General features: G+C 71.8%; 56 protein-coding genes and 1 pseudogene (2 of these 57 running past the window's edge). 30 read left to right on the plus strand and 27 right to left on the minus strand.

Translation table 11 applies throughout. The features are described from left to right. Window positions 1-738, plus strand: partial view of an LLM class flavin-dependent oxidoreductase gene (locus EXE59_RS13020; protein WP_135839283.1) — the 3' portion only. 285 nt of this gene lie to the left of the window's left edge; 738 of the gene's 1,023 nt are visible here — the last part of the coding sequence; its start codon lies beyond the left edge, outside the window; its stop codon occupies window positions 736-738. Here the strand turns inward: EXE59_RS13020 and EXE59_RS13025 are convergent. Next, complete coding sequence (locus tag EXE59_RS13025) at window positions 704-1,366, minus strand: DUF305 domain-containing protein (protein ID WP_135839284.1); 663 nt, start codon at window positions 1,364-1,366, stop codon at window positions 704-706. The genes EXE59_RS13020 and EXE59_RS13025 overlap by 35 nt on opposite strands. Before the next feature lie 90 nt (window positions 1,367-1,456). After that, on the minus strand, window positions 1,457-2,443 hold the full coding sequence (locus tag EXE59_RS13030; RefSeq protein WP_135839285.1) for a TIGR03557 family F420-dependent LLM class oxidoreductase: 987 nt from the start codon (window positions 2,441-2,443) through the stop codon (window positions 1,457-1,459). Window positions 2,444-2,516: 73 nt separating this feature from the next. On the opposite strand from EXE59_RS13030, the gene EXE59_RS13035 reads away from it, so the two are divergent. Together EXE59_RS13035 and EXE59_RS13040 are read left to right on the plus strand one after the other, a co-directional pair. Next, the gene (locus EXE59_RS13035; protein ID WP_135839286.1) at window positions 2,517-2,738 is read left to right on the plus strand and encodes a hypothetical protein; all 222 of its coding nucleotides are present in this window, start codon (window positions 2,517-2,519) and stop codon (window positions 2,736-2,738) included. A gap of 18 nt (window positions 2,739-2,756) precedes the next feature. Continuing rightward, a complete protein-coding gene (locus EXE59_RS13040; protein WP_135839287.1) occupies window positions 2,757-3,416 on the plus strand; it encodes an SDR family oxidoreductase in 660 nt (219 codons plus the stop codon). A 7-nt stretch (window positions 3,417-3,423) separates the two neighbouring features. On the opposite strand, the gene EXE59_RS13045 is transcribed toward EXE59_RS13040, so the two are convergent. From EXE59_RS13045 to paaZ, 3 genes are all read right to left on the minus strand, one after another. After that, window positions 3,424-3,642 (minus strand): hypothetical protein, encoded by a 219-nt coding sequence (locus EXE59_RS13045; RefSeq protein ID WP_135839288.1) that lies wholly within the window; start codon window positions 3,640-3,642, stop codon window positions 3,424-3,426. 29 nt (window positions 3,643-3,671) lie between these two features. Continuing rightward, window positions 3,672-3,971, minus strand: coding sequence for a hypothetical protein (locus EXE59_RS13050; RefSeq protein WP_135839289.1), 300 nt, complete (start codon window positions 3,969-3,971; stop codon window positions 3,672-3,674). Window positions 3,972-4,155: 184 nt separating this feature from the next. Then, the gene (paaZ, locus tag EXE59_RS13055; RefSeq protein WP_135839290.1) at window positions 4,156-6,186 is read right to left on the minus strand and encodes a phenylacetic acid degradation bifunctional protein PaaZ; all 2,031 of its coding nucleotides are present in this window, start codon (window positions 6,184-6,186) and stop codon (window positions 4,156-4,158) included. A 104-nt stretch (window positions 6,187-6,290) separates the two neighbouring features. Between paaZ and paaA the strand changes: the two genes are divergently transcribed. From paaA to EXE59_RS13090, 7 genes are all read left to right on the plus strand, one after another. Then, window positions 6,291-7,298: a 1,2-phenylacetyl-CoA epoxidase subunit PaaA gene (gene paaA, locus EXE59_RS13060; RefSeq protein ID WP_135839291.1), complete on the plus strand. Its 1,008-nt coding sequence runs from the start codon at window positions 6,291-6,293 to the stop codon at window positions 7,296-7,298. Further along, a complete protein-coding gene (gene paaB / locus EXE59_RS13065) occupies window positions 7,295-7,657 on the plus strand; it encodes a 1,2-phenylacetyl-CoA epoxidase subunit PaaB (RefSeq protein WP_135839292.1) in 363 nt (120 codons plus the stop codon). Before paaA ends, paaB begins: the two co-directional genes overlap by 4 nt. 10 nt (window positions 7,658-7,667) lie before the next feature. After that, entirely contained in the window at window positions 7,668-8,603 is a 936-nt protein-coding gene (gene paaC / locus EXE59_RS13070; protein ID WP_135839293.1) for a 1,2-phenylacetyl-CoA epoxidase subunit PaaC, read from the plus strand. Between the two features lie 3 nt (window positions 8,604-8,606). Next, window positions 8,607-9,122 carry a 1,2-phenylacetyl-CoA epoxidase subunit PaaD gene (gene paaD, locus EXE59_RS13075; RefSeq protein ID WP_210428987.1) on the plus strand — a complete coding sequence of 172 codons (516 nt, stop codon included), beginning with the start codon at window positions 8,607-8,609 and terminating at the stop codon, window positions 9,120-9,122. Beyond that, window positions 9,123-10,178 (plus strand): 1,2-phenylacetyl-CoA epoxidase subunit PaaE, encoded by a 1,056-nt coding sequence (gene paaE / locus EXE59_RS13080; RefSeq protein ID WP_135839294.1) that lies wholly within the window; start codon window positions 9,123-9,125, stop codon window positions 10,176-10,178. Beyond that, on the plus strand, window positions 10,171-10,587 hold the full coding sequence (paaI, locus tag EXE59_RS13085; protein ID WP_135839295.1) for a hydroxyphenylacetyl-CoA thioesterase PaaI: 417 nt from the start codon (window positions 10,171-10,173) through the stop codon (window positions 10,585-10,587). The genes paaE and paaI overlap by 8 nt, the downstream gene beginning before the upstream one ends. A 71-nt stretch (window positions 10,588-10,658) precedes the next feature. Beyond that, complete coding sequence (locus EXE59_RS13090; RefSeq protein ID WP_135839296.1) at window positions 10,659-11,576, plus strand: AMIN-like domain-containing (lipo)protein; 918 nt, start codon at window positions 10,659-10,661, stop codon at window positions 11,574-11,576. A gap of 36 nt (window positions 11,577-11,612) precedes the next feature. On the opposite strand, the gene EXE59_RS13095 is transcribed toward EXE59_RS13090, so the two are convergent. Next, window positions 11,613-12,206 (minus strand): TetR/AcrR family transcriptional regulator, encoded by a 594-nt coding sequence (locus EXE59_RS13095; RefSeq protein WP_135839297.1) that lies wholly within the window; start codon window positions 12,204-12,206, stop codon window positions 11,613-11,615. A 45-nt stretch (window positions 12,207-12,251) separates the two neighbouring features. Between EXE59_RS13095 and paaK the strand changes: the two genes are divergently transcribed. The 5 genes from paaK (at window position 12,252) to EXE59_RS13120 (ending at window position 18,472) form a co-directional block, all read left to right on the plus strand. Continuing rightward, the gene (gene paaK, locus EXE59_RS13100) at window positions 12,252-13,559 is read left to right on the plus strand and encodes a phenylacetate--CoA ligase PaaK (protein ID WP_135839298.1); all 1,308 of its coding nucleotides are present in this window, start codon (window positions 12,252-12,254) and stop codon (window positions 13,557-13,559) included. 210 nt (window positions 13,560-13,769) lie between these two features. Then, window positions 13,770-15,884 carry a DEAD/DEAH box helicase gene (locus EXE59_RS13105; RefSeq protein WP_135839299.1) on the plus strand — a complete coding sequence of 705 codons (2,115 nt, stop codon included), beginning with the start codon at window positions 13,770-13,772 and terminating at the stop codon, window positions 15,882-15,884. A 52-nt stretch (window positions 15,885-15,936) separates the two neighbouring features. Continuing rightward, entirely contained in the window at window positions 15,937-16,407 is a 471-nt protein-coding gene (locus EXE59_RS13110; protein WP_135839300.1) for a DUF5709 domain-containing protein, read from the plus strand. A gap of 2 nt (window positions 16,408-16,409) precedes the next feature. Then, a complete protein-coding gene (locus EXE59_RS13115; protein WP_135839301.1) occupies window positions 16,410-16,985 on the plus strand; it encodes a hypothetical protein in 576 nt (191 codons plus the stop codon). A 242-nt stretch (window positions 16,986-17,227) separates the two neighbouring features. Next, the gene (locus EXE59_RS13120; RefSeq protein ID WP_135839302.1) at window positions 17,228-18,472 is read left to right on the plus strand and encodes an HNH endonuclease signature motif containing protein; all 1,245 of its coding nucleotides are present in this window, start codon (window positions 17,228-17,230) and stop codon (window positions 18,470-18,472) included. Between the two features lie 129 nt (window positions 18,473-18,601). On the opposite strand, the gene EXE59_RS13125 is transcribed toward EXE59_RS13120, so the two are convergent. Both EXE59_RS13125 and EXE59_RS13130 read right to left on the minus strand, forming a co-directional pair. Further along, entirely contained in the window at window positions 18,602-19,087 is a 486-nt protein-coding gene (locus EXE59_RS13125; RefSeq protein ID WP_135839303.1) for a hypothetical protein, read from the minus strand. Between the two features lie 33 nt (window positions 19,088-19,120). Next, the gene (locus EXE59_RS13130) at window positions 19,121-21,211 is read right to left on the minus strand and encodes a prolyl oligopeptidase family serine peptidase (protein ID WP_135839304.1); all 2,091 of its coding nucleotides are present in this window, start codon (window positions 21,209-21,211) and stop codon (window positions 19,121-19,123) included. Between the two features lie 468 nt (window positions 21,212-21,679). Between EXE59_RS13130 and istA the strand changes: the two are divergent. Beyond that, window positions 21,680-22,955: pseudogene (gene istA / locus EXE59_RS13135) on the plus strand (IS21 family transposase). Next, complete coding sequence (gene istB, locus EXE59_RS13140; RefSeq protein WP_135839305.1) at window positions 22,955-23,764, plus strand: IS21-like element helper ATPase IstB; 810 nt, start codon at window positions 22,955-22,957, stop codon at window positions 23,762-23,764. Before istA ends, istB begins: the two are co-directional and overlap by 1 nt. 80 nt (window positions 23,765-23,844) lie before the next feature. Here istB and EXE59_RS13145 read toward each other — a convergent pair whose 3' ends face one another. Both EXE59_RS13145 and EXE59_RS13150 read right to left on the minus strand, forming a co-directional pair. After that, on the minus strand, window positions 23,845-25,440 hold the full coding sequence (locus EXE59_RS13145; protein ID WP_135839306.1) for a calcium-binding protein: 1,596 nt from the start codon (window positions 25,438-25,440) through the stop codon (window positions 23,845-23,847). Between the two features lie 88 nt (window positions 25,441-25,528). Further along, window positions 25,529-26,479, minus strand: a complete 951-nt coding sequence (locus EXE59_RS13150) for a class II glutamine amidotransferase (protein ID WP_135839307.1) — start codon at window positions 26,477-26,479, stop codon at window positions 25,529-25,531. A 108-nt stretch (window positions 26,480-26,587) separates the two neighbouring features. Between EXE59_RS13150 and EXE59_RS13155 the strand changes: the two genes are divergently transcribed. From EXE59_RS13155 to EXE59_RS13180, 6 genes are all read left to right on the plus strand, one after another. After that, window positions 26,588-28,333, plus strand: a complete 1,746-nt coding sequence (locus EXE59_RS13155; RefSeq protein ID WP_135839308.1) for a DEAD/DEAH box helicase — start codon at window positions 26,588-26,590, stop codon at window positions 28,331-28,333. An 86-nt stretch (window positions 28,334-28,419) separates the two neighbouring features. After that, window positions 28,420-28,887, plus strand: a complete 468-nt coding sequence (locus tag EXE59_RS13160) for a hypothetical protein (RefSeq protein WP_135839309.1) — start codon at window positions 28,420-28,422, stop codon at window positions 28,885-28,887. Then, window positions 28,887-30,200, plus strand: coding sequence for an NUDIX domain-containing protein (locus EXE59_RS24155; protein WP_210428988.1), 1,314 nt, complete (start codon window positions 28,887-28,889; stop codon window positions 30,198-30,200). The genes EXE59_RS13160 and EXE59_RS24155 overlap by 1 nt, the downstream gene beginning before the upstream one ends. Window positions 30,201-30,291: 91 nt before the next feature. Further along, the gene (locus EXE59_RS13170) at window positions 30,292-31,326 is read left to right on the plus strand and encodes a DUF6081 family protein (protein WP_135839310.1); all 1,035 of its coding nucleotides are present in this window, start codon (window positions 30,292-30,294) and stop codon (window positions 31,324-31,326) included. 60 nt (window positions 31,327-31,386) lie between these two features. Next, entirely contained in the window at window positions 31,387-32,331 is a 945-nt protein-coding gene (locus EXE59_RS13175; protein WP_135839311.1) for a hypothetical protein, read from the plus strand. 139 nt (window positions 32,332-32,470) lie between these two features. Next, window positions 32,471-33,016 (plus strand): hypothetical protein, encoded by a 546-nt coding sequence (locus EXE59_RS13180; protein ID WP_135839312.1) that lies wholly within the window; start codon window positions 32,471-32,473, stop codon window positions 33,014-33,016. Between the two features lie 65 nt (window positions 33,017-33,081). On the opposite strand, the gene EXE59_RS13185 is transcribed toward EXE59_RS13180, so the two are convergent. The 5 genes from EXE59_RS13185 to EXE59_RS13205 all read right to left on the minus strand — a co-directional run bounded on the left by EXE59_RS13185 (window position 33,082) and on the right by EXE59_RS13205 (window position 37,699). After that, window positions 33,082-33,825, minus strand: a complete 744-nt coding sequence (locus tag EXE59_RS13185; RefSeq protein ID WP_135839313.1) for an SDR family oxidoreductase — start codon at window positions 33,823-33,825, stop codon at window positions 33,082-33,084. 8 nt (window positions 33,826-33,833) lie between these two features. Further along, a complete protein-coding gene (locus EXE59_RS13190) occupies window positions 33,834-34,502 on the minus strand; it encodes a histidine phosphatase family protein (protein ID WP_135839314.1) in 669 nt (222 codons plus the stop codon). A 61-nt stretch (window positions 34,503-34,563) separates the two neighbouring features. Beyond that, a complete protein-coding gene (locus EXE59_RS13195) occupies window positions 34,564-35,634 on the minus strand; it encodes a phosphotransferase family protein (RefSeq protein ID WP_135839315.1) in 1,071 nt (356 codons plus the stop codon). Then, window positions 35,631-36,428 (minus strand): SDR family NAD(P)-dependent oxidoreductase, encoded by a 798-nt coding sequence (locus tag EXE59_RS13200; protein WP_135839316.1) that lies wholly within the window; start codon window positions 36,426-36,428, stop codon window positions 35,631-35,633. The genes EXE59_RS13195 and EXE59_RS13200 overlap by 4 nt, the downstream gene beginning before the upstream one ends. Then, window positions 36,425-37,699 carry an acyl-CoA dehydrogenase family protein gene (locus tag EXE59_RS13205; RefSeq protein WP_135839317.1) on the minus strand — a complete coding sequence of 425 codons (1,275 nt, stop codon included), beginning with the start codon at window positions 37,697-37,699 and terminating at the stop codon, window positions 36,425-36,427. Before EXE59_RS13205 ends, EXE59_RS13200 begins: the two co-directional genes overlap by 4 nt. Window positions 37,700-37,739: 40 nt before the next feature. Here EXE59_RS13205 and EXE59_RS13210 point away from each other — a divergent pair, with 40 nt between their 5' ends. Next, the gene (locus EXE59_RS13210) at window positions 37,740-38,363 is read left to right on the plus strand and encodes a TetR/AcrR family transcriptional regulator (RefSeq protein WP_210428989.1); all 624 of its coding nucleotides are present in this window, start codon (window positions 37,740-37,742) and stop codon (window positions 38,361-38,363) included. 15 nt (window positions 38,364-38,378) lie between these two features. Here the strand turns inward: EXE59_RS13210 and EXE59_RS13215 are convergent, their stop codons facing one another. After that, window positions 38,379-39,968, minus strand: a complete 1,590-nt coding sequence (locus EXE59_RS13215; protein WP_135839319.1) for an MXAN_6640 family putative metalloprotease — start codon at window positions 39,966-39,968, stop codon at window positions 38,379-38,381. Between the two features lie 80 nt (window positions 39,969-40,048). After that, entirely contained in the window at window positions 40,049-40,444 is a 396-nt protein-coding gene (locus EXE59_RS13220; RefSeq protein ID WP_135839320.1) for an FAD synthase family protein, read from the minus strand. A gap of 37 nt (window positions 40,445-40,481) precedes the next feature. Between EXE59_RS13220 and EXE59_RS13225 the strand changes: the two genes are divergently transcribed. Next, entirely contained in the window at window positions 40,482-41,768 is a 1,287-nt protein-coding gene (locus EXE59_RS13225; RefSeq protein ID WP_135839321.1) for a DUF445 domain-containing protein, read from the plus strand. Here EXE59_RS13225 and EXE59_RS13230 read toward each other — a convergent pair whose 3' ends face one another. Continuing rightward, a complete protein-coding gene (locus EXE59_RS13230; protein WP_135839322.1) occupies window positions 41,769-42,971 on the minus strand; it encodes a phospholipase D-like domain-containing protein in 1,203 nt (400 codons plus the stop codon). Between the two features lie 19 nt (window positions 42,972-42,990). Between EXE59_RS13230 and EXE59_RS13235 the strand changes: the two genes are divergently transcribed. Beyond that, window positions 42,991-43,245: an RNA-binding S4 domain-containing protein gene (locus EXE59_RS13235; RefSeq protein ID WP_397190678.1), complete on the plus strand. Its 255-nt coding sequence runs from the start codon at window positions 42,991-42,993 to the stop codon at window positions 43,243-43,245. Window positions 43,246-43,305: 60 nt separating this feature from the next. Here the strand turns inward: EXE59_RS13235 and EXE59_RS13240 are convergent, their stop codons facing one another. Together EXE59_RS13240 and EXE59_RS13245 are read right to left on the minus strand one after the other, a co-directional pair. Further along, window positions 43,306-44,127, minus strand: coding sequence for an ABC transporter permease (locus EXE59_RS13240; RefSeq protein ID WP_135839323.1), 822 nt, complete (start codon window positions 44,125-44,127; stop codon window positions 43,306-43,308). Beyond that, window positions 44,124-45,020 carry an ABC transporter ATP-binding protein gene (locus tag EXE59_RS13245; protein WP_135839324.1) on the minus strand — a complete coding sequence of 299 codons (897 nt, stop codon included), beginning with the start codon at window positions 45,018-45,020 and terminating at the stop codon, window positions 44,124-44,126. Before EXE59_RS13245 ends, EXE59_RS13240 begins: the two co-directional genes overlap by 4 nt. Window positions 45,021-45,161: 141 nt before the next feature. Here EXE59_RS13245 and EXE59_RS13250 point away from each other — a divergent pair, with 141 nt between their 5' ends. Next, window positions 45,162-46,337 carry a sensor histidine kinase gene (locus tag EXE59_RS13250; RefSeq protein WP_135839325.1) on the plus strand — a complete coding sequence of 392 codons (1,176 nt, stop codon included), beginning with the start codon at window positions 45,162-45,164 and terminating at the stop codon, window positions 46,335-46,337. After that, window positions 46,334-47,026, plus strand: coding sequence for a response regulator transcription factor (locus EXE59_RS13255; protein WP_281280313.1), 693 nt, complete (start codon window positions 46,334-46,336; stop codon window positions 47,024-47,026). Before EXE59_RS13250 ends, EXE59_RS13255 begins: the two co-directional genes overlap by 4 nt. A 19-nt stretch (window positions 47,027-47,045) precedes the next feature. On the opposite strand, the gene EXE59_RS13260 is transcribed toward EXE59_RS13255, so the two are convergent. From EXE59_RS13260 to EXE59_RS13270, 3 genes are all read right to left on the minus strand, one after another. Continuing rightward, the gene (locus EXE59_RS13260) at window positions 47,046-47,387 is read right to left on the minus strand and encodes an FKBP-type peptidyl-prolyl cis-trans isomerase (protein ID WP_135841292.1); all 342 of its coding nucleotides are present in this window, start codon (window positions 47,385-47,387) and stop codon (window positions 47,046-47,048) included. Window positions 47,388-47,440: 53 nt separating this feature from the next. Beyond that, window positions 47,441-47,872, minus strand: coding sequence for a CBS domain-containing protein (locus EXE59_RS13265; protein WP_135839326.1), 432 nt, complete (start codon window positions 47,870-47,872; stop codon window positions 47,441-47,443). Window positions 47,873-47,952: 80 nt separating this feature from the next. After that, window positions 47,953-48,843 (minus strand): inositol monophosphatase family protein, encoded by an 891-nt coding sequence (locus EXE59_RS13270; protein ID WP_135839327.1) that lies wholly within the window; start codon window positions 48,841-48,843, stop codon window positions 47,953-47,955. Window positions 48,844-48,884: 41 nt separating this feature from the next. Between EXE59_RS13270 and EXE59_RS13275 the strand changes: the two genes are divergently transcribed. Further along, window positions 48,885-49,346: a DUF2231 domain-containing protein gene (locus EXE59_RS13275; protein WP_135839328.1), complete on the plus strand. Its 462-nt coding sequence runs from the start codon at window positions 48,885-48,887 to the stop codon at window positions 49,344-49,346. 12 nt (window positions 49,347-49,358) lie between these two features. On the opposite strand, the gene rsgA is transcribed toward EXE59_RS13275, so the two are convergent. The 4 genes from rsgA to EXE59_RS24845 form a co-directional block, all read right to left on the minus strand. Further along, a complete protein-coding gene (gene rsgA / locus EXE59_RS13280; protein ID WP_135839329.1) occupies window positions 49,359-50,378 on the minus strand; it encodes a ribosome small subunit-dependent GTPase A in 1,020 nt (339 codons plus the stop codon). Further along, window positions 50,375-51,655 carry a 3-phosphoshikimate 1-carboxyvinyltransferase gene (gene aroA, locus EXE59_RS24160; RefSeq protein WP_135839330.1) on the minus strand — a complete coding sequence of 427 codons (1,281 nt, stop codon included), beginning with the start codon at window positions 51,653-51,655 and terminating at the stop codon, window positions 50,375-50,377. Before aroA ends, rsgA begins: the two co-directional genes overlap by 4 nt. An 18-nt stretch (window positions 51,656-51,673) precedes the next feature. Then, window positions 51,674-52,204, minus strand: coding sequence for a DoxX family membrane protein (locus EXE59_RS13290; RefSeq protein WP_135839331.1), 531 nt, complete (start codon window positions 52,202-52,204; stop codon window positions 51,674-51,676). 74 nt (window positions 52,205-52,278) lie between these two features. Further along, window positions 52,279-53,964: a sigma-70 family RNA polymerase sigma factor gene (locus tag EXE59_RS24845; protein WP_135839332.1), complete on the minus strand. Its 1,686-nt coding sequence runs from the start codon at window positions 53,962-53,964 to the stop codon at window positions 52,279-52,281. 230 nt (window positions 53,965-54,194) lie between these two features. Between EXE59_RS24845 and EXE59_RS13300 the strand changes: the two genes are divergently transcribed. Continuing rightward, on the plus strand, window positions 54,195-54,578 hold the 5' portion of the coding sequence (locus tag EXE59_RS13300) for a hypothetical protein (protein WP_135839333.1). It continues 315 nt past the right edge of the window; only the first 384 of its 699 coding nucleotides appear in the window; its start codon is at window positions 54,195-54,197; its stop codon lies beyond the right edge, outside the window.

The raw sequence follows: 54,578 nt of genomic DNA on the forward strand, positions 1-54,578 counted from the left end.
TCCGCCGACCTCATCTCCGGCGGCCGGCTCCAGCTCGGCATCAGCCGGGGATCACCGGAGCAGGTCATCGAGGGGTGGCGCTACTTCGGGTACGCCCCGGCGGAGGGCGAGGACCAGGCCGACATGGCCCGGCGGCACACCGAGGTGCTGCTCCAGGTGCTCGAGGGCGAGGGGTTCGCCCAGCCCAACCCGCGCCCGATGTTCCCCAACCCGCCCGGACTGCTCCGCATCGAGCCGCACTCGCCCGGCCTGCGCGAGCGCATCTGGTGGGGCGCCGCCTCCGACGCCACGGCACGCTGGGCGGCCGAGAAGGGCATGCACCTGATGAGCTCGACGCTGAAGGCCGACGAGACGGGCGAGCCGTTCCACGTCCAGCAGCGCAAGCAGATCGAGGTCTACCGGGAGGCGTGGATGGAGGCCGGCCACGAGGGCGAGCCGCGCGTGTCGGTCAGCCGGTCGATCATGCCGATCACCACCGACATGGACCGGGCCTACTTCGGCCACGAGGGCTCGAGCTCGGACCAGTTCGGGCAGATCGAGGCCAACCTGCGCGCGGTCTTCGGCAAGACGTACGCCGCCGAGCCGGATGTGCTGGTCAAGGAGCTGGCCGACGACGAGGCCGTCGCGGCCGCCGACACCCTGCTGCTGACAGTGCCCAACCAGCTGGGAGTGGACTACAACGCCCACATCCTGGAGTCGGTGCTCACCGACGTGGCACCGGACCTCGGCTGGCGCTGAAGGGCATCCCCCACCCGGCGTCGAACCAGTCGCCCAACCACTGTCGCATCATCGTGATCTCGCGGGCCTGCTCGTCGCGGATGTCGACCGCCAGCCGCTCCACGGCCGGGTGGTCGGCGAGGTCGCGGACGATCAGCTGCTGCGACATCATCACCGCCCCCATGTGGTGGCCGATCATGTCGGACAGGAAGGCCTCGTCGAGCTCGTCGCCGGAGAGTCCGGCGAGGTCGCGCATCATCGGTTCGTAGTCGACCTCGTGCGAGCGGTCGGCGTACCACTCGTCGAGCCACGCCTGCATCTGCTCGACCTGGGCGGACTGGCTCTCGACGATCCTGGCGCCGAAGGCGCGCATCTCGGGGCGCTCCGAGCGGGCCAGCTCGCCGGCCGCGTCGATCGCCTCCTCGTGGTGGGCGATCATCTCGGCGAGGAACGCGTGCTCGCTGTCCACCCACGCGTGCGACATGTGGCCGGCCGGTCCCATCGCCCCCGCGCGGCTCATGTGCTGGCGCGTCATGTGCTGGCCGGGCCACCACGAGCCGTCGTCCTGACCGGTCATGGCGACGGCGGTCGTGGCGCTGCCGAGCGCGAGGGCGACCACCGCCAGGCCTGCTGCAGCTCGTCGTCTCATCGCCCCCAGCTCCTCGCCTCCCAGCCTGCGCGAGGCGGGGGCGGGGTGACAGGGCCGAGGGGCCCCCGCTCGCGGGGCGAAAGGCCCCGGTCACGGAGCGGCCGCGCGCAGCTTGTCCAGCAGCGGACCGGCCGCCTCGGCGAGGAACCGGTCCTGGCCCTCGTCGCCGACCTGCACGAGCGCGACGTCGGTGAACCCGGCCTCCCAGTAGGCGGAGACCGCGTCGAGGACCTTGTCCAGGTCGGGGCCGCACGGGATCGAGTCCGCCACGTCCTCCGGCCGGACGTACGTCGTGGCGCCTGCGAAGCCGGCCGGGGTCGGCAGGTCGGCGTTGACCGACCAGCCGCCGCCGAACCAGCGGAACTGCTCGTGAGCGCGGGCGACGGCGACGTCCGCGTCGGGGTCCCAGCAGATCGGGATCTGGCCGATCGCACGGGCGTCCTTCCCGATGCGGGGTGCGCCCTCGACGGAGTTCCACGACTCGACGATCTCCGCCTTCGGCTCGACGGCGACCAGGTGGTCGGCGAGCGGCGCGAAACGCGCGATCGCGCGGTCGCCGGCGACCGCGACGCCGAGGTCGACCCCCTGCGCGGGGACGTCCCAGATGCGGGCCGATTCGACCTGGTAGAAGTCGCCGCGGTGGTCGACGAGCTCGCCGGTGTGGAGGGCGCGGATCACCTCGATGGCCTCGGCCAGCATGTCCTGCCGCTCGGCGATCGCCGGCCAGCCCTCGCCGACGACGTGCTCGTTGAGGTTCTCGCCGCTGCCCAGACCCAGGGTGAAGCGGCCCTCCGCGAGGATCTGGAGGGTCGCGGCCTTCTGCGCCACCACGGCGGGGTGGTAGCGCAGCGTCGGGCACGTCACGTAGGTCATCAGGCCCACGCGCTCGGTCGCCTGCGCGATGGCGCCGAGGGTCGCCCACGCGTACGGCGCGTGCCCCTGCTCGGTCAGCCAGGGGGAGTAGTGGTCGCTCATCACCTCGAAGTCGAAGCCGGCCTGCTCGGCGGCGACGGCGTACTTCACGAGCTCCCGCGGGCCGCTCTGCTCGGTCATCAGGGTGTATCCGAAGCGGGTCATTCCTCGACCGTAGCCAGCACCCGCGCAGGTGAGCCCATCCCTTCGGACCAGTGGTTGGGTGGTGGACATGGACATGGATGACACCAAGGGCAGCGACCCCAACACCGAGCAGACCGACCAGGACGGCAACGAGGGCCAGGTCTCCGAGACCGCCTCCGAGTTCGGCGAGGAGATCAGCTCGGGCGACTCCGTCGCCGGTCAGCCCGACCCGCACCCCGGCGAGGTCGACGAGGGCGCCCAAGGCCCCAACGCGGTCCCCGACGACCCGACGGGCGAGCACCCGCACAAGCCCTGACGCGGTAGAACAGTCCGCATGAGCAAGCCAGTCATCGTCGTCGTCGGAGCCGGACCGGGTGTCAGTGGATCGGTGGCGCGTCGCTTCGCCGACGAGGGCTACGACGTCGGGTTGCTCGGCCAGGACCAGGAGGTCCTCGACGACCTCGTGCCCGACCTCGAGGCTCGGGGCGCCACCGTCGGCCACGCGGTCGCCGACGTCACCGACGCGCAGGCCGCGCGCGACGCCGTACGCCGCTTCGGCGAGCACACCGGCCGCATCGACGTGCTGCACTTCAACCCCAGCGCCTTCCGCGAGAAGGACCCGCTCGCCCTCACCGTCGAGGAGCTGCTGGAGGACGTCGCCCTCGGGGTGGGTGCCCTGCTGACCGTCGTGCAGGCGGCCCGTCCCTTCATGTCCTCCGGCGGGCGGGTGAGCGTCACGGGCAGCATGGCGGCTGACGAGCCGTGGGAGGGCGCGGCGTCGCTTGGCGTGCAGAAGGCGGGCGTGCGCAACCTCGTGCACAGCCTCGACAAGACGCTGGCGCCCGACGGCATCCGGGCGGTCTCGGTCACCGTCCGGGGCGCGCTGTCGCGCGAGGGGGCGTTCACGCCGGACCGGGTGGCCGAGGCCATCTGGGCCGCGGTCGCCCGCGACGAGGACGGGTGGACCAGCGAGGTGCCCTACCGCGGCCAGTGACGGGGCGTCAGCGCTTGCGGCCCCAGACGAGGTAGGCGATCGGCCCGAACGGCTGCACCGACAGCGCCGGTCCCCACAGCAGCTTGGGCCCGCGGACCAGCTCGGCGGGGCGCTGCTTCAGGTCCTTGGCGCACCACGCCGTGACGGCGATCTCCACGATCCCGGCCACGGCGACGATCTTCTTCTGCGTGGGCGTCATGTCGCCCCAGGACTTCTTCTGTGCCATGGCCGCACCGTACCCACCGGGGTCCGTGCTCACGCGCCGCGGAGCCCGTTGAGCAGGAACCAGAAGACGACCACGCCGACGAACGCCGCCAGGAGGCCCCACCACGCCCCGGTGAGGGCGCGACGGCCGGTGCTCGCGCCCTCGCGCGCCATGCCCGGGAGCCCGATCGTCACGGCGGCGCCGAGGACGACCATGACGAACAGCTGCACCGGCACGATCCAGTTCTCGGTGCCCGGGTCGTCGAGGACGTACGCCGACGCCGGCAGGCTGAGCATGCCGAGGACGACCAGGACGACGGTCCCGACGACACGCTGCGCTGACCGGCTCATGCTCCGACGCTAGCGCCGCACGAGCGGTGGGTCAGCGACATTCCGTGGACCCCGACAGTGGTCTGGACACCGCCCGTCGGCGCGGCGCCGTACGACACGCCGGCGGGCGGTGGCCCAGCCACATCCCGTGAACGTGGAATGTGGCTGGCTCACCGCTCCCGGGGCAGGGGGTGGACGCTAGCGTTCAGGCCCGCCCGCCGTCCTCCTTGGCCACCAGCGTCAGCACGTCGTACGTCGCGACCGCCTCGTCGTCGGCGTTGGTGACCAGCGCGTCCCAGCGCACCTCGCCGTAGTCGGCGGACGAGCGCGGGGTGATCTGCTTGACGGTGAGCATCACGCGGATCGAGTCGCCGGCCTTGACGGGGGTGAGGAAGCGCAGGTTGTCGACGCCGAAGTTGGCGAGCACCGGGCCCGGTGCGGGGTCGACGAAGAGGCCGGCGGCCATCGACACGATGAGGTAGCCGTGGGCCACGATCCCGCCGAAGAGCGGGTTCTGCGCGGCGGCCTCCGGGTCGGTGTGGGCGTAGAACGTGTCGCCGGTGAAGTCGGCGAAGTGGTCGATGTCCTCGAGCGAGATCACCCGCGGCTCGGACTCGATCGTGTCGCCGACCCGCAGCGTCGCCAGCGAGTGGCGGAACGGGTGCTCCGGCGTGAGCGTGCGCCGCGACCCCCGCGTCCAGCGACCGGTGATCGCGGTGAGCATGTCGGGGGAGGCCTGGATCGCCGAGCGCTGCATGTGGTGCAGCACCCCGCGTACGCCGCCGAGCTCCTCGCCGCCGCCCGCGCGGCCCGGACCGCCGTGCACCAGCATCGGCAGGGGCGAGCCGTGACCGGTCGACTCGGGGGCGTCGTCACGGTCGAGCACCAGGATGCGGCCGTGCCACGGCGCCAGGCCGAGCACGACGGTGCGGGCGACCTCGGGGTCGTGGGTGACGACCGAGCCGGCGAGCGACCCCTTGCCGCGCGCGGCCAGCGCGACCGCCTCGTCGAGGGAGTCGTACGTCATCACGGTGGACACCGGACCGAAGGGCTCCACGTCGTGCGGCTCGACCGCCCCGGCGCGGGCGCGGAGCAGCACCGGCGACATGAAGGCGCCGCGCTCGGCGTCGCCGGCGACCTCGCCCTCGTCGAGGACCACGTCGCAGGAGGAGCGCAACGCCTCGACGGCCTTGCGGACCTCGTCGCGCTGGCCGAGCGAGGCGAGCGGGCCCATGCGTACCGACTCGTCGCCGGGGTTGCCGACGGTGATCGAGGCGAGCTTCGCGGCGATCGCGTCGGTGACCTCGTCGGCGACGGCCGACGGCACGATGACGCGGCGGATGGCGGTGCACTTCTGGCCCGCCTTGGCGGTCATCTCAGTGACCACGCCCTTGACGAAGAGGTCCCACTCCGGGTCGCCGGCGGCCACGTCGGGGCCGAGGACCGAGCAGTTGAGCGAGTCGGCCTCGACCTGGAGCGCCACGCCGCCGTGCAGCACCGACGGGTGCTGGCGCAGGATCCCGGCAGTGTGCGCCGAGCCGGTGAACGCCACCGAGTCCTGCACGCCGAGGTGGTCGAGCAGGTCGCCCGCCGAGCCGGAGAGCAGCTGGAGCGCGCCCTCGGGGAGGATGCCGGACTCGATGATGCGGCGCACCACGAGCTCGGTGAGGTAGGCCGTCTGGCTGGCCGGCTTCACGATCGAGGGCAGGCCGGCGATGAAGGCCGGCGCGAGCTTCTCGAGCATCCCCCAGACCGGGAAGTTGAAGGCGTTGATCTGGACGGCGACGCCGGGCCGCGAGGTGTAGACGTGCTGGCCGAGGAAGATCCCCGTGCGGCCGAGCTGCTCGAGGTCGCCGTCGCACGCGACGTGCGCGTTGGGCAGCTCGCGGCGGCCCTTGGACGAATAGCTGAAGACCGTGCCGAAGCCGCCGTCGATGTCGATCATCGAGTCGCGCCGCGTCGCGCCGGTGGCCAGGGACAGCTCGTAGAACTCCTCCTTGAGCCCGGTGAGGTGCGTGGCGAGCTCCTTGAGCAGCAGCGCCCGCTCGTGGAAGGTCAGCTCGCGGATCGCGGGCCCGCCGACCGTACGGGCGTGGTGGGCCATCGCGCCGAGGTCGAGGCCGGCGCTGGAGATCCGCGCCACCTCCTCGCCTGTGGCCGCGTCGAGCAGCGGGTGGCCCTCGGTGGAGGCGGCGTACCAGCGGCCGGCGGCATAGCTCTCGAGCAGACGGGTCACGGGGTCCCCTTCGGGTGGTTTGCGTGGCAGGGTGACTGGTGACACACTAATACCAGACCGATCGGTCAGTAAATGTGGTCGATGACCCACGCAGCGGAGGACGGATGACCCTCACCGAGACCGCGCCCGGAGCGTCCGAGGCCGAGCTGGAGCGCCACTTCGAGGCGACGATCGCGCGCAACGACCGGATCGAGCCGCGCGACTGGATGCCGGAGGGCTACCGCAAGACCCTCGTGCGCCAGATCGCGCAGCACGCCCACAGCGAGATCATCGGCATGCAGCCCGAGGGCAACTGGATCACCCGTGCGCCGAGCCTGCGTCGCAAGGCGATCCTGCTCGCCAAGGTGCAGGACGAGGCCGGCCATGGGCTGTACCTCTACTCCGCGGCCGAGACCCTCGGCGTCTCCCGGCTCGAGCTCACCGAGCTGCTGCTCGCCGGGCGGCAGAAGTACTCCTCGATCTTCAACTACCCGACCCTGTCGTACGCCGACGTCGGCACCATCGGCTGGCTGGTCGACGGTGCCGCGATCTGCAACCAGGTGCCGCTGTGCCGGACCTCGTTCGGGCCCTACGGCCGCGCCATGATCCGGGTGTGCAAGGAGGAGTCCTTCCACCAGCGACAGGGCTTCGAGCTGCTGGCCACGATGATGCGGGGCACCGACGAGCAGCGCGCCATGGTGCAGGAGTCGGTCGACCGGTTCTGGTGGCCGGCGCTGATGATGTTCGGCCCGCCCGACGCCGACTCGCCCAACACCGCCCAGTCGATGGCGTGGGGGATCAAGCGCAACACCAACGACGAGCTGCGCCAGAAGTTCGTCGACATGTCCGTTCCCCAGGCCGAGGCGCTCGGCGTGACGCTGCCCGACCCCGAGCTCAGGTGGAACGAGGAGCGTGGCCACCACGACTTCGGCCAGCCCGACTGGGAGGAGTTCATGGAGGGCGTCAAGGGCAACGGCCCCTGCAACGCCCAGCGGATGGCCCACCGCCGCCGCGCCCACGAGGAGGGTGCCTGGGTCAGGGCCGCCGCCACGGCGTACGCCGCGAAGCAGGGTCTCGACACACCCCGCTCGTCCCTCGCGGGGCACTCGACCACCGGAGGGACGGAGCGATGAGCAACCTCTCAGCCGAGGGCGGGCACGGGGCGGTGCCGCTGGAGGGCGTGCCCACGGGAGTCGACGTCCCGGCCGCCGAACCCGAGTGGCCGCTCTACGAGGTCTTCGTCCGCGGCAAGCGTGGGCTCAACCACGTGCACGTCGGCTCGCTGCACGCTGCCGACGACCGGATGGCGCTGCTGCACGCCCGCGACGTCTACACCCGTCGCAACGAGGGCGTGAGCATCTGGGTGGTCCGCGCCGACGCGATCACCGCGTCGAGCCCCGACGAGAAGGACCCGATGTTCGCGCCGAGCGGCGACAAGGTCTACCGCCACCCGACCTTCTACGACATCCCCGACAACGTCCCCCACATGTAGGGGAGGGCTCATGGACCACGTGCACACGACTGCGGAGGACGAGCACGACAGCGCCTACAGCGGCCTGCTCGTCAACGACGCCCACTGGGCGTTCGGCACCGACTTCGAGGACCCGCTGGCGGGCGTCGACACGACGATCCCCGACGGCGTCGACGCGCCCACGCTCGCGGCGTACGCCCTGATGCTCGGCGACGACGCCCTGGTGATGTCGCACCGGATCTCGGAGTGGACCAGCAACGCGCCGGACCTCGAGGACGACATCGCGCTGTCCAACATCGCGCTCGACCTGCTGGGCCAGGCGCGGCTCCTGCTCGCCCGGGCGGCCAAGGCCGACGAGTCGGTGGTGCCGGCCCTCCCCGAGGACTCGCCCGCCCCGCCGGAGGACGCGCTCGCCTTCTTCCGCGAGGCGCACGAGTTCCGCAACGTGCGGTTCGCCGAGGTCGTCAACGGCGACTTCGCCGAGGCGACCGTGCGGGTGCTGCTCTTCTCCGTGTGGCGGCTCGCGACCTTCGAGCGGCTGCGCTCGAGCCGCGACCACGTCCTCGCCGCCGTCGCGGCCAAGGGTGTCAAGGAGCTCGCCTACCACCGCGACTACTCGGCGCGCTGGTTCGTCACGCTCGCCCGGGGGACCGACGAGTCGCGCCGCCGGCTGCTCGCCGCCCTCGACGGGCTGTGGCCGCTGTGGCCCGAGCTGTTCGACACCCACGAGGTCGAGGCGGCGGCCGCCGAGGCGGGCGTCGGGGTCGACCCCGCCGCGGTCCGCGAGGCCGCCGAGGGCGTGCTCGACCAGGTGCTCGCCGCCGCCGACGTGCCCCGCCCCGAGGTCTCTCGTCGCGCCGGTGTGCTGGGCCGTACGGGTCGCGACGGCATGCACGGCGAGCCGCTCGGCCGGCTGCTCGCCGAGATGCAGTCCGTGGCGCGCGCCCACCCGAGAGGTCAGTGGTAGGAGATGAGGTTGTTGAGCCGTACGTCGACGCAGCGCGCCAGGCGCGCCGCCGAGTCCGTCACCGACCCCGAGCTCCCGATGCTCACCCTCGCCGACCTCGGCGTGCTGCGCGACGTCGACGTGGTCACCGACGACCACGTGGTCGTCGACATCACCCCGACCTACTCCGGCTGTCCGGCGATGGCCGCGATGCGCGACGACCTGGTCCGCGAGCTCCACGGCGCAGGCTTCGACCGCGTCGAGGTCCGGGTGTGCCTCGAACCGGCGTGGACCACCGACTGGATCACGCCCGAGGGGCGCGCCGCCCTCGCCGCCGCCGGCATCTCGCCGCCCGGTCCGGCACCGTCCAGCGACGGCCCGATCCCGCTCACGCTGCTCCCCACGGCTCGCCAGGTGCGATGCCCGCAGTGCGACTCGCCCGCGACCGAGCTGGTCTCGGAGTTCGGCTCGACCGCCTGCAAGGCGCAGTACCGCTGCACCTCCTGCCTCGAGCCGTTCGACCACGTCAAGGAGATCTGAGTGGCCACGACGTTCCACCCGCTGACGGTGCGGGCGGTCGAGCCGCTCACCGACGACTCGGCCGCGGTGACCTTCGAGGTGCCCGACGACCTGCGCGAGCTCTTCGAGTTCGCGCCGGGGGAGTCGCTGACGCTGCGCCGCGTCGTCGACGGCGTCGAGCACCGCCGCACCTACTCCATCTGCGCCCCCGCGGGCGCGGCGCCGCGCATCGGCGTGCGCGAGATCCCCGGCGGGATGTTCTCCTCCTGGCTCATCAGCGGGGTCGCGCCGGGGGAGACGGTGGAGGTCGCCGAGCCCACCGGCAACCTCCGCGCCGACCCGGCTGCGGGCGGTCGCCACCTCTGCATCGCGGCGGGCTCCGGCATCACGCCGATGATGTCGATCGTCGCGTCCGTGCTCGCCAACCCCGCCAGCACCGTCACGATGCTCTACGGCAACCGCGAGACCACGTCGGTGATGTTCGCCGAGGAGCTCAGCGACCTCAAGGACCTGCACGGCCCGCGCTTCGACCTCGTCCACGTGCTCTCGCGCGAGCCCCGCGACGTCGAGCTCTTCTCCGGTCGCCTCGACGCCGACCGGTTGCGGCGGCTGCTGCCGATCAAGGTGCCGCTGGCAGACGTCGACCACGTGTGGCTCTGCGGACCCCTCGGCCTGGTCGAGGACGCGCGCGCGGTGCTCGCCGAGCTCGGCGTGCCCGCGGAGAAGGTCCACTTCGAGCTGTTCTTCGTCGACGAGCCGCCGCCGCTGCTGAGGCACGCCGACCGGGTCGTCGAGGGCGTGACCAGTGACGTGACCGTCGTCCTCGACGGGCGTACGGCCACCACGCCGATGTCGCGCGACGCCACGATCCTCGACTCCGCCCAGACCGTGCGGAGCGACCTGCCCTTCGCCTGCAAGGGCGGCGTCTGCGGCACCTGCCGCGCGAAGGTCGTCGACGGCGAGGTCGAGATGGTCCGCAACTACGCCCTCGAGCCCGCCGAGGTCGAGCAGCAGTTCGTGCTGACCTGCCAGACCTTCCCGGTGAGCGACGCGGTCACGGTCGACTTCGATGCCTGAGCAGGCGCGGGCGATGTGGGCCGCTGACGCCGCCAGCGCGATGCTCGGCATGGAGCTCGTCGAGGTCGGCCCGGGCCGCGCGCGGGTGTCGATGGTCGTCCGCCCCGACATGGTCAACGGCCACGACCTGTGCCACGGCGGCCTGATCGCCAGCCTCGCCGACTCGGCCTTCGCGCTGGCCTGCAACTCGCACGGCCCGGTCACCGTCGCGGCGGGCTTCACCATCGACCTCCTGGTCCCGGGCCGCCTCGGCCAGACGCTGTACGCCGACGCCCGCGAGGTCTCCCTGCGCGGGCGGTCCGGGCTCTACGACGTCACGGTCCGCGCCGACGACCCGGACACCGGCGAGGTCGTCGCCGAGTTCCGCGGCCGCAGCCGCTCGCTTGGCCGGGTGGATCCCGGGCCATAGGTCCCTACCCCGGGCGCGTCCGAGCCCCTAGCGTCGTGACAAGGTGCTCCGTCCGGTCGGGAGGTGGGGTCGTGAGGATCCCGATGAAGCTGTCGTCGTTGCTGTCGCTCGTGCTGGTCCTGCTGCTCCCGGCGCTGGTCGCGTCACCGAGCGGCGGGGCCGCCCATCCGCCGCTCGCCTCCGCGCCGCCTCCGACACCCGTGCTGGTCGCGGTGCGCGCCGCACACCGGGACGGTGTCGACCGGGTCGTGTTCGAGTTCCGCGGCGGCCTGCCCGCCCAGCGCCAGGTCGACTACGTCGACCGCCTCTTCGCCGACGGCTCGGGCCGCCGCGTACGCGTCGCCGGCCAGGCCCTCCTCCGCGTGCGCTTCGAACCCGCCCAGGCCCACACCGACGACGGCTCGCCGACCGCAGCGCCGCGGCGCGTCGCGTTCCGCCTGCCCAACGTCATGACCGCCGTGCGCGCCGGCGACTTCGAGGCGGTCACGACGTACGGTCTCGGCCTGGCGAAGCGGACCCGCGTGCGCGTGACGACCCTGCAGGCTCCACCCCGCGTGGTGGTCGAGGTGGGTGCGCGCTTCCCGACCGTCGAGCGGAAGGTGTGGTTCTTCCACCGCGACCGCTTCGTCGACAACCGCGAGCCGTTCTTCGTCCCGGTCCGGAGGCTCGTACGCCCGGGCTCACCCGCGACCGGGGTGATGGACCGCCTCTTCGCCGGGCCGCTGCCGGGCGAGCGGGCACGCGGCCTGCGCCTGCTGCGCTCCGGTGCGAGGGGCTACGACGACCTCACCGTCTCGGGCGGTGTCGCGGACCTGCGGCTCACGGGCCGCTGCAGCAGCCGCGGCTCGACGGTGACGGTCGCCGGCGAGGTGCTGCCGACCCTGAAGCAGTTCCCGACCGTCGACCGGGTGGTGCTGCGCGACGCGTCGGGCAGCACGCTCGATCCCGACGGGCCGGGCGACTCCACCCCCGGGTGCCTCGAGCCCTGAACCGGTCGACCGGGGTGTCGACCCAGACACGTCGACTCAGCGGTGGCGCACGAGTCCGTCGAAGGCCAGCGTCGTGACCGCGTCGGCGAGCGCCTCCGCATCGCTGTCGGCGCGCAGCCACTCGGTCATCGAGTTCACGGTGCCGAAGAGGAGGCGACTGGCGAGCAGGGGGTCGACGTCGTCGCGGATGGCGCCGGCGTCGGCGGCCTCGCGCACCATCTCGGCCAGCCGGTGGTCGATGTCGCGGCGGCGGGCCAGGGCCTTCTGCTCGGCCGGGGTGTTGCCGCGCACCCGCAGCAGCAGGGTCACGGCCGGGAGGTGCTCGGCGAGCACGACCACGCTGCTGCGCACCGCCGCGCGCAGCCGCTGCTCGGGGGAGCAGGACGAGTCGGCACGCACCGTCTCGAGCGCGGCCGTGAGCTCCCCGAGCGCCTCGTCGAGTGCCAGCTCGAGGAGGCGCTCCTTGCTGGGCACGTGGTGGTAGATCGCCGACTTGGTCAGGCCCAGCTCGCGGGCGAGGTCGCCCATGCTGGTGGCGTCGTAGCCTTGCCGGTTGAAGAGGTCGATCGCGACCCGCAGCACGCTCTCCTGGTCGTGGCCCGGCCGGCCCCGACGTACGCGCTCTGACATGGATGAACGTTCTCACGACCCGCCCACGATCCGGAGGACCCCACCGTGCACGACCTCGCTCCCCGGCCCGGCGACCTGGACCCGATCGAGACCGCACCGGTCGAGCAGCTGCGTGCGCTCCAGCTCGAGCGGCTCAGGTGGTCGGTGCGGCACGCCTACGGCCACGTCGCGCACTACCGCCGCGCCTTCGACGAGGCCGGCGTCGGTCCCGACGACATCGCCACTCTCGAGGACCTCGCGCGGCTGCCGTTCACCACGAAGGCGACGCTGCGCGACCACTACCCGTTCGGGATGTTCGCGGTGCCCCGCGAGGAGGTCGTACGCCTCCACGCGTCGAGCGGCACCACCGGCAAGCCGACCGTAGTCGGCTACACCCGCGACGACCTCGACATGTGGGCCGACGTCGTGGCGCGCTCGATCCGCGCGGCCGGCGGGCGGCCCGGGATGGTGCTCCACAACGCGTACGGCTACGGGCTCTTCACCGGCGGGCTCGGCGCGCACGCCGGTGCGGAGCGGCTCGGCTGCACCGTCGTGCCCGTCTCCGGGGGGATGACGCAGCGGCAGGTGCAGCTGATCCGCGACTTCGAGCCCGACATCATCATGGTGACGCCGTCCTACATGCTCTCGATCATCGACGAGCTCGAGGCGCAGGGCGTCGACCCGCGGTCCACCTCGCTCAAGGTCGGCATCTTCGGAGCCGAGCCGTGGACCAACGACATGCGCCGCGAGATGGAGGACCGCACCGACATGCACGCGGTCGACATCTACGGGCTGTCCGAGGTGATCGGTCCCGGCGTGGCGAGCGAGTGCGTCGAGACCAAGGACGGCCTCCACGTGTGGGAGGACCACTTCTACCCCGAGGTCATCGATCCCGTCACCGGCGAGGTCCTGCCCGACGGCGAGGAGGGCGAGCTGGTCCTCACCACGCTCACCAAGCAGGCGATGCCGGTCATCCGCTACCGCACCCGCGACCTCACCCGGCTCCTGCCGGGCACCGCGCGCAGCATGCGTCGGATGGAGAAGATCACCGGCCGCACCGACGACATGATCATCCTGCGCGGGGTGAACCTGTTCCCGACCCAGATCGAGGAGATCGTCCTCGGCATCCCGGCCCTGTCGCCGCACTTCCAGTGCCACCTCGACCGCATCGGCCACCTCGACTCGCTCACCGTCCGCGTCGAGCGGCGCGACGCCACGACCGACGCCGAGGCGGCCGCGGCGCAGGCGGAGCTGGTCCGCAGGATCAAGGCGTCCATCGGGGTCACGGTCGGGGTGGAGGTCGTCGACGTCGCCTCGATCGAGCGATCCGTGGGCAAGATGCGCCGGATCGTGGACCACCGCCCGGCACGCTGACCGGACGGGTATTTACCGCGATCGGCCGGTCGCGGGCTACAGTGGACGCAGCGTTCCAGACGCCGTGCCGCTGTGATCACCCCAGGTCCGCCGGCCACCGCGCACCTGACGCCCGCTCCACACCTCACGCCGTGGCGTGCAGGCAGAGCCCTACGCAGGCTCGCCTGTTCCACGACGCGTACCCAGTCAGGCCCAGTCCGGGAGGACCCCTTGGCCCAGCGCCAGCGTCAACGCGGCGGACGCCGCACCCCTGCCCACGCCCGCCACAAGGACAACGAGGGCATCGTCCCCGTCCTGGCGCGCGCGGTGCGCGAGCTCGAGTCCGCCGTGCAGCGCGGCCCGCTCGCCCCCGGCCAGCGGGTCCGCTTCCAGGTCGTGGCGCTCCTGGTGCGTGAGCACCGTGGCGACGTACGTGCCTCCGCCGAGCTCACCGACGCGCAGAAGGCCGACGAGCTCAAGCGTCTCGACGGGATCGCGACGATCCTCGCCAAGACCGCCACCCGCGACCCCTCGCTCTTCACCCTGCTGTCGGAGGAGTCCGTCGTCACCGACAGCGCCCGCGAGCTGCGCCTGGAGATGCTCCGCAAGGCCGGTGTGGAGGTCGCCCCCGAGGAGCCCAAGCCCGACGACGAGGCCGGTCCCGGCCTCGGCGAGCGCCGCGTCATCCCGCAGTCGGTCGTGCAGCACCAGCTCGCCAACCCGTTCCTCGTGCCCGACTTCGAGATCGGCCGCGAGCGCCGCTCGGTGCACGGCCGGTTGAGCACCTGGGAGCTGCTCGGCCCGCTGTTCCGCTCCTTCGAGCTCGGCGGCTCCTCGTCGTGCATGGAGCTGCCCGAGGCCACGTCGCTCCACGCGCCCGGCAAGCTCGAGCTGATGCCGCACCAGGCGCGGATGATCGCCGCGGCCGCCGAGGGGCACCGCACCTTCCTCCTCGCCGACGAGCCCGGCCTCGGCAAGACCGCCCAGGCACTGCTCGCCGCACAGGCGGCCAACGCCTACCCGCTGCTGGTCGTGTGCCCCAACGTCGTCAAGACCAACTGGGCCCGCGAGACCGAGCGCTGGACGCCGCGTCGCCGGGCGACCGTGATCCACGGCGACGGCGGCGACGTCGACGCCTTCGCCGACGTCATCATCGTCAACTACGAGATCCTCGACCGCCACGTGGGCTGGCTCGGCACGTTCGGCTTCCGCGGCATGGTCGTCGACGAGGCGCACTTCATCAAGAACAAGACCTCCCAGCGCTCGCGCCACGTGCTCGAGCTGTCGGAGAAGCTGCGCACGCGCGCCGCGCGGCCGCTGCTGATGGCGTTGACCGGCACGCCGCTGATCAACGACATCGAGGACTTCCGCGCGATCTGGCAGTTCCTCGGCTGGATCGACGACACCAAGCCCCTCGCACGGCTGATGGAGTCCCTGGAGGAGACCGACCTGACGCCGGCCGACCACTCCTTCTACCCCGCCGCCCGCAAGGCCGTCATCGACATGGGCATCGTGCGGCGCCGCAAGGTCGACGTCGCCGAGGACATCCCCGCCCGCCGCATCGCCGACATCCCGGTGGAGCTCGACGACGAGGACGCCCGCTCGATCCGCGCGGCCGAGGAGGACCTCGCCCGGCGGCTCGTCGAGCGCTACAAGGCCGCGCTCGAGACGCGTCGTACGGGCTCCGTCGTCGACGGCATCGACCACGAGCTCGTGCGCCGGGTCGCGACGTGGGAGCGCGAGGAGATGGACTCCGGCACCGGCGGGGAGAACGTCTTCTCGATGTTCCGCCGCATCGGCCGCGCCAAGGCCGGCCTCGCCGCCGACTACGCCGCGCAGCTGGCCCGCAACGTCGGCAAGGTGGTCTTCTTCGCCCGCCACGTCGACGTCATGGACATCGCCGAGGACACCTTCACCCGCCGCGGGCTCAAGCACACCTCGATCCGCGGCGACCAGACGCCCAAGGCGCGCGAGCGGGCCATCGAGGCCTTCGTCAACGACCCCGACGTGCAGGTCATCGTCTGCTCGCTGGCCGCGGCCGGCGTCGGGGTCAACCTCCAGGTCGCCTCCAACGTCGTGCTGTCCGAGCTCTCGTGGACCGACGCCGAGCAGACGCAGGCGATCGACCGCGTGCACCGCATCGGCCAGAGCGACCCGGTCACCGCGTGGCGCATCATCGCCGCGCAGACGATCGACACCCGGATCGCCGAGCTGATCGACTCCAAGGCCGGCCTCGCCGCCCGGGCGCTCGACGGCTCCGACGAGGAGGTCTCGTCCTCGGCCAACATCCAGACCGAGGCCCTGGTCGCGCTGCTCACCGACGCGCTGGAGCGCGAGCTCGGCTGAGACACCCGTTCGGCCCTTGTCCCGCTCCTCTGCGTCCGGTACGCCTTGAAGCATGAGTGAGGACCGCGAGACCTACGGCGACATGTCGATCGACGACGAGGACCAGCTCCAGCCGGGTGACACGCTGGACGACGGTGACCTCGAGGACGTCCTGGACCGGGGCTACTCCCCGCCGGACCGGGCGCCGAAGGGCTACGACGACTACCCGACCGAGGCCGAGCGCCGCCAGGGGGAGTCCCTCGACGAGAAGCTCGCCGAGCAGGAGCCCGACATCGACCCCTACGCCGAGGACGACGCCGACGACGACCGCGAGGACGAGAACGCCCTCGACGAGCAGCTCGGCCTCGACGAGGCCGACGCGCGCGCCGGCCGGCTCGTCGCCCCCGACGCCGGGCTCGGCGAGGACGTCGACAAGCAGGAGGTCGCGCTCGACGTCGGCATCGACGGCGCCGGCGCCTCCGCCGAGGAGGCAGCCATGCACATCACCCGGGAGCCCGAGCCGCCGGAGGCCGACGAGCTGTAGCCGTGGGGTTCTTCGGACACCTGGTCGCCTCGCCCGCGGCACCGGGCCCAGCCTTCCCCGAGGCCGAGCAGGAGCCGGGTGGCTGGACGCAGGGCCTGCACGTGTGGCGGGTGCCAGAGCGGCTGGGCCCGGAGTGGGAGCCGTTCGAGGCGTTCGTCGACCGCCTGGTGGCGGAGGTTCCCGGCGGGTTCCTCTGCGCCTCGATTCTCGACAGCGACGGTGCCTACGTCCACGTCGGGACCCCCGGCCACGACGTCGAGCGGTTCTGGCTGCACCTCGACGGGTTCGTGAGCCACTTCGTGCTGCCGTGGGCGCCCTTCGACGAGGCTGGCAACCCCCTCCCCGAGGAGGTCGCGGCCGAGCAGGACGCCGAGTGGGAGCGCATGGCGGCTGCCTACACCGAGCAGGTACGCGCGCTCGGACTGACCGGTGACGCCGCCGCGGAGGCGTGCCGGGACTGGGCGTACGCGTGCGGGCTCGAGCCGGCACCGGTGCACGTCGTCCGTGCTGCGCTGGAGACGCGCGAGCTGCTCGTCGAGGACGCGTTCCGCCGGTTGCTCCGCACGCTGGGCACCTAGGGGGTTGCGAGTGTATCCGAACAGGTGTACGATGGTGCGTAGCACGCCGGTCCGGAACGGATCCCGTCTGAGGCGACGAGGATCCCGGGGTCGGGACAGTCATCCATAGAACCCGTCCTGGTGCTGGCGGGATGCCGTTGGTGCGGCTCTCGGATGGCGACCGTGGCGAATGGGCCGGCACGTCTCACCGCACCACCCCGGAACAGGGTGGGTGTCCGTGACGTGCTCGAGGAGATGGCCCAGTGCACCACCACCAGGCTCAGCCCCACCCGATCGTGGCGTGTGCCGCGGTGCTGGACGCTGCCCTCAAGGACGTGGCGTCGGTCGAGCCAGGGTTCATGTCGGTGGGCGACAAGCAGGCGGCCCTGACGGCGCTCTCGTCCGTACGCTCCCAGTTCGACGCGCTCACCGCGCGGGTGCTGGCGACCGCGGGTGACGTGGCCGACGCGCAGGGGCTGCGCGACGCGGCGGCGTGGCTGGCACGGGAGACGAGGACCACGCACCGCGAGGCGCGCCGCGACCTGGCCCTCGGGCGAGCCCTCGAGCAGCATCCGTGGGTCGCGACAGCGCTGACGTCGGGTGGGTTGCGTACGGAGCAGGCGCGGGTGATCGCCGAGGCGGTCGACGCGCTCCCGTCGCACGTCGACGCGCAGACGCGCCAGGCGGCCGAGACGGTGCTGGTCGGCCTGGCCGACAGGCACGACGCCCGCGACCTCAAGCAGATCGGCAAGCGGATCCTCGACGTGGTCGCCCCGGAGGTGGGGGAGTCCCACGAGGCGGCGGTGCTCGAGGCGGAGGAGAGCCGCGCCGCCGCCGGTGTCGAGCTGACCATGAGCGACGACGGCGAGGGGCGCTGCCGCGGCAGCTTCGTGGTGCCGTCCCACATCGGCAAGATGTTCCGGCGCCACCTCCTCGCGCTCGCCAACCCGGCCCGCCACACCGAGGCCGAGCTCCGCGACGAGTCCGGCGAGCTCAAGCCCCTGCGTCGCCGGCTGGGGGAGGCGTTCGTCGAGCATGTCGAGCGCTACCCGACCGAGGCCATGCCGCAGACCGCCGGCGTCAATGCCACCGTGGTGGTGACCATGACCCTCGCCGAGCTGCTGGCCGAGCACGCCACGGCGCTGCTCGACGACGGCTCGCGCATGTCCGCCGGGCAAGCGCGACGGCTCGCGTGCGAGGCCGGGATCATCCCCGTCGTGCTCGGCACCGGCTCCCAGCCGCTCGACATGGGGCGCCTGCGTCGGCTGTTCACGAAGGCCCAGCGCATCGCTCTCGGCCTGCGTGATGGCGGCTGCACCGCCCGCGGCTGCGAGACCTCGGCCTCCGGCTGCCACGCCCACCACGACGACCCCTGGTCCCGCGGCGGACTCACCGACGTCGCCAACGGCAGGCTGCTCTGTCCCCGCCACCACCGCCTGGCTCACGACTCGCACTACGCGATGACGATCCACGCCGACAACAAGGTGACGTTCGCTCGGCGGACGTAGGCCGGCGAGTGGATTCGTGCGGGGGCCGGATCGAAAGCTGCCGTGAGCGCCGGTGGAGTCTTGCGAGTGGGCGGGCTTGAGCAGGCGGGGCGCTTCTGCCTGCCCCGAACCGCCGCAAAAGGGCTATGCCTACAGCCGCGAGTCGTCCCGAGACGAGCAGCAGGAGCTGGCGGAAGCATCGCGGCCAACCTGACCGTCGTCGGGCACGCGCCCCCTGCGTTGCACACTCCCCATGACATGCTGGCGGGCGAGAACATCCTCTTGGCTCAGTGCATTGTGGGGCTGCTGCTCGGTGATGGCGCCCGGTGATGAGACCGGACGGCTGGTTGTGCCGGCACCCGGCGCGTACGACGCAGCAAGCGCCTGGATGCCACCCACGAACCCGATCACGAACTCCTGTGGGGAGGCCACGAGTGAGAGCCCGCGCAGCGACGTCGTCGAGGCCGACCGGCTCGCCCGTGCGCAGGTGCACCATCGCAACCGGCGACCCGCGTCGCCGAACTGGTAGGCGAACTTGGCGCCCGGCAAGGTGCTGGATGACGTCCAGACGGCCGCCAGGCTCCGGAAGCCTGCCGCGCAGCCGTTTGAATCCGCCGCGAATGCCTCCTGCACCATGGGCCAGGGGCCTGATGCGATGACGGCCGCGCGTCACGCTCGGTAGTGAGCACCCAGGCGGTCGAACAGGAAGGCGAGGTAGTCGGTGACTTCGCCGACCATCTCGTCCAGCGACCGACCGATGCCGTGACCGCCGGACTCCATCCGCAGCAGGACCGGCTGGTCCGACGACGTCGCGGCCTGGAGCCGGGCAGTCATCTTCTTGGCATGGTGTGCCTCGACCCGAGGGTCGAACTCGCCGGCGGTGAACAGCACGGCTGGGTAGGGCGTGCCGTCGTGGACGTTGTGGTAGGGCGAGTACGCGCGCAGCGCCTTGAACATCTCCGGGTCCAGTACGGTGCCGAACTCGGTGACGTTGAACGCGCCGTTCGGGGTGAGCTCGCTCCGCAGGGAGTCCAGGACCGGCACCGCACAGACGACTGCGGTGGCGAGGTCGGGGCGCTGCGTCAGCACCGCCCCCACGAGCAGACCGCCGTTGGAGCCGCCCACCAGGCCGAGCCGGTCGCGGCTCGTCACCTTCGTCTCGACGAGATGGTCTGCGCAGGCGATGAAGTCGTCGAAGCAGTTCTGCTTGTTCGCGAGCCGGCCGGCGTGATGCCACTCCTGGCCGTACTCGCCGCCGCCTCGGATGTTCGCCACCGCCAGGACGCCCCCTTGTTCCAGCCACGGCAGCCAGGATGGGTCGAACCACGGCTTGAGGGAGATCGCGTAGCCGCCGTATCCATAGAGGACGGTGGGCGCCGAGCCGTCCATCGGGGTGCCCATCCTGGCCAGCACGTTGATGGGCACCCGGGTGCCGTCCTTGGACGTCGCGAACACGCGCTCGACCTCGATGTCGGTGAACTCCACGGGAGTGACGGTGTCGAGGGCAGTCCGACGGGGTTCAGGGTCGTCGTCGTCCTGCACCCACCATTGCCGCGGTGAGACGAACGTCTCCACCGCCCAGGCCGCCTCGTCACGCCCGAGATCGATCAGCCAATCCACCGCACAGGTCTCGGGCAGCGGAACTTCGGGCAGAGGATGCCCGTCGTGGTCGAAGCACCTGATCGCCGAGGGGCCGCCGTCGATGTCGGCCACCCACAGGCGTGCGTCGGTAGCGGCGATCTCCTCGATCGTGACCGGGCCCGAGGGCACCACCAGTCGCGCGTCGGCGACGGTGACGTCCGCATCCAGGTCCAGGCGCAGCACCTGTCCGTGTGGCTCGTCCCTCACCGACAGCACGAACAACGAGCTGCCTCCGAACGCGGCACGGATGCACTTGTCCGCTATATCGGCAACCAGTCGCCAGTCGGACCCATCGCCTTGAGGACGGACGAAGACCTGCCACTCGCCGCCATCCCCCTTCTGCGCATGGTCCATCACCCACTGCCCATCGGCAGAGGCCGACAGGAAGTTCTCGGTGATCCGGTTGTCCGCAAAGACCCCGGACAGCTCGCGGCCGTCCTCCTCAGGCCTGCTTCCGAGTCGGTGGAACCACACGTCCTGGTCGAACCCCAGGTCCTCGTCCGCCACGGTGCCGGGCCGGGGATGGCGGGTGTACCAGTACCCCTGCCCGTCGTGCCGCCATGCGAGCGACCCACCGGCGGTGCCGCTGTTCACGCCAGGGATCACTGTGTCGGCCAGTTCGCCGGTGGTCGTGTCGTAGACGTGGAGCGTGCCGTCCTCGGTGCCGTGCGAGGAGAGCGACACCGCGGCCAACGCACCGTCCGGCGAGGGGACGTACCAGTCGATGGTCGTTGCGCCCGTCTCGTCGAGTGCGTTCGGATCGACCACGACCCGCTCACCAGCCAGGTCGTCGAGGGCGGCCAGCGCGACCAGCAGCGGTTGCTGGAGGGGCGGCTGGGTCTTGAGAGCGAAGTACGTCGACTGCCCCCGTGAGAGCCGCGCGTACGACGTCGAATCGACCTTGAGGACCTCCTCGACCCGCTTGCGAATGTGCTCGTGAGACTCCAAGGAGTTCACGTAGGCGCGAGCACGCTCATCCTGGGCCGCGGTCCACTCCTTGGTGCGGTCGGAACTCTCCTCCAACCACCGGTAGTCCTCGGTCACGTCCTCGCCGTGGAAGGTCGTCGGCACCGGCTCGCGCGGAGTATCAATTGCAGGCAATGACTGCGTCCGGCTCATGCGTCCTCCCTTGGGCACCGTCCGGACGAGCCGGCTGACGGAGTTGCATCGGGTTCACCGGTGCGGTCACCGTCCTGGCAGAACCTCCATGACGAGCACGTGACGTACGCGCGCATCGGCTCATGACTACCAGCGCGGGCCCGGGTGGATGGAGGTGCAGGGAGTAGATACCGACCATCGATGATGCCCGCTCCAGCGCAGCCGGAGGCCACGCGAGTCCGGAGTCCTTGGCATGGGATCTGCTGATGCCAGCGCTACCCGTCACCGCAACACACAGCCGCCCATCGGCGCCCCGGTGGGCGTACGGATCTGGTTCCGTGCGGGTCGGGCCCGGGCCGGTGCCACAGCGCTCACTCATTCACACGCGATGAGCTGTCGACGGCACGTGAAAACTGACCCCCGGACGGCAACTGAGAACTGACCCCCTCCGAGACCCTGTCCTTGAACCTCGAGGCAGGGGGATACGGAGTGTTGTCAGTGGAGGACTGGGCTGAGATCCGCCGGTTGCACCGTGCGGAGGGAGTGCCGATCAAGGTGATCGCCAGGTCGATGGGGATCTCGAAGAACACGGTGCGCAAGGCGCTGCGTGATGAGGGTCCGCCGCGCTACGAGCGGCCCGCGCGAGGGTCGTTGGTCGACGAGGTGGAGCCGCGGATCCGCGAGTTGTTGCGGGTCACGCCGACGATGCCGGCCACGGTTGTCGCTGAGCGGATCGGCTGGGAGCACTCCGATCCGGACCCTGCGTACCCGGGTGAGCGAGCTGCGGCCGGTGTACCTGCCACCGGACCCGGCGTCGCGCACGACCTATGAGGCAGGCGAGCTGGCGCAGTTCGACTTCTGGTTCCCCGACATCGAGCTCCCGGTCGGCTACGGCCAGACCAGGACGGCGAAACGGCTGCCGGTGATGACGATGTGCTCGGGCTACTCCCGGTGGACGGGTGCGGTGCTGATCCCTCGTCGAGAGTCTGAGGACCTCTTCGCGGGTTGGTGGCATCTGATCCAACAGCTCGGCGCGGTGCCGCGCACGCTGGTGTGGGACGGCGAGGGCGCGGTCGGGCGTTGGCGCGCCCGACGACCCGAGCTGACTGCCGAGTGTCAGGCATTTCGCGGCGTGCTCGGTGCCAGCGTGTACATCTGCAAGCCGGCTGACCCTGAGGCAAAGGGGATGCTGGAACGGTTCCACGACTACCTCGAGCGGTCCTTCCTGCCCGGGCGGACATTCACCTCACCCGAGGACTTCAACACCCAGCTGGGCAAGTGGGTGGCCAGGGCCAACACACGTCGGATGCGGGTGCTGGGCTGCTCGCCGGCGGACCGGATCGCAGCGGACAAGGCCGCGATGATGCCGTTGCCGCCGGTCGCGCCCGAGGTCGGCTGGCGCAAGAGCGTGCGGCTGCCGCGCGACCACTACGTCCGCGTCGACTCGAACGACTACTCGGTCCACCCGGCTGTGGTCGGACGGCGGATTGAGGTCCACGCCGACCTCGACCGGGTCTGGGTGACCTGCGAGGGCGCGGTCGTCGCCGACCACGTCCGGGTGTGGGCACAGCACCAGACCATCACCGACTTCGAGCACACCGTCGCGGCCAAGCAGCTGCGTCACGGTCGAGCGGACCTGCTGCGGCCGGTCGCCGACGTTGTGACCGGTGAGGAGGTCGAGATCCGGTCGCTGACCACCTACGACCGAGTCCTCGGCCTGGTCGACGAACCGGACGACGAGCTCGTGGATGAGGAGGTGTCGTGATGGCCACCCGTGCCACGAAGACGGCATCGAAGACGGGTCGTGATGTCACCAGCGAGTTGGAGTTCCTGACCCGAGCATTGAAGGCACCCACGCTGCGCGAATCGGTCGCCCGGCTGGCTGAGCGTGCCCGCGAGGAGTCCTGGACCCATGAGGAGTTCCTGGCAGCGTGCCTGCAGCGCGAGGTGTCAGCGCGCGAGTCCCACGGTGGCGAGGGCCGGATCCGGGCCGCCCGGTTCCCGGCACGCAAGTCGTTGGAGGACTTCGACTACGACCACGCCCGTGGCCTGAAGCGGGAGACCATCGCGCACCTGGGCACCCTGGACTTCGTCGCCGGCAAGGAGAACGTCGTGCTCCTCGGCCCGCCCGGCACCGGGAAGACCCACCTGGCCACCGGGCTGGCGATCCGGGCCTGTCAGGCCGGGCACCGCGTCCAGTTCGCCACCGCGTCCCAGTGGGTCGACCGGCTTGCCGACGCCCACCACGCCGGCAGGCTGCAAGACGAGCTCCGCCGACTGGTCCGCTATCCGGTGCTGGTCATCGACGAGGTCGGCTACATCCCGTTCGAGCCCGAGGCAGCCAACCTGTTCTTCCAGCTCGTCTCATCGCGCTACGAACGCGCCAGCCTGATCGTCACCAGCAACAAGAACTTCGCCCGCTGGGGCGAGGTCTTCGGCGACGACACCGTCGCTGCCGCGATGATCGACCGGCTCGTCCACCACGCCGAGGTCATCGCCCTGAAGGGCGACTCCTACCGGCTGAAGAACCGAGAGCTCGGCCGCGTCCCCGCGGCCGTCAACGAAGAGAACTAGAACCAGGGGGTCGGTTTTCACTTGCCGCGCGGGGGTCAGTTTTCAGCCGCCGTTGACATGAGCGAGGCGTTCGGAGGGGGTCAGCGCACGATCAGCTCGCGAACAGCGTCGTCGACCCCGCGCCTGGTGGCGCGACCGAGCGATCGAATGCTGCCCCGAGCGACGGACGTCCAGATCTCAGCGGAGCTCCCGCTCCACCAGCGACGGCAGCGGCCCCTCGGGTGGTCAGCGCTCGCAGCGCCGCTCGCGCTCGGCCCGGCACAGGTCCTTGCGGCCCGGCCCGCCGTCCGCCCGGTCCCGGGACTGGCCGCCGTACAGCTGGTCCTTGCCCGCCTGTCCGTGCAGGCTGTCACGCCCCTTGCCCCGAGGAGCCGGTCGCTCCCACCGCCGCCGCGCAGGACGTCGTTGCCGTTCTCACCCCTCAGGTCGTCGGGTCCACGGCCGCCGAGCAACACGTCGCGGCCGAAGGTGCCCTCGAGGTCGTCCTTGCCGCTGCCGCCGCTGAGGTGCGCCTTCGGGAAGCGCGGGCAGAAGACCGACTCGAAGAGGGAGTCGTAGGAGCGGACGATCGTGTCCGCGCCGCCGCGACCGCGGAGCCGTGCGTCGCAGGCGGAGAAGCGGAGCTCGTTGCGGCTGTCGGTGCCGCCGACGACGACTCGGCGGGCGAAGAGTGAGCCGTCCTCGAAGCCGGTGGCCGCGGTCGTGTACGGCGACCCGGCATCCGCCACCAGCTTGCCTCTCCTCAGGTCGAGGTCGAGGAGACCCGACTCGGAGGTGACGTAGACGTGGTCTCGGCCATCGCCACCGTCGATCACGCTGCCGGCACGCGGCGCCTGGTCCGCCAGGAAGCTGTCGTCACCTGCGCCGAGGGTGGCGCGGACCCGACCGGACACCTTGGCGTAGACGGTCTCGTCGGCCGCGGTGCCGACGAAGTCGATGGCGTAGCCGCCGATCGTCCCGGTCCAGAAGGTCTCCAGGCCGGTCCAGGTCGCCACGACCTGCTGGTCGATCAGCATCCGTCCGGCCGCGTTGTCGATCACGGTGTCGCCAGGGGCGCTCAACGTCGAGGGGAAGAACTCGTCGACACCTGTCCCGCCGTCGATCGAGCCGTCGGAGGCAGTGACACCCCCGTAGACGAGGGAGTCGTCGCCGGCGCCCAGGACGATGACGTCGGAGTTGGGTTGCCCGACCACGCCGCTGTGGACCCCGTCGGGACCATCCCTGCCGATGATGACGTCCCTCTCGGTGTCCGCCGGGGCGGCGTCGGCGTACGCGCCGTGGACCGAGCTGCCCGCGGCGCCTCCCTCGAAGCGATCGGCCCCCTCACCGAGCTCAGCCTGCACCAACCAGTCGGGTGCGGTGCTGCCGTCCACGACGTCGTCACCGGCACCCGCGTCGATCACGACCTGCTTCAGGGTGGACGTACCGCCGGCGGTCACGCAGATGACGTCGTCACCCCCCAGGGTCGAGACCTTCCAGGCGCCGTTGGTCACGACCACGTCGCGTCCCTCGGTGCCGACGACGCCGTCGCTGCCCAGCAGGGCGGGATTGGCGGGGGTGCCCACGATGGTCGCGGCCTCACCCCGGCAGGTCTCACCTTCAGCGTTGGCGGCCGTGAGCGGGCCGAGCAACGCCAGGCCCAGCAGGCCGGCGGTGGCCAGCGTCGTCGTACGCACGGGCTCGTCTCCTCCGGAGATGGAATGTCAGGTCCACGGTAGGACTCATGACTCGAGCACAAAGTTGCCGCAGGACCCTCTGGAGCCTCTAGACCTGCAGCTTGGTCGTCCGTCGGGTGACGTGCTCACCCTTCTTCTCGAGGAAGGCGATCTCGCCGAACTCGAGGGAGGACCAGCCCTCGCCGTCCTCCGTGAGGGCCTCGGACGCGAAGACGGCGACGGTCGCGTCCGCCTCGTCGCACGCCTCGAAGTCGTAGCCCTCGTCTCCGTCCTGGACGTGGCAGCCCAGGAACAGGTGCATCGGCTCGAGGAGCATGGAGAGGGCGAAGTCGTCCGTGCCCGGGCCGGACTCGCGCAGCTCCTTCCAGTCGCCGACCGGGTCGGTCTCGCCCTGGTGCCCGAGGCCGACGTTGACCCCGATGACCCGGTTCGGCGACACGAGGGCCATCTTCAGCTTGGTCAGGCCGGGGAGGTCGAGGTTCTTCATAGCCTTGGCGATGAGCCGGAGCACCTCCTCGACCGCACGCTGCACGTCGTCGTCGCTGTCACCCTCGAGCAGGGAGAGCAGCAACACGTAGAGGAACTCCGTGTCGGTCGTGCCGCGCATCTGCTTCAGGTAGGTGTCCTTGCAGTGCGGCAACAGCTCGCGCTGCAGCAGCTGCCAGTTCGGCACGTAGCCGTTCTGGGCGATGATCCACGGGGTCCCGTCGAAGGAGAAGGGGTGGCAGTTCTCGTCGGCCAGGACCGCCTTGGAGTCATACGCGGCGGCTCGGACGTGACCCAGCATCGTGCTCGTCTGCAGGCTCGGGATGATGTGCTCGGCGTTGTCGTCGTAGAAGGCGGCCATCGGCCGGCGGTAGAGGAAGGGGTCCTCGGGCTTGAGCAGGTGCTCGCTCCAAGCCGCGAAGCCCCACCCGGCCAGGTGGAGGTCCGGGTAGAGCTCGGGGTCGAGCGCCTGGTTGACCAGGCTGTTCGCCGGCCGGAGCAGCAGGCTCTCGAGGGGGACTTCAGGCCCGATGTAGGCGAGCACTCGGCACATGCGGTTCCTTCACTGACGGAGGACGTGGCGCGGTGGCGTCCACGAGCGTCGCCACCCTACGGGCGCGCCGGGCACGATCGCCGCGGGAGACCCGGCTAGCGTCCCGGGGTGGCCAGCCCCCGACGATCCGGCGTACGTCGACGCAGCGCGTCCCCGCGTCGACGCAGCACGGGGAAGCCGCCGCGGCCGTCGCCGACCGCCGGGCCGGGCGAACGGCTCTGGGTGCTCGACGTCCCGTACGGGACGCAGGTCGACGGCGCCACCTGGCACCCGGCGGTGAGGACCCACCTGTACGTCGGGCGCGCCCTGCCTGCGCACCTCGCACCGTACGCGCCGGGGCCGCACACGCTCGGTCGGTTCATCGAGAACACCCTCAACCCCGCCAGCCCGACGCCGAGTCCCGATCCGATCGAGGAGCTCGAGCCGCGTAGGATCCAGTTCGAGGCAGCCGATGCGATCGCGGCCCGCGCCGCGGCGGGTGGACGGCAGTTCCTCCTCGCCGACGAGCCCGGGGTGGGCAAGACGATCTCCGCGGTCCTCGGAGCGACGGCGGTGGGCGACCTCCGCGGCGCGCGACGGGTGCTCGTGGTGGCCGACCGGCCCGCCGCGATCACGATCGGGCACTGGTGCCGCACGATCACGGCGCTGGGGGACGGCGGCCTGGAGTGGGTCGTGATCACGTGGGACCGGCTGGAGAAGGTCAAGGACCACGCGTGGGACGTGATCATCGCGGACGAGGCCCACGCCCTGCGACGTACGACGACGAAGCGGTGGAAGCTCTGGGCGCGCATCTCGGGGCACGGAAAGCCGCACGACCAGGCGCCGTTCGTCATCGCGACCACCGCGACGCCGGGCCACACGCCGCTGGAGCTGCCCTACCTCGCCCCGGCGTACGCGCAGGTGCTGGGCGAGTCGATGCGGGAGTGGACCTCGGCGACGCGGCCCGGGGAGGCGTTCGCCACCGCGCTCGAGCGCCACGGCGTCGGGGTGGAGCGGGGACGGTACGGCGCGACGTGGACCACCGACCCGGCGCGGCGCGCCGCGGACCTCGAGCTCGTCCGCGGCTGGCTCGACGAGGAGCGGCCGCCGGCGATGCTGCACCGAGCCGCGCCCTGGGGGCCGGTGCCGATCTCCGGCATGCCCGTCGCGCTCACGCCTGCCGAGCGGACGGCGTACGAGGCAGAGTGGGGTGAGTTCTGCCGGGAGATGGACCTCGCCCGGCGCGGCCGCAACGTCGCCAAGGGTCGCGCCGCGCTCCTGCGCTTCCGGCAGAAGGCGGGGCTGATCCGCGTCGACTCGACGGTCGCCTGGATCGGGCAGCAGGTCGAGGCGGAGCGCCAGGTGGCGTGCTCGGTCGAGTTCGTCGCGACCGCCGCCGACCCGATCGCCGACCGGTTGCGTGACTCCGGCATCGAGGTCGCGACCATCTACGGCCGCGACCGGTTCGACCCCGAGGCCGAGCGGCTCCGGTTCCAGACGGGGCGGGCGAAGGTGTGCGTCTTCACCACGGTCGCCTCGATCAGCCTGCACGCCGGGGAGACCCTCGCCGACGGCCACCGGGCGAGCACCGAGCCGCGCGTCGGTGTCTTCCACCAGGCCCGCTTCTCGGGCATCGCCGGACGGCAGGTGACCGGCCGCACCCACCGCGACCACCAGGTCTCGCCGTGGCACATCGCCTATGCCGAGGGCACCGTCGAGGAGCAGGTCGGCAAGGTGATGGTCGAGCGGATCGCCGCGGCCTCCGACACCGTGGGCTCCGACACCAGCGGCCTCGCCGACCTCGCCCGACTCCTCGGTGCGGACTGGCTGCCCGTGACGACGCTGACCGCAGACGGTGGCCCGCCCGATTCCTGACGCTCAGGCGCATACTGGAGTGCTCGGACCCTCACTCGCGCGAGCGACACCGGTGAGGAGCACGCGGTCCGGGGACGGAGGGGTCGATGGAACCGAGCTCGACAACACCGGACGCAGACCTCCTGGAGGAGCTGCGCCGACACCGCGCGGAGCTGCGCGAGTCGATCAGCGCGCTGGAGGATGCGTTGGCCGCGCCGACGGCCAGCGACAGGGGACGGTGGGTGCAACGTGTCCACGTGGCCGTGGTCGAGCTCGCCGGAGACCTTCGTGAGCACGTCGACCTCACGGAGGGCCCCGACGGGCTGTACCGCGGCGTGCTCACGACGTCGCCACGGCTGTCCGGAGCCGTCGACGCCCTCACGCGCGAGCACGTGCTGATCCGTGGTCAGGTCGAGGGCCTCCTGGCCCGCGTCGGAGCGTCAGACGTCGTCGCCGACGTCGACAGGGTCCGCGACCTGGGCACGGCGCTCCTCGGGCGGCTCGTCCGACACCGCCAACGAGGCTCCGACCTCGTCTTCGAGGCGTACGAGTTCGACATCGGGGGCGAGACCTGATGACCGAACGGCGCCATGTCGTGGAAGGCGGGGTCATCGTCCGGCACCACCGCGCGGACGGAACCTTCTACCTCGTGATCAGGCGGGATGACGACTGGAGCCTGCCCAAAGGTCACTCCGAGCCCGGCGACGCCACCCTTCTCGCGACAGCGACACGGGAGCTCGAGGAGGAAGCGGGCGTCCGTTGCGCGATCGACGGGCCGGGCGGCGTGTTCACCTACGAGACCGGCGACGAGCGACGCTCCGTCCACTTCTTCACCGGGACCTACGACGGGCCCGTGTCGACCGACAAGGAGCTCGACGGCGTGTCCCAGACGTTGTGGCTCCGCCGCGAGGCCGCTGCTCAACGGCTCACGTACGACGACCTCCGCGAGTTCTTCCTCCAGGCGACCGCGCCGGCTCCGGCGCGCGCCAAGGCCACATGGTGGCAGCGTCACGACGTGAGGCTCGACCGTCTGGCCTCGGCCATCGACGTCTTCCAGGTCGAGGTGCACGTCCTCGGTGGGCGCAGCAGTGAGGACGAGTCCGGAGCGGCGAGGCGCAGGGCTTCCGTCGACCGCCTCGTGGAGCTGGCCAGGAACTGCGTCGCCTCACACCGGGTCGACGCCGGCTGGGAGTCTCTCCAGACGGCCCGGCGACTCTGCCTGGCGGACCTGGCTCCCGAGGAGCGCCGCGGCCGGGCCAGGGCCCTGCGCGCCGAAGCGGACGAGAAGCTCACCTCGTGGCGCCGGACCGCAGCGCTGGAGCTGCTCGAGGCACCGGATCCTCTTCCGGCAGTCAACCTCCAGGAGGCCGCGCGGCTGCTCGACGAGCACAGCATGAACGTCTACCTGAAGCTGCGCCTGGGCCGGACCGCGCTTCCCATCGCGGCCGGCCTCCTCGGCGCGATCCTCGTGGCGCTCGCGTTCGCCGTCGGCCGTGGCTGGTTCGACGCGCTGGGTGAGCCGGGGGCCTTCGTGCTCACCGACTTCGGACTGTTCCGAGGCGCGGCGGTGCTGGGTGCGTTCGGAGCCATGCTGAGCCTGGCCCTCGACAGGGACGGAGCCTCGCTGGCGAGTCGTCGCATCTACGAGGTCGTGGGCGCCCACCTGGCCGTCCCGGTCGCGCGGCTGTCCATCGGCGCGGCGTCGGGCGTCCTGGTGGTCGCGGCCGTGCAGTCCAGCCTGGCGGACCTCGGCCAGGCGTGGGCGATCCTGGCCGCGATCCCGGCAGGGTTCAGCGAGCGGCTGGTGCGCAGGTCGGTGGAGTCGCTCGACATCTCCGCGTCGAACGCCCGGCCAACGCCGCGGGATGCCCCAGGACAGAAGACGTAGGGCAGCGCCCGCTGTCCCCAATTTGCGGTCTTCCGCACGCGCGCGACCAGGAGCACAGTCGGTGGGAGCGCGTCCCGAACGGAGACCCCCCATGGCCCGATCCAGCACGACCGTCATGCGTACCCGCGTCGTCCCACTCGCAGCCGCGATCCTGAGCCTCGGCGTCGCCCTCCTGTGGGCGCCGACGGCCGTGGCCGACAAGCCGCCCGCTCCGGCGAGGACCACCGTCGAGGTCTACGACGACTTCGAGTCGGGCTACTCATTGGCCGACTACCAGGAGAAGTGGTCGAACCCGTACGGCCTGGGTGAGATGGCGCTGGGGGACACGCGTTCGTTCTCGCGTGGGGCGTTCAAGGTCTCCGCGGTGCCGTTCCGCACGGGCGCGGACTTCAGCGTCTTCGACCACCTGAAGTACATCGCGATCAGCAACAAGGCCTTCCCGGTGCCGACCAGCGGGTCCCTGGAGATCAGCTCGACGATCAAGGCGTCCACGCCGGGCACCGAGCCGGGCCGGGTCGTGCACGGCACCTACGTCCAATCAGGCGCGCCCTACGCCGAGGCCACGCTCGAGGGCCAGCAGGCAGGCGTGGTGATGAACGTCATCGACTTCAGCACCGGCCAGCTGTTCGACTGGTTCGTCTCGGGCGGCAGCGCGTTCGCGCTCATCGAGCGCCTGCCGTCGAACGTGACCGGCAACGCCCCGGAAGGGTCGCCGGACTACGTCGGTCGCGAGAAGATGTACACCCAGATCGTCACGGAGATCCCCGCGTCCCCGGGCGCCCACACCGTCAGCATCCGCATCAACCGCGGTGCCGGTGGCAGCTCCGTCGACTACTTCTTCGACGGTCGGCTGGTCGCGCACGTCGACGACATCGGCGTCCCCCTGGACGTGCAAGGCGTGCCCTACACCGGCATCTACCCCTCGCTCGGCGCCGGCGAGGACCTGAGCACCGAGGTGAACAGCGTGGTGATCGGACACGGGCTGTTCAGCCTGCTCGACGCCTTCCCGTTCCAGCACCCCGAGGCGCCCGAGCTCTCGGTCAGCATCCCGCTCAGCGAGCGGCTGTTCGGTCAGGGGGCCGTCGGCACCTTCGACGACTTCCGCGTCAAGACCGTCGCCCGCTGAGGCGCTCCCGGCAGCTCGAGCGGCGGCACCCCGGAACTCCGTCCGGCACGCTTCCGTCCCATGGGGATGAGGATGCTCCTGGCCGTGTCGACCGTGCTGCTCCTTGCTGCCTGCGGTCAGGAGGGACTGACGGCCGTGGATCCCCCGAGCGTGACGCCGAGCGGGCCGGCTCCGACTGCCACGACCACCGCGGGCGTACGCCACGACGTGACCGGTCCTGACGGCCCGCCTCCTTTCCGCGTCCGGTACGACAGGCAGGAGCTCGTGCTGCACCCCCACACCTACTGCTACGGGAACGGATGCGTCGACGGGGTCGTCGCGGACCCTCCCGACATCGGCTCTCCCGCGGAGATCCAGGTGTACGTGCCGGTGGAGGAGTTCGTGTTGTCCGTCCACGCCCGGGAGCTCACGCGCCCGCCACGGCCCGGCGCGCCGTCCTTCGACGCGACGTGCGGCGGCCGCAGCTTCGAGGTGCCGGTCGAGGACCTGGGCGGCGGGTGGTACGCCGTCCGGGCCTCCGGGCCGGCGGCGCACTACGACGTCGAGCTGTTCGCCCAGGGCGGCGGCGACATGATCGGGAGCTTGCGCTGGCGTACGCCCACCGCCGGACCGATGCCGGACCCGTCGGCGCGGCTGGCACTGGTCGCGGACCACGACGGGGAGCCCGACAGCTACGGACTGGAGCTCGCCGTGGAGGACCTCGCCGAGACCCCGACGGACGTCAGCGCCGAGATCGAGGTGACGGCCGCCAACGGGAGGTCCATGACGTTCGCGGCCGAGCAGGCCGCGGACCGCTGCCGGGGCGCCGGTGATCTCTACTTCGACCGTCCCGACGAGCTGGCCAAGCAGGCGGCCGGCCTGGGCGACTTCCCGTTCACCACCACCGTGACGCTCACGCTGGACGGCCGGGCGTACGTGGCCACGGCCGTCTACCCGGACGACGAGATCGAGGGCAACGAGCCGAGCGTCGCCCTCGAGTTCGCCCCGGAGCTCCCCGGAGCCTGACTCCGCGACCTAGGTGTCCTGACCACGGACGGGCGCCTCAGCGATCCCTCAGCGCTTCCTCGGCGTCGCCTCAGAGCGGCTGAGCATCGTGTTCCCATCGCCCCGGCACCGGTCGGAGCCACCCGAAGGGAACACCGTCATGGAGCACACACGTCGTACGTTGCTGCGTCGGACGCGCAGAGTGCTGGTCGTCTGCGTGCTCGTCGTGGGCCTGTCGACGGCAGGCGCCCAGGTCGCGAACGCCAACCCCGGAGTCACCACGTCCCAGCTGACCGCCTGCTACACGACCCTGGGGGTCGGCCGCGCCCAGGTCGCAGCACCCGCTCCGAGGCCGATGCCCTACATCAACACCTCACCCGACGTGCACGTCATCGGCGACAACAGCCAGGCCGTCACCTATCGGCCCTACCTCAGACGTTGGACGGGGTCCGCGTGGGTCATCGACCGGTACGGCCCCACGTTCACCGGGACCACCAGCGGGATGTACACGACCTGGAACCAGAACGGGGGCCTGTGGAGCTACAGCTTCACCATCGACCCCCGCCGGGCGAAGTACTACCAGTTCGGGGCGGAAGTGTGGTGGCACGCAGACGCTCACCACGGATCGAGCTACGCATTCGGCATCGGGGAGCACCAGCAGTACCGCAACGGCTACTGGTACGGGACCAGCTACTGCACGTTCTGATCGGGTTCGGGCTGGCTTGCGACACACTCGTCGCAGGCCAGCCCGCACTCGCGTCGGTGACGCCCTCAGCTCATCCGCCGCAGCACCCCGACCGGCACGTGCTTGATCACGAACCCCAGCGGGCCCCACGGCCACGCAGGCACCCGGGCCGACCTCTTCTCCTTCTCGATCGCCTCGACCATGGCGCGCACACCCTGCTCGGTCGACGTCATCAGCGGCGTCCTCGCGGAGGTGCCGGACATCTCGGAGACGATGTAGCCCGGGTAGAGCACGGTCACCTTGATCGGGGTGCCGTGGACGTCGGCGCGGAAGCCCTCGGCGAGGTGGGCGACCGCGGCCTTGGTGGCGGCGTACGTCGTGATGTTCTTCGGCATCCCGCGCAGCGCGGAGATGCTGGAGACCATGACGAGGTGTCCGCGGCCCTGCTTGCGGAAGATCGCGGCGGCGGCCTCGGTCTGGGCGAGGGCGCCGATGAAGTTGGTCTCCGCGGTCTCCTTGTTGGCGTCGAAGCGCCCGGTGCCGAGCGGCTGGCCCTTGCCGAGGCCGGCGTTGACGACGACCCGGTCGAGACCGCCGAGCTCCTCGGCGAGCTCGTCGAAGACGCGGAAGACGGCGTCGTGGTCGTTGACGTCGAGCGCCTTCACCGCGACTCGCCGATCGGGGTGCGCGGTGGTGATCTGGACGGCGAGCTCCTCGAGGCGCTCCGTACGTCGCGCGCACAGCGCGAGGTCGTGGCCGAGGGCGGCGAACTGGCGGGCCATCTCGGCGCCGAGCCCGCTGCTCGCGCCGGTGATGAGGATCGTGGTCACGAGGGCTCCTAGCGGTACGTGATCAGGTCGGGGGAGAGGTGGTCGTGGGCGTTGAAGGACACGAGCGTGGTGCCGCGCGAGCCGCGGACCACCGTCGAGGTGCCGGTGTTGACCGAGACGGGGTTGAGTCGCAGCCACAGGTCCGTACGCGCGGGCGAGCCGTCGGCGAGCAGGGTGGCGCATGCCCACGCCACCGGGCCGCCGCTGGTCAGCACGACGGCCGTGCCCCGGCTCGGCAGCGCGTCAGCCAGGCGGCCCATCGCGGCCTCGACGCGGGAGGTGAAGGCAGCGAAGGACTCGTCGTACGCCTCGTCGTGCGCGCCCGACGTCCAGCGCAGCGTCGCTTCCTCGAACCAGCGCTGGAAGGCGGCCTTCTCCGACTCGCCCTCCGCCGTGGTGGGCTGGTCGTGCACCGCCAGCACCTGGAGGTGGTCGAACTCGTTCCAGCCGGAGTCGACGTCCACGTCGGCGGTCCACCCGGAGCCTTCGAGCACGCCCGCCGCGGTCTGTGCGTGGCGGCGCATCTCGCCGGCCACGAGGACGTCGGCGGTGACCCCTCGCGCGGCGAGCGCCGCACCGAGGACCCGGGACTGCTCGTGGCCGAGCTCGGACAGGTTGTCGTAGTCGGCCGCGCCGAACGACGCCTGCCCGTGTCGCACGAGGAGGATGCGGCTCATACGGGATCCCCGCGGCGTTGCCCGGAGGAGCGGAGCGGGGGAGGAGAAGGTCGTGGGGTGTTCACCTCAGCAGCTCCGCGATCCGCCGGTCGAGGATCTGCACGCCCGGGCCGAAGAGGGCGTACATCTCGTTGGTGGTCTGGCCGTGGAACCAGCGGTAGTAGATCTGCTGGGCGATGACGGCGTTGCGGAACAGGCCGAAGACCTCGTAGAACCGCCACCGCTCGGACGTCATCTCGAAGCCCATCCGCTCGCAGTAGGCCCGGACGAGCTCGTCGCGGGTGATCATCCCCGGCAGGTCCGTCGGCACCCGCTTGGTCAGCTGGAGCTCGGGTGAGTCGTCGGCCTGGACCCAGAACGCCAGCGCCCCGCCGAGGTCCATCAGCGGGTCACCGAGCGTCGCCATCTCCCAGTCGAGGACGCCGACGACGCGCGTCGGGTCGTCGGCGGAGAGGACCAGGTTGTCGATCTTGAAGTCGTTGTGGATCACGCAGGTCGCCACGTCGTCGGGCTGGTACTCCTCGAGCCACGTCATCACCTCGACGAAGTCGGGGTTGTCCGGCGTGTGGGCGTCGCGGTAGCGCGTGGACCAGCCCTCGACCTGACGCCGGACGTAGCCGGGGCCGCGGCCGAAGTGGCCGAGCCCGGCAGCCCCGGCGTCGACGCTGTGCAGCTCGGCGTAGACCTCCACGACGTTGAGGCACAGCTGCCGCGCCTGCCCGGGGGACAGGGGTACGTCCGACGGCCAGGTGCTGCGCGGGATGATCCCGTCGATGCGACCCATGGCGTAGAAGTCGCCGCCCAGCACCGACGGGTCGTCGCAGAAGGCGACCATCGGCGCGACGTAGGGGAACACCGGAGCGAGCGCCGACTGGATCTCGAACTCGCGACGCATGTCGTGCGCGCCCCGGGCCTTGGTGCCGGCAGGGGCGCGGCGCAGGATCAGGTCGCGACCCGACGGGTAGCGCAGGAGGAAGGTGAGGTTGGACGCCCCGCCGGAGAACTGCCGCACCTCCGGCTCACCCTCGATGCCGGTCGCGTCCGTGGCGTGGGCGCGCAGCCACGCCGCCGCCGCGGCCACGTCGAAGGCGTCCTCCTCGCGCACCTCGCGCGCGCCCGGCACGTCGCTCACGAGCCGCCTCCTGCCGCCTGCAGCTTCGCCGCCTGGTCGCGCATCACGGCGTCGTAGGCGGCACGGTCGGCCCACTTCAGGGCGTACGCCTGCCGCGCGGGCTCGTCCGGCACGATCACGTCGTCGCCCGCGTCCATGCCGGCGAGCACCGCGGCCGCGATGTCGTCGGCGGTGATCCGCGAACGCTCGACCAGCCCGGACACCACAAGGCCGACGAGCTCGTCGCTGCCCTCCAGGGAGTCCATCAGGTTGGTGCGGAAGTAGGACGGGCACACCACGCTGGCGCGGATGCCGTGCCCCGCGAGCTCGTGGCCGCAGGTCTCGGTGAAGGCCACCGCGGCGGCCTTGACGGCGTTGTAGGAGGCCATGCCGGCCGGGTGGACGAGCCCGGCCAGCGAGGCGACGTTGACGAGGTGCCCGGAGCCCTGGTCCTTGAGCATCGGGACGAAGGCCCGCGTGCCGCGGACCATGCCGAAGAGGTTGATGTCGGTGATCCGCCGCCACTCCTCGAGCGTGCAGACGTCGACCCGGCCGCCGCCGGCGACCCCGGCGTTGTTGACCAGCACGTCGAGCCGGCCCCAGCGCTCGCGTACGGCGTCGACCGCGGCCGCCCAGTCGGCGTCGGAGGTGATGTCGAGGACGAGGTCGATGCCACCGTCGACGGACGAGGCCACGACACGATCCGTGGCGAGCACCTCGTCGCCACGCGCGCGGAACGCGGACACCAGCGCGGCACCGAGGCCCGAGGCGGCGCCGGTCACCAGGACGCGGCGGCTCCGTGGGGTGTGGTTCATGCCGTGTGCTTCCCGAGCTCGATCTTGGCGATCACGTTGCGGTGCACCTCGTCGGGACCGTCGGCCAGGCGCAGGGCGCGTGCGCCGACCCAGGCGGCGGCGAGCGGGAAGTCGTCCGACATGCCGGCGCCGCCGTGCAGCTGGATGGCCATGTCGATGACGTCGAGGGCCATGGTGGGCACCTCGACCTTGATCTCGCTGACGGCCGAGTAGGCCTCGCGGCCCATGCCCTGGTCGAGCAGCCAGGCGGCGTGCATCACCAGCAGGCGGGAGCGGTTGATCGCGATGCGCGCGTCGGCGATGCGCTCGCGGTTGCCGCCGAGGTTGGCGATCGGCTTGCCGAACGCGGTGCGGGACACCGCCCGGGCGCAGGCCAGCTCCAGTGCCCGCTCCGCCAGGCCGATGGCGCGCATGCAGTGGTGGACGCGGCCGGGACCGAGGCGGCCCTGGGCGATCTCGAAGGCGCGCCCCGGGCCGAGCAGGACGTTGGACGCGGGCACCCGGACGTTGTCGAAGGACACCTCGCCGTGGCCCAGCGGCTCGTCGTAGTAGCCCATCGTGGTGAGCATGCGCTCGACCTTCACGCCCTCGGTGTCGCGGGGGACCAGCACCATCGTGTGGCGCGAGTGCCGGTCGGCCTCGGGATCGGAGAGCCCCATGAAGACGAAGACCTTGCAGTCGGGGTTGCCGACCCCGGTCGACCACCACTTGCGGCCGTTGATGACCCATTCTGCCGCTCGTCCTGAGCCTGTCGAAGGGTCGATCTCGGCGGTCGCCGCCATGTTGGTCGCGTCGGAGGACGCCACGGCCGGCTCGGTCATGCAGAAGGCGCTGCGGATCTCCGCGCGCAGCAGCGGCTCCAGCCACTGCTCGCGCTGCTCGTCGGTGCCGTACTTGAGCAGCACCTCCATGTTGCCCGTGTCGGGCGCGTTGGAGTTGAAGACCAGGGGCGCGAGGAACGACCGTCCCATCGCCTCGGCCACCGGTGCGTAGTCGACGTTGGAGAGCCCCTCGCCGCCGTCGGTGCCGAAGTCGGCGGCGTACGTCCCGGCGTGGGCCGCCGGGAGGAACAGGTTCCACAGTCCCTGCTCGCGCGCCTTGGCCTGGAGCTCGGGGATCACCGGGTCGGGCGTCCAGCTGTCGCCGCCCGACTCGCGGGCGCGGGTGATGCGGCGGTGCACCTCGGCCTCGATCGGCTCGATCTCGTCTGCGACGAAGGCACGCACCCGCGCCTGCAGGTCAGCGGCTCGCGGGGAGAGGGAGAAGTCCATGGCGTTGACCTTCGCACACTGTTGAGCAATGCTCAATAGTGTGTCCGATCACCCCGCACCCGCCCGGCAGGCCGGCGCAGCGTCACCCGTACGTCGTCGGCTCAGCGCGGAGGACCGCCGCCGCCAGCTCGTCGGCATCGGTCTGAGCCAGATCGTCGAGACCCCGATCCAGGACCTCTCGATGGACGACGTCGCGGCCGAGGCGGGGATCTCGCGGGGGTTGCTGTTCCACTACTTCCCGACCAAGACCGACTTCTACCTCGCGTGCATCGCGGCTGCGGGTCGGCGCATCCTGCGCAACACCGCTCCCGACCCGGAGCTGCCGGGGGAGCAGCAGGTCGAGATGGCGACCCGGCTGATGGTCGAGCAGATCGAGCGGCGGCGCGACTTCTACCTCGCGCTCGTGCACGGTCACGGCGTGGCCGACCCGCGGGTCAGCGAGGTGATGGACTCGGTGCGCGAAGGCAGCACCGAGCGCGTGATGGCAGCCCTCGGGGTGCCGGAGTCCCGGCGGCCCGTGGTCCGCGCGTGGTGGGCCTACACGGAGGACCGGGCGCTCACCTGGTCGGCAGTGCCGACCGGCGAACGCCCGGTCCCTGTGTCGGAGCTGGTCGCGGAGTGCGTCGCCGCCCTGCACGCGCTGCTGCGGATCAGCCGCAGCTGATCAACCCCATCACGATCAACCCCGCGTGACGCGGGCCTTCACGGAGAAGCGGGCCCGGTCGTCGAGCGGCTTGCCGCCGCAGGCCAGCACGGTGTCGCGGTTGCAGCGGTAGCGCGTGGAGCCGTTGACGAGCGTCACGGACACGGCGCCGACCCGGCGGCTGTCGAAGGCCACCTTCTTGTGACCGTCGCCGGCGCGGTTGAGGCGCACGGTCTTGACCTGCTGCTTGCCGTTGAGGAGGTGGACGACCACCACCGCGCGGGGCGAGGTGCGCTTGGCCGGGCCGCGGACCTGCAGGGCCAGCTTCCACTTCTTGCCGGACAGTCGCGCGTCGGGACCGTAGACGTAGGACGCGGAGGACAGGTGGTTGACCCTGGCGCCGAACCGCTTGGTGCGCTTGCGCTTGCTCAGCACCTTGGCGCCGCGGACCTTGGGGTTGGGGTACTCGACACCCTCGGGGAAGTTGACGGCCGGGGTCAGGTTGCCGGCGGTGAAGCGGGCGTAGTTCTTCCCGAAGCCGCCCTTGTTGCGCAGCACCTTCTGCAGGGCGGCCAGGCTGTACTTCCCGCCGTCGCGCTTGAGGGAGCCGGCCTTCTTCCAGGTCTTGAGCACGAGGCGGTTGCCGTAGCGCGAGGTGAGGTACTCCCAGAAGACCCAGTTGCCGTACTGGAAGCCGTTGGTGCGGCTGAACGCGTCGAGCGGCACCTGCGCGGCGTAGATCTGGCTGACGGGGAGGTACTGGCGGTTGTCGTTGACGTGGGTCGCGATCCGCTCCTCCATCCAGGTCGCCGTCGACTCCATCATCCACGGGTCCTCGGCGTAGTCGTAGGCGTACTGGACGGCGTGGAAGAACTCGTGGCCGGCAGTCACGACGAGGTTGTCCGCGGGCGTGTTGTTGGGGAACTGGCTGGTCGCGAAGTCGTTGTCGAGGACGCAGTAGCCCGAGGCGGTGCGCTTCTTGGAGCGGCGCTCGCCGGCGCAGAAGCCGTAGAGGGAACCACCGAGGTCCTTGAGGTAGACGTCGAACTGCGAGCCGCCGCCGCGGGAGCCGTCCCGCACGGGAGCGCGGTAGCCCATGCCGTCGACGATGGTGGTCCACACGGAGTCCATCACGGCGAGGTTCTGGGCCGGCCAGTCCGGCGACGGCGGTGCGTCGGTCCCGGTCGGGACGTAGTGGACGCACAGGCGGGTGTTGCACAGCGGCGGGGCCTCTGCCACGGAGTAGCCGAACCCCTGGGGGTCGCTGACCCCGTCGGTCGGGCGGGCGAGCATCGCGTCGGCCTGGCGGCGCTCGGCACCCCGCAGCCGGGACTTCTGCATCCAGAGGTCGCGCAGCACGAGGGTCGCCGACGGGTCGCCCGGGCGGGCGTTGCCCGCGAGCACGCGGCGAGCCGTGCTCAGCATCTCGGACGCCGTGGGGTCCAGCTGCTCCTCGAGCACCGGCAGCGGCGCCTCGGGGGTGAGGCCGAGCAGGTCGCCGGGATCGACGACCCCGGCCGAGCCCGGCAGGCCGGGACGGTCCTCGTCGGCAGCGACGGCCGGTGCGGTGAGCGCCGCCCCGCCCACCAGTGCGATGGTCATGGCGGTCGTGACGAATCTGCGCATGGTTCCCCTCGTTGCTGTCATGTCCGTGCCGACCCTAACCCGGTGGGGTGACAGCCCCGGGGTCCGAGACCGCCGGCCGGTCACAGGTCGGCGATGTGCTCGATGATCGCGGTGGTGGAGATCGCAGGCGTGCGCTCGAGGTAGACGACCTCGCACACGTCGGAGAACTCGTCGAACTTGCCGGCCCAGTCGTCGCCCATCACGAGGACGTCCGCCCGGTGCTCGACGATGTAGTCGCGCTTCTGCTCCAGGCTCTCCTCGACGAAGACCGCGTCGACGACCTTGAGGGCGCCGACGATGGCGAGCCGCTCGCGCTGGCTGAAGATCGGCGCCCGGCCCTTCTTGCGCTCGTTGAGGGCGTCGGCGGAGACGCCGACGACCAGCCGGTCACCCAGCTCGGCGGCGCGCTCGAGGACGCGCAGGTGTCCGACATGGAACACGTCGAACGTGCCGAAGGTGATCACGGTGCGAGGCATGCGCGGCATTCTGGCACGGTCGGGGAGGATGGTCCGCATGCCCACCACGGCCGTACCGAGGCAACCCGCCCTCCCGCTCATCACGCCGGATCCGGACGCCGACGAGGCGCGCCGGCGCGGCCTGCGGCAGATGCGTACGGTGGCGGTCGGCCTGCTGCTGCTCGCCGCCTGCGTGTACGTCGCCACGCTTGGCCGCGACGGGTTCTGGGGCTTCGTCAACGCGGGCGCCGAGGCGTCGATGGTCGGCGCGATCGCGGACTGGTTCGCCGTCACTGCGCTCTTCAAGCACCCGCTGGGACTGCCGATCCCGCACACCGCGCTGGTCCCCAAGCGCAAGGACGAGCTGGGCAGGGGCCTCGAGGAGTTCGTCGGGGAGAACTTCCTCCAGGAGGACATCATCCGCGAGCGGGTGGCGGCCGCGACGATCTCGGCACGGGTCGGGGACTGGCTCTCCGACCCGGCCCACGCCCGGCGCGTGGTCGACGAGGTCGCCGAGGTGGCGGTGATCGCTCTGGGCAAGGTCCGCGACGACCACGTCGCCGACCTGGTCACGCAGGCGCTGGTGCCGCGCTTCCGTGAGGAGCCGATCTCCCCGCTGCTGGGCACGACGCTGATGGAGGTGCTGCGCGACGACCTCCACCGCGGGCTGGTGGACCTCGCGGTGGACGAGCTGCACAGCTGGGTGCTGGAGAACCCGGAGACCTTCTCCCGGGTGCTGGAGGAGCGCGCGCCGTGGTGGGCGCCGCCCAAGCTCAACGACGCGGTCACCTCCCGGCTGCACGTCCAGGCGCTCGCGTGGCTCGAGGACATCCGCGACGACCCGCACCACCGGGCCCGCGAGGCGCTCGACTCGATGCTGGGCCAGCTCGCCCACGACCTGATCAACGACGAGGAGACCCAGCGGCGCACCGAGGGGCTCAAGGAGCGCCTGCTCGACCACCCGCAGGTGGTGACCACGGCGATCTCGCTCTGGAAGGCGATGCGCTCGGCCCTGCTCGGCTCGATCCGCGACCCCCAGGGCGCGGTGCGCCGGCGGCTGCTCGAGGAGCTGGGCGCGTTCGCCGACCGACTGCGCGAGGACGCCGCGCTGCGTGAGCGCCTCGACCGGATGGCCGCCGACCTCACCGTCTTCGCCGTCGAGCGCTACGGCGCCGAGCTCACGACCGTGATCACCCACACCATCGAGCGCTGGGACGGCAAGGAGGCGGCCCGGCGCATCGAGCTGCACGTCGGCCGCGACCTCCAGTTCATCCGGATCAACGGCACGATCGTCGGCGGGCTGGTGGGCGTGGTGATCCACGCGGTGAGCTTGGCGGTGCACTGATCAGCGGCGGCAGGGCTTCATCACCGGCATGACCCGCGACCGGCTCTGCCACGCGCGGGCGTACGCGTCGTCGAAGTGCGCGAGGTACTGGTCGTGCAGCCAGCGGTTGCCGACGATGCGCAGCATCACCTCGTCGTTGTAGAGCAGCCCGCCGCACGTGGTGTTGGACGTCCCCGTCACGACCAGGTGGGTGGCCCGGCCGCGGAACCGCGCGCGGGCCACCAGCATCTTGTCGTGGGTCAGCACCGTGCGGACCATCCGGTCCGGGACGTCACCGGCGCGCAAGGGCTGCTGGAGCCAGTTCTCCACGGTGTCGCGCGAGGTCACGATCCGCACCCGGCAGCCCGACCGGGACAGGCGGGCGAGCTGGTCGCGCACGTCGGCGCGCTGGATCACCGCGAACATCGCCGAGACGTCGCGGGCGCCGCGACGGCAGCTGAGGTCGCGCAGCGTGGACAGGAGCAGGTCGCTTCGGTTGGGGTAGACCGCGGCGGTGGTGCCGCCGCTGCTCCAGGTCTTGCGACGGTCGTCCCACCGCTGCCCGTCCACCTTCACGCTCTGGGCCTGGAGGCGGCTGAAGTAGTCGACGCCGAACTGGTAGAGGCCGGGGTCGTCGAGCTTGATCAGCGAGTTGTACTGCCGGTACTGCCGGTCCTCGAGGTTGGCCGAGGACGTGATGAACGACTGCACCCCGCCGATCTCGGTGACGTAGAACTTGAGGTGCTGCACATCCTGGCTGTCCGGGTACGGGCCCGGTGCCCGCCAGGGCAGGCAGGCGCCCTTGCAGATCGTGACGTTGGTGCGCGCGGGGTCCTGCTCCTCGAGCGTCCGGATGAGCCGGCGGCCCTGCCGGTTGAGCCGCAGGTCGTCGTCGCCGACGAGCAGCACGGTGGCGCCGCGGCGCTGGGCGGCGAGGACGGCGTCGGTCGGGGGCTTGATGTCCCACCGGAACATGGCGATCCGGATCGTGTCCCCGGGGCCTGCGCTGTCGAAGAGCCGACTGGGACGGTCGAGGACGGTCGGGTCGCCGGGGCGGGTCGGGGGCGAGGTGAAGCAGACCTCGGCACCGGCCTCGGCCCAGCACCCGGACCTCCCGGGCGGCTTCTGCGAGGCGATCTCGGCCCCCGCCGGGGTGCCGAGGGCGAGCAGCGGCGCCAGCAGGGCGAGCATCGCGACGGACCGGGACCAGCGAGGGAGGCGCACGGACGCCTACCCTAGAGAAGTGCCGCAGACCAGTGAACCCATCGACGTCCCGATCCGCGACGAGTCGATCCGGCTGGGCCAGTTCCTCAAGCTCGCCAACCTCGTCGAGTCCGGCGCCGAGGCCAAGCCGGTGATCGCCGACGGCGCCGTACGGGTCAACGACGAGGTCGAGACGCGAAGGGGCCGCCAGCTCGTCCCCGGTGACGTGGTCACGCTGGGCGGGCTGGCGGCCCGGGTCGCCACCGGGGAGGTCGAGATCGACGTCCCGTGGTGAGCCGGCCGGTGGGATCAGCCGTGACTCGGTGGCGACGGGGTGGGGTGAAGCGCCCCCCGGCTACTTCACCTCACGATGCAGGACGCGGTAGGTCCCGACCGTCAGCGGCAGCAGCACCCAGACCGCGCTCGCCGTGGCGAGCTGCGCCCAGTCCCGACCGGCCATGTCGCCCGCGAAGAGCGGCTGGGTCACCAGGTCGAGGTTGAGCCACCTGCCGGCCTCTTCGAGGGACGAGACGGCCATGGTGGCGATCGACCAGATGGTCGGCAGGACGAGCACCGAGACGATCGCGACCGGAGTGTTGAGGAACAGCAGTCCGAAGGCCACGCCCTGCAGGACGTAGATCAGCAGGGCCAGGAGGAGGCCGCCGCCGATCGCGGCGGTGACGTCCCACTCGCCGGTGCCGCCGACGAGGTTCGCCACGGCCGACGCGACCACCGCGGCAACCAGCACGACGACGGCGAGGACGAGGGCGGCCAGTGCCTTGGCCAGCACGACACGCCCGCGGCGGGGCTCGAGCACGAAGGTGACCAGCCCGGTGCGCTGCGACCACTCGGCCGTCGCGGCCATGATGCCGATGATCGGCAGCAGCATCGCCAGGGGCAGCGTGGCGAGCTCGAGCAGGCCGCGGAACGACGCGTCCTCCGCAGGACCCCAGATCACGAAGCCGGCCAGGACGAGGACGGCGACGGCGGCCATCACGATGACCATCCAGCGACCGGCGCGGGTGTCGACCATCTTGCGCAGCTCGGCCTGGAACGTACGGCCGAACGGCACTCCCGGCCGCCCGGCCAGGGCGGTGGCGGTGGGTGCGTCGGTGGTGCCTCCTCCGACAGCGGGGGCCGGGGACAGGGTGGTGCCGGTGCTCGTCTCGGTGCTCATGCGGCGTCTCCTTCGCGGGACGTGGCGGCCGTGAGGCCGAGGAACATCTCTTCGAGGCCCTCCGAGCCGCCGGAGCGCAGCTCGAGGAGGACGACGGACTCGCGGGCGGCGATCTCGCCGACCACGCGGGCCTCGGCGTCGACGACGAGCCCCGAGCCGGTGCGGGAGACCGGCACGTCGGCGGCCTCCAGGAGGTGGGCGAGGCGGGCGTCGTCGGTGGACTGGACGGTCGTGCCGCCGCGAGCGAGCAGCTCGTCCTTGCTGCCCATCGCGACGATCCGGCCGCGACCGATCATGACGAGGTCGTCGGCGACGATCTGCACCTCGTGGAGCAGGTGGCTGGAGAGCAGCACGGTGCCGCCGCCGTCGGCGAAGCGCCGCAGCAGCCCGCGCATCCAGTGGATGCCCTGCGGGTCGAGACCGTTGGCGGGCTCGTCGAGGACCAGCACCTGCGGCTCGCCGAGCAGGGCGGCGGCGATGCCGAGGCGCTGGCGCATGCCGAGGGAGTAGTTGCGCACCCGGCGTCCGGCCTCCTCGTCGGTCAGGCCGACGAGCGTGAGCACCTCCTCGACGCGGGCCTTGCCGACGCCGACGGACACCGCCGCCACGCGCAGCACCTCGCGGCCGGTGCGGCCGGGGTGCTGGGCCGAGGCGTCGAGCATGACGCCCACGTGGCGGCCGGGGTTGTGGAGCTCGCGGTAGGTCTGGCCGAGGATCGTGGCCCGGCCGGAGGTGGGGGGCGTGAGCCCGGTCATCATCCGCATCGCGGTGGACTTGCCGGCACCGTTGGGTCCCAGGAAGCCGACCACGCTTCCCGGACGCACCTGGAACGAGATGTCGTCCACGGCGGTGAACCCGCCGTAGCGCTTGGTGAGGTTCTCGACTGTGATCATGGCTCCACCCTCTGCGTGGGGAGGGGTCGCCCGCATCGGGCGCAGGGCTTCGCGGGGTCCGACCGCGGTATCGATCTCCGGCACGCGGGCGACACCTTGGTCGGACGCGACGTGCCCCTCCGGGCCCCTAGTCTCTGGTCCATGCCCGAGACGCGCGCGAGGACGGGCCGGCTCGCAACGGCCTGGCGCTACTCACTGGCGGTGGCCATCAGCGCCTTCGTGTGGGGAGCGCCGCTCATCGGCGCGACGGAGCGGACGCCCGACGCCGCGCTCATGTGGTTCCTCTACGGCGACCCCCTGCTGGGCCTGCTGTCGTTCGTCCTCGTGCGGTGGCGGCACCGGCACCCGGCGCTCGTGGCGATCGCCCTGAACGCCTTCGGCTGCGTCTCCGCGTCCAGCGCCGGTCCGGCCTCGTGGGTGATCGGCTCGCTCGCGTCGCGCCGACGCTGGCGGCTGCTGGCGGTGGTGGGACCACTGGGTGTCCTGTCCGGCGTCGTGCAGGAGCGGGTGGGGATCTCCGAGGACACCCTGCCGCTGTGGGTCTCGCTGGCCTTCGGCGCGCTCGTCACGGGGATCCTGGTCGCCACCGGCTACGCGATGGGCTCCCAGCGCCAGCTGGTCGACTCCTACCGTGAGCGCGCCCTCACCGCCGAGCGCGAGCAGCTGGCACGCGTGGCCCAGGCCCAGGCCGCCGAGCGGACCCGGATCGCGCGGGAGATGCACGACGTGCTGGCCCACCGGATCTCGCTCGTCGCGATGCACGCAGGCGCGCTCGGCTACCGCACCGACCTGACCGCGCAGGAGCAGGCGAGCGCCGCGAAGTCGATCGAGGAGAACGCGCACCGCGCCCTGTCGGACCTGCGCGCCGTGCTCGGGGTGCTGCGCGACCCGCTCCAGCCCGTCGACGCCGCTCCCGAGCGGCCCCAGCCGGGGATCGACGACGTCGCGGGCCTGGTCGCCGAGGAGGCCGCCGGCGGGATGCGCGTACGGCTGTCGAGCCGCGTCGAGGGCGACGTGCCGACGGCCACGGGCCGCACGGCCTACAGGATCGTCCAGGAGGCACTGACCAACGTGCGCAAGCACGCCCCCGGCACGGCCGTCACCGTGGACCTCGCCGGCACCCCCGACGACGGGCTCGTGATCGGGGTGCGCAACGCCGCCCCGGTCGGGCCGCGCCCCACGCCGGCGCTGCCCGCCTCGGGGCTCGGGCTGCTCGGCCTCGCGGAGCGGGCCGCCCTCGCAGGCGGCCGGATCAGCCACGGCGGAGATCCCACCGGCGGGTACGTCGTCCGGGCGTGGATACCGTGGGACTCGTGACGCCAGGCAGCAGCGACGTGCCCGTACGGCTGGCAGTCGTCGACGACGACCCGATGGTGCGGGCGGCGCTCGGCATGATGCTCGGCGGCGACTCGGGCATCACGGTCGTCGCCGAGGCCGGCGACGGCGAGGAGGCACTGCGCGTCGTGCCCGCCGCCGGCGTGGACGTCGTGCTGATGGACATCCGGATGCCGGTGCGCGACGGCCTCAGCGCGACCGAGGCGCTGCTGGCCGCCGACCCGGACCTCAAGGTCATCGTCCTGACGACCTTCGACACCGACGACATGGTGCTGCGCGCGCTGCGGACCGGTGCGGCGGGCTTCCTGCTCAAGGACACCCCGCCGGCGCGGCTCGTCCAGGCGATCCGGGCGGTGGCGGCGGGGGAGCCGATGCTGTCGCCCAGCGTCACGGCCCAGCTGATCGCCGCCGTCACCCGCACCGACGCGACCGCCGGGGCGTACGACGTCGAGAGCCGGGTGGCGGCGGCCCGCGCCGCCCTCACCACGCTCACCGAGCGGGAGCGCGACGTCGCGGACGGGGTCGCCCGCGGGCTGAGCAACGCCGACATCGCCGCCGAGCTCTACATGGGCGTGCCGACGGTCAAGACGCACGTCGGACGGCTCTTCGCCAAGCTGGGCGTCGAGAACCGGGTGCAGGTCGCGATCCTGGTCCACGACGCCCAGGGCTAGGCGTCCGTGCAGTGGGGGGTCAGCGGACCTCGAGCAGGTCCACCACGAAGATCAGCGTCTCGCCCGGCTTGATCACGCCGCCGGCCCCGCGGTCGCCGTAGCCGAGGTGCGGCGGGATGACGAGGCGGCGACGGCCGCCGACCTTCATGCCCTGCACGCCGGTGTCCCAGCCGGAGATGACCTGGCCGATGCCGAGGCGGAACTGCAGCGGCGTGCCGCGGTTGTAGGACGCGTCGAACTCCTCGCCCGTGGAGTGGGCGACGCCGACGTAGTGGACCGACACCGTCGAGCCGGACGTGGCCTCGGTGCCCTCGCCCTCGACGAGGTCGGTGACCTCCAGGTCGGTGGGGGCCTCGCCCATGTGGGGGTCGACGTCAGGCTTGTCAGTCACTTCGGTGCTCCGATCAGTTGCTGTCAGGTCTGGTGCACGTAGTGGTCGAGCTGGTCGCGCTCGAACTCGAGCTCGCCGATCCGGTTCTTGACCACGTCACCGATGGAGATGATGCCGGTCAGCCGTCCGTCGGCCACCACCGGCACGTGCCGGATGCGGTGCTCGGTCATCGTCTGCATGAGGTCGGTCAGCGCGTCGTCGCCCGCGCAGGTGCGCACGTCGGCGGTCATGATCGAGCGCACGGGGCTGTCGAGGACACCCGTGTCGGCATGCAGCCGGCGTACGACGTCGCGCTCGCTCACGATCCCGGTGACCCGCTCGCCGTCCTCGCTCACCACCAGCGCGCCGACGTTGTGCTCGGCCAGCAGGGCCACGAGCTCGCGCACGGTGGCCTCGGGGTCGATGGTCACGACCTCCTGGCTGCCCTTGCCCCGGATGACGTCCTTGATCCTCATGGCCTCCGCCTCTCGTCGCGCACGGAAAAGACTGGAGGCTCACCGTAGCCAAGCCGCGGCGTGAGGGACAGGGTCGAAGGTCAGTCGAGGACCGGAGGTGCCTGGCGCTCGCGCAGGTTGCTGACCGAGCCAGGTCCGCGCCGCGGCACGTCCGGGTCGGTGTCGTCGTCGTCGAGCGCGCCGAGGAAGGACAGCGCGGCCTCGTGGAGGTGTCCGTTGGACGCCAGCGCGTTGCCGCCCCACGGTCCGTCGGTGCCGTCGAGGGAGGTGAACCTGCCGCCCGCCTCGCGCACGATGACGTCGAGCGCCGCCATGTCGTAGAGCTCGAGCTCGGGCTCGGCCGCGATGTCCACCGCGCCCTCGGCGAGGAGCATGTAGGACCAGAAGTCGCCATAGGCGCGGGTCCGCCAGCAGCGCCGCGACAGCGACACGAAGTCGTCGAGGCGGCCGCGCTCGTCCCAGCCCGACAGCGAGGAGTAGCTCAGCGACGCGTCCTCGAGCCGGCGTACGTCCGACACCTCGCACTTCGTCGCCTTGAGCAGGGAGCGGCCGGTCCAGGCGCCGTTGCCGACCGACGCCCACCACCGGCGCTGCAGCTGCGGGGCCGACACGACGCCCAGGACGACCTCGTCGTCGACGGCGAGGGCGATCAACGTGGCCCACACCGGCACGCCGCGCACGTAGTTCTTCGTGCCGTCGATCGGGTCCACGATCCAGCGGCGCTGGCTGTGCCCCGTGGTGCCCTGCTCCTCGCCGACCACGGCGTCACGCGAGCGGACCCGCGAGAGGGTGCGGCGGATGCCCTCCTCGACGGCCCTGTCGGCGTCGGTGACCGGGGTCAGGTCGGGCTTGCTCATGACGTGCAGGTCGAGGGACTTGAAGCGGGCCTGCGTGAGGGAGTCCGCGTCGTCGGCGAGGACGTGCGCCAGCCGCAGGTCGTCGGTGTGGTCGTTGGAGCCGGTGATGGGCATGTCCACAGGCTATTCCCAGCATCGCGCCCTACTGTGCACGCATGGAACTCAACGGTGTGCCGCTCCACCCGCTCATCGTGCACGCGGTCGTGGTCCTCGGGCCGCTGGCCGCGCTGACCGGCCTGGTGTACGCCGCCGTGCCGCGGTGGCGCTGGCTGCTGCGGTGGCCGCTGGTGGTCCTCGCCGTGGTGACGGCCGTGACCGCGCTCGGCGCCGTCGCCGCGGGCGAGGACCTGCTGGCGTCGCGTCCCGAGCTCGCGCCGATCGTCGAGGACCATCAGGAGGCGGGCGAGATGCTCCGCAACGTGGCGCTCGGCTACGCCGTGCTCTCCGGGCTCGCCGCCTGGGCGCTCGGCGGGGCGTCCGCGCTGGCCTCCGGGCGGGGCGCGCGGGAGACCCGGCTCGGCATCCCGGTGGCGCTCCTGCTCGCCGCCGGCGCCGTGGCGCTGCTGGTCACCGTCTACCTCGCCGGCGACTCCGGGGCCCGGGCCGTCTGGGGCTGACGAGCACGGCTGCTACCAGTCGCTCGAGGCCTCGCGCGCCGCGAGCAGCCGGCGGAACGACTCCACCCGGTCGGCGTCGGCCTCTCCGGCCTCGACCGCCTCGTCGAGGCCGCACTCCGGCTCGTCGGTGCCATGGGTGCACCCGCGCGGGCAGGTCTCGGTCATCTCGTCGAGGTCGGGGAACGCCTCGATCAGGTTCTCCGGCTGCACGTGCGCGAGCCCGAACGAGCGGATGCCGGGGGTGTCGATGATCCAGCCGTCGCCCCGTCCGTCGTCGCCTGGCAGCTCGAGGAGGTACGCGCTCGTGGAGGTGTGGCGCCCACGCCCGGTGACGGCGTTGACGATGCCGACCTCGCGGTGCGCGTCGGGGATCAGGGCGTTGACGAGGGTGGACTTGCCGACGCCGCTGTGGCCCACGAGCACGCTCGTCCGGCCGCGCAGCCGGTCCTTCAGCTCGGTCAGGTCGCCGGCGCCCTCGCCCTTGAGCTGGGTGACCACCCACGGGACGCCCAGCGACCGGTAGGTCGAGAGCAGCACCTCGGGATCGGCCAGGTCGGCCTTGGTGAGGCACAGCAGCGGCGACATGCCGGCGTCGTACGCCGCCACCAGCGCGCGGTCGATCAGCCGCGGGCGGGGCTCGGGGTCGGCCAGCGCGGTGACCACGACCAGCTGGTCGGCGTTGGACACGATCACCCGCTCGACCGGGTCGTCGTCGTCGGCGGTGCGGCGCAGGGTCGTGCTGCGCGGGACCACCTCCACGATGCGGGCCAGTGATCCGTCGGCACCGCTCGTGTCGCCGACCACGCGCACGTGGTCGCCCGTGACGACGCCCTTGCGACCCAGGGGCCGCGACTTCATCGCCATCACCCGGCGCCCGTCGACGAGGAGGGTGAAGCGACCGCGGTCCACGGTCATCACCCGGCCCTCGACCGCGTCGTCGTAGGTCGGACGGTCCTTGGTGCGGGGCCGGGTCCGGCGGCGGGGTCGCTCGTAGTGCTCGTGGTCGTGCTCGGAGTAGCGACCCGTCGTCACGCAGACGCTCCCTGCACCGCGCGACTCCAGGCACCGGCGAAGTCGGGGAACGTCTTCGACGTCGTCGCGATGTCCTCGACGAGCACGTCGTCGACGGCCAGGCCGAGGATGACCCCGGCGTGTGCCATCCGGTGGTCGGCGTAGGTGCGGAAGGTTCCGCCACGCAGGGTCGCGGGCCGGATCGACAGCCCGTCCTCGCGCTCGGTGACGTCGGCGCCGAGCCTGCCGAGCTCGGTGGCGAGCGCGGTGATCCGGTCGGTCTCGTGCCCGCGGATGTGCGCCACCCCGCGCAGGTGGGAGGGGGAGTCGGCCAGCGCACAGAGCGCGGCGACCGCCGGGGTCAGCTCGCCGACGTCGTGCAGGTCGAGGTCGACTCCGTGGAGGCGCTCGGGACCGACGACGGTGAGGTCGCCCTCCGTCAGGCTCACCTCGCACCCCATCAACGTGAGGATCTCGCGCAGCTCGTCGCCGGGCTGGGTGGTCGACGAGGGCCAGTCGGTCACGGTGACCCGGCCGCCGGTCGCGGCGCCGAGCGCGAGGAAGGGCGCGGCGTTGGACAGGTCGGGCTCGATGTCGTGGTCGAGGGCCTTCACCGCGCCGGGTGCGACGGCCCACCGGTTGGCGTCGGCGTCGTCGACCTCCACGCCGTGCTGGCGCAGCATCTGGACGGTCATCTCGATGTGGGGGAGCGACGGCACCGGCTTGCCCACGTGGCGCACGTCGACCCCGTGCTCGTAGCGCGCGCCCGCGAGCAGCAGTGCCGAGACGAACTGCGAGGAGGCGCTGGCGTCGATGGTGACGGTGCCGCCGGGGACCGTCCCGGAGCCGTGCACGGCGAAGGGCAGGGCGCCGCGTCCGCCGTCGTCGATGCGTACGCCGAGGGCACCGAGGGCGGCCAGCATGGGGCCGACGGGCCGCAGCCGCATGTGGGGGTCGCCGTCGAACCGCACGATCCCGCGGGCGAGGCCGACCACGGGCGGCACGAAGCGCATCACGGTGCCGGCGAGGCCGCAGTCGACGTCGGCGTCACGGTCCCAGGGGCCGGGGGTGACGACCCAGTCGCCGTCCTCCGTGTCCTCGACCCCGGTGCCCAGCGACGTCAGCGCGGCGGCCATGAGCAGCGTGTCGCGCGAGCGCAGCGGGCGGCGTACGACGCTGGGACCGTCGGCGATCGCGGCGAGCACGAGCGCACGGTTGGTCAGCGACTTGCTCCCGGGCAGCGACACCCGCCGGTCGACGGGGTCGTGGGGGCGTGGGGCCGGCCAGAGGTCACTCACCCGCGCACCCTATCGAGGTCAGGTGAGCTGGGCCCTGGCCAACTTCGCCTCGCGGCGTGCGTCCTTGGCGACCTGCCGTGCCTCGCGTCGTACGTCGGCGGCCGCGCGGCGGGCGCGCCACGCCAGGCCGGGGCGGCCCTCGGTGTCGACGGCGGCGAGGAGGAGGCCGCCCATGATCGAGGTGTTCTTGAAGAACTGGAGCTTCTGCGCGGCCTTCGCGTCGGCGTCGGCCTCGTCCCAGAACGCGTGGCCGGCCAGTGTCGTGGGCACCAACGACGCCGCCAGCACGGTCGCGCTGAGGCGCGGGGCGCGGCCGGTGGCGAGGGCCGCGGCGGCGAGGATCTGCGCGCCCGCGTTGATCCGGACGAGCGTGGCGGGGTCGGTCGGGATGGGGGCCTTCGGCACGGCCTGCTGGGCGGCAGGGACGAACCGGTCGGTCACCTTCTTGGCCTTGGCGGCGTGGCCCTCGGTGTTGCGCAGGGCATTGACGCCGCCGGCGACGAAGATCGTGGCCAGCATCGGACGGGCGAGCAACCGGGTGATCGTCATGCGCCCCTGTCTACACGATGCGCGGGAGGCACGCTCCGTCCGCAGGGGTGCGTCAGGAGCTCGCCCCTTGCCGGTCAGCCCAGGACGGCGCGCCAGGTGTTGTTGCCCGCGTCGGCGTCGCTGCCGGACGGGGAGAGGGTCGCGGTGACGTTGCCGCCCTGCGGGGCCACGACCTCGACGGCCACCGTGGTGTCCGCGGCGACCTGGCACGTGGCGACCGTCCTGACCACGGTGCAGCGGGCGTCGCCGCTGCGGACGACGACGCTGTCGCCGGCGGCCTCGATGCGCACCTGCGCGGTCACTCCGGTGGCGAGGCCGGCCACGCGGACCACCACGTCGTACGTCGGTCGCGCGCCGCCGACGCTGCCGGTCACCGAGGCGTCGGGCGGCACCGGGGTCGGGGTGGGGGTCGGGGTGGGTGTCGGGGTGGGTGTCGGCGTGGGTGTCGGGGTGGGCGTGGGTGTCGGGGTCTGGGTCGGGGTCTGGGTCGGGGTCTGCGTGGGCGTCTGCGTGGGCGTCTGGGTCGGGTCGTCGGTGGGGTCGTCGGTCGGGTCGTCGGTCGGGTCGTCGGTCGGGTCGTCGGTCGGGTCGTCGGTGGGGTCGCCGGTGGGATCGTCGGTGGGGTCCGACGCCTGGGTCTGGTCCGAGGTCGAGGTGGAGCCCGGGGTCGGGTCCGTGTCGCCCGGCGGCAGCACGACGGCGGGTGGGGTGCTGCGCTCCCGGCCGGAGGACGTCGAGCCGGGTCCGTCGGTCGTCGAGGAGCCGTCCGACGAGGAGTCGGTCGCCGCGGAGAAGGGCGACCTGTCGGTCACCGACGCCGTCGTGTCCGGCCCGCGCATCCCGAGCGCGATGCCTCCGGCGACGACGACGGTGCTGACGGCCACGCCGGCCACCGCGGCCGTGGCGGCGTTGCCGGCGACGAGGTCGCGGACCCGTCCGAGCACCAGGCCGACACCCACCGGCACCCCGCCCGAGACAGCCGCGCTGCCGACGTAGGCGCTCGCGACGCCTCCGAGCAGCAGGGGAGCGAGGAGGGCGCCGAGGTTGGAGTTGACCTCGGTGAGCTCGAGGTAGATCGCCATGCAGGAGCGGCACTCGCCGAGGTGGTGCTCGACCTTGGTGGCGTCGCGCCGCGAGACGGCCTCGCGGACGTACGCGCCGAGCTGACCGTGCGTCCAGCGGCAGTCGTCCTCCTCGAGCTCGGCGACGTGCTGGGTCAGGAAGGCCTGGCGCAGCCCCTCACGGGCGCGGTACGCCAGCGCCGAGACGGAGTTGGCGCTCATCCCGAGCATCGGCGCGATGTCGGCGGGCTTGTCGCCCTCGACCTCGGTGTGCCACAGGACCAGCTGCCAGCGCTCGGGGAGGCTGGCGAACGCCCGCGCGGCTGCGGCGCTCTCGAAGCCCTCGACGGCCGTGTCGCGGAACGGGACGCCGGGGTCGAAGGCCTCCATGTCGTCCGTGGTGTGCAGCTTGGCCCCGGCGCGGAAGCGGTCGACCTGCAGGCGGCGTACGGAGGTGAGCAGGTAGGCGCGGAAGGCGAGGTCCGGACCACCACCGCGCTGCAGCACGCCGAGGACCTTGACGAAGGCCTCCGAGACGAGGTCCTCCGCGTCACCCGCGGGGACGAGCTGCCGGGCGAGCCTGCGGGCGGCCTCGACGTGACGCTCGAAGAGCGTGCCGTAGGCGTCGATGTCCCCGCCGCGCACCGCCGAGATCAGCTCGGCGTCGCTCGGTGCCTCGACGCTGGTGGCCACGCTCATGGTCCGACGCTCCCCAGGAACCTCTCCTGGCGCTGTTGCCAGGCGTCTTGACTGTAGCCCGCAGCGCGCGGCAACGGGCCGGGAAGCAAAGAATCCGGATTTCCTGGTCTGGTCCGCGTCATGCACCGGGGTGTGGGCCGTCACACCTGTGGAGCATGACTGAGAAGAGGGGGGCTGCCGTGAAGATCTTCGCCACACGCGGGCGTCGACTCACGGATGCCGATCCTGGGATGAGCGAGCCGCAGCACACCGTCGAGCGGTCGGGGTTGCCGCACCGGTTCCACGCTGTCGGGGAGGCGCTCATCTCAGGATCGGACGTCATGGGGGCATGCTCCGTCGCGGGCGAGGAGCTCGCCCGCGACGGAGCGTCCGTCGAGGAGGCCCTCGCCGGCCTGCGTGACACGTGCCGCACCGCCACCGGCGCCGACCCGACGTACGACGTTGTGTCCGCGATGCTCACTGCGTGGAGCGAGACCACGCTCGGCTACCTCCACCAGCTCAGCTGCGAGGACCCGCTCACCGGGTTGTCCAGCCAGGCGCACCTGCGCAGCCGGCTGGGCGAGATCTACCGGCTCGGCGGTGCCGGCGTGCCCGGGGGCGTCGACGACTATGCG

This window comes from Nocardioides eburneiflavus (assembly GCF_004785795.1).
GTDB lineage: Bacteria > Actinomycetota > Actinomycetes > Propionibacteriales > Nocardioidaceae > Nocardioides > Nocardioides eburneiflavus.

What these genes read in the sequence shown, in the direction of transcription:
- EXE59_RS13220 (WP_135839320.1), bottom strand. Translation starts at nt 40,444, where the DNA reads ATGCCTCGCACCGTGATCACCTTCGGCACGTTCGACGTGTTCCATGTC.
- EXE59_RS13270 (WP_135839327.1), bottom strand. Translation starts at nt 48,843, where the DNA reads ATGCCCATCACCGGCTCCAACGACCACACCGACGACCTGCGGCTGGCG.
- EXE59_RS13175 (WP_135839311.1), top strand. Translation starts at nt 31,387, where the DNA reads ATGGGGATGAGGATGCTCCTGGCCGTGTCGACCGTGCTGCTCCTTGCT.
- EXE59_RS13150 (WP_135839307.1), bottom strand. Translation starts at nt 26,479, where the DNA reads ATGTGCCGAGTGCTCGCCTACATCGGGCCTGAAGTCCCCCTCGAGAGC.
- EXE59_RS13180 (WP_135839312.1), top strand. Translation starts at nt 32,471, where the DNA reads ATGGAGCACACACGTCGTACGTTGCTGCGTCGGACGCGCAGAGTGCTG.
- EXE59_RS13170 (WP_135839310.1), top strand. Translation starts at nt 30,292, where the DNA reads ATGGCCCGATCCAGCACGACCGTCATGCGTACCCGCGTCGTCCCACTC.
- EXE59_RS13275 (WP_135839328.1), top strand. Translation starts at nt 48,885, where the DNA reads ATGGAACTCAACGGTGTGCCGCTCCACCCGCTCATCGTGCACGCGGTC.
- EXE59_RS13125 (WP_135839303.1), bottom strand. Translation starts at nt 19,087, where the DNA reads ATGGTGCAGGAGGCATTCGCGGCGGATTCAAACGGCTGCGCGGCAGGC.
- EXE59_RS13250 (WP_135839325.1), top strand. Translation starts at nt 45,162, where the DNA reads ATGCCCGAGACGCGCGCGAGGACGGGCCGGCTCGCAACGGCCTGGCGC.
- EXE59_RS13050 (WP_135839289.1), bottom strand. Translation starts at nt 3,971, where the DNA reads ATGAGCCGGTCAGCGCAGCGTGTCGTCGGGACCGTCGTCCTGGTCGTC.
- EXE59_RS13030 (WP_135839285.1), bottom strand. Translation starts at nt 2,443, where the DNA reads ATGACCCGCTTCGGATACACCCTGATGACCGAGCAGAGCGGCCCGCGG.
- EXE59_RS13130 (WP_135839304.1), bottom strand. Translation starts at nt 21,211, where the DNA reads ATGAGCCGGACGCAGTCATTGCCTGCAATTGATACTCCGCGCGAGCCG.
- paaA (WP_135839291.1), top strand. Translation starts at nt 6,291, where the DNA reads ATGACCCTCACCGAGACCGCGCCCGGAGCGTCCGAGGCCGAGCTGGAG.
- EXE59_RS24155 (WP_210428988.1), top strand. Translation starts at nt 28,887, where the DNA reads ATGACCGAACGGCGCCATGTCGTGGAAGGCGGGGTCATCGTCCGGCAC.
- EXE59_RS13225 (WP_135839321.1), top strand. Translation starts at nt 40,482, where the DNA reads ATGCCCACCACGGCCGTACCGAGGCAACCCGCCCTCCCGCTCATCACG.
- EXE59_RS13200 (WP_135839316.1), bottom strand. Translation starts at nt 36,428, where the DNA reads ATGAACCACACCCCACGGAGCCGCCGCGTCCTGGTGACCGGCGCCGCC.
- EXE59_RS13240 (WP_135839323.1), bottom strand. Translation starts at nt 44,127, where the DNA reads ATGAGCACCGAGACGAGCACCGGCACCACCCTGTCCCCGGCCCCCGCT.
- paaD (WP_210428987.1), top strand. Translation starts at nt 8,607, where the DNA reads ATGAGGTTGTTGAGCCGTACGTCGACGCAGCGCGCCAGGCGCGCCGCC.
- EXE59_RS13095 (WP_135839297.1), bottom strand. Translation starts at nt 12,206, where the DNA reads ATGTCAGAGCGCGTACGTCGGGGCCGGCCGGGCCACGACCAGGAGAGC.
- EXE59_RS13265 (WP_135839326.1), bottom strand. Translation starts at nt 47,872, where the DNA reads ATGAGGATCAAGGACGTCATCCGGGGCAAGGGCAGCCAGGAGGTCGTG.
- paaI (WP_135839295.1), top strand. Translation starts at nt 10,171, where the DNA reads ATGCCTGAGCAGGCGCGGGCGATGTGGGCCGCTGACGCCGCCAGCGCG.
- EXE59_RS13215 (WP_135839319.1), bottom strand. Translation starts at nt 39,968, where the DNA reads ATGCGCAGATTCGTCACGACCGCCATGACCATCGCACTGGTGGGCGGG.
- EXE59_RS13035 (WP_135839286.1), top strand. Translation starts at nt 2,517, where the DNA reads ATGGATGACACCAAGGGCAGCGACCCCAACACCGAGCAGACCGACCAG.
- paaC (WP_135839293.1), top strand. Translation starts at nt 7,668, where the DNA reads ATGGACCACGTGCACACGACTGCGGAGGACGAGCACGACAGCGCCTAC.
- EXE59_RS13110 (WP_135839300.1), top strand. Translation starts at nt 15,937, where the DNA reads ATGAGTGAGGACCGCGAGACCTACGGCGACATGTCGATCGACGACGAG.
- EXE59_RS13040 (WP_135839287.1), top strand. Translation starts at nt 2,757, where the DNA reads ATGAGCAAGCCAGTCATCGTCGTCGTCGGAGCCGGACCGGGTGTCAGT.
- EXE59_RS13045 (WP_135839288.1), bottom strand. Translation starts at nt 3,642, where the DNA reads ATGGCACAGAAGAAGTCCTGGGGCGACATGACGCCCACGCAGAAGAAG.
- EXE59_RS24845 (WP_135839332.1), bottom strand. Translation starts at nt 53,964, where the DNA reads ATGAGCGTGGCCACCAGCGTCGAGGCACCGAGCGACGCCGAGCTGATC.
- EXE59_RS13025 (WP_135839284.1), bottom strand. Translation starts at nt 1,366, where the DNA reads ATGAGACGACGAGCTGCAGCAGGCCTGGCGGTGGTCGCCCTCGCGCTC.
- EXE59_RS13260 (WP_135841292.1), bottom strand. Translation starts at nt 47,387, where the DNA reads ATGGGCGAGGCCCCCACCGACCTGGAGGTCACCGACCTCGTCGAGGGC.
- EXE59_RS13290 (WP_135839331.1), bottom strand. Translation starts at nt 52,204, where the DNA reads ATGACGATCACCCGGTTGCTCGCCCGTCCGATGCTGGCCACGATCTTC.
- EXE59_RS13190 (WP_135839314.1), bottom strand. Translation starts at nt 34,502, where the DNA reads ATGAGCCGCATCCTCCTCGTGCGACACGGGCAGGCGTCGTTCGGCGCG.
- istB (WP_135839305.1), top strand. Translation starts at nt 22,955, where the DNA reads ATGGCCACCCGTGCCACGAAGACGGCATCGAAGACGGGTCGTGATGTC.
- EXE59_RS13245 (WP_135839324.1), bottom strand. Translation starts at nt 45,020, where the DNA reads ATGATCACAGTCGAGAACCTCACCAAGCGCTACGGCGGGTTCACCGCC.
- paaB (WP_135839292.1), top strand. Translation starts at nt 7,295, where the DNA reads ATGAGCAACCTCTCAGCCGAGGGCGGGCACGGGGCGGTGCCGCTGGAG.
- EXE59_RS13160 (WP_135839309.1), top strand. Translation starts at nt 28,420, where the DNA reads ATGGAACCGAGCTCGACAACACCGGACGCAGACCTCCTGGAGGAGCTG.
- EXE59_RS13205 (WP_135839317.1), bottom strand. Translation starts at nt 37,699, where the DNA reads ATGGACTTCTCCCTCTCCCCGCGAGCCGCTGACCTGCAGGCGCGGGTG.